Origin of the sequence: Dulcicalothrix desertica PCC 7102, from assembly GCF_003991905.1 — a bacterium.
GTDB classification, from domain to species: domain Bacteria; phylum Cyanobacteriota; class Cyanobacteriia; order Cyanobacteriales; family Nostocaceae; genus Dulcicalothrix; species Dulcicalothrix desertica.
The window spans coordinates 1-50,013 of sequence record NZ_RSCL01000046.1 but is presented as its reverse complement, the minus strand read 5'-3'; the positions used below and the strand labels follow the sequence as shown (position 1 = coordinate 50,013).

The 50,013-nt window shown below is 39.0% G+C and carries 46 protein-coding genes, 1 rRNA gene and 1 riboswitch; of the genes, 21 read left to right on the top strand and 26 right to left on the bottom strand.

Translation table 11 applies throughout. The annotated features are described in order from the left end of the window. Positions 1-72: 72 nt before the first annotated feature. The 3 genes from DSM106972_RS47255 to DSM106972_RS47245 form a co-directional block, all read right to left on the bottom strand. Positions 73-300 (bottom strand): hypothetical protein, encoded by a 228-nt coding sequence (locus tag DSM106972_RS47255; RefSeq protein ID WP_201800885.1) that lies wholly within the window; start codon positions 298-300, stop codon positions 73-75. After that, a complete protein-coding gene (locus tag DSM106972_RS47250; protein ID WP_127087196.1) occupies positions 267-566 on the bottom strand; it encodes a CU044_2847 family protein in 300 nt (99 codons plus the stop codon). Before DSM106972_RS47250 ends, DSM106972_RS47255 begins: the two co-directional genes overlap by 34 nt. A gap of 125 nt (positions 567-691) precedes the next feature. Next, positions 692-1,660 carry an aldo/keto reductase gene (locus DSM106972_RS47245; RefSeq protein WP_127087195.1) on the bottom strand — a complete coding sequence of 323 codons (969 nt, stop codon included), beginning with the start codon at positions 1,658-1,660 and terminating at the stop codon, positions 692-694. Positions 1,661-1,796: 136 nt separating this feature from the next. On the opposite strand from DSM106972_RS47245, the gene DSM106972_RS47240 reads away from it, so the two are divergent. The 5 genes from DSM106972_RS47240 (at position 1,797) to DSM106972_RS47220 (ending at position 8,276) form a co-directional block, all read left to right on the top strand. Next, entirely contained in the window at positions 1,797-2,045 is a 249-nt protein-coding gene (locus DSM106972_RS47240) for a bromodomain-containing protein (RefSeq protein WP_233787318.1), read from the top strand. Between the two features lie 63 nt (positions 2,046-2,108). Beyond that, positions 2,109-2,927: a thermonuclease family protein gene (locus tag DSM106972_RS47235; protein WP_233787319.1), complete on the top strand. Its 819-nt coding sequence runs from the start codon at positions 2,109-2,111 to the stop codon at positions 2,925-2,927. Positions 2,928-3,293: 366 nt separating this feature from the next. After that, entirely contained in the window at positions 3,294-4,898 is a 1,605-nt protein-coding gene (locus DSM106972_RS47230; protein ID WP_127087194.1) for an NHLP bacteriocin system secretion protein, read from the top strand. A 2-nt stretch (positions 4,899-4,900) separates the two neighbouring features. After that, positions 4,901-7,111: an NHLP family bacteriocin export ABC transporter peptidase/permease/ATPase subunit gene (locus tag DSM106972_RS47225; RefSeq protein WP_127087193.1), complete on the top strand. Its 2,211-nt coding sequence runs from the start codon at positions 4,901-4,903 to the stop codon at positions 7,109-7,111. Then, positions 7,101-8,276 carry a DUF7005 family protein gene (locus DSM106972_RS47220; protein ID WP_127087192.1) on the top strand — a complete coding sequence of 392 codons (1,176 nt, stop codon included), beginning with the start codon at positions 7,101-7,103 and terminating at the stop codon, positions 8,274-8,276. The genes DSM106972_RS47225 and DSM106972_RS47220 overlap by 11 nt, the downstream gene beginning before the upstream one ends. Positions 8,277-8,321: 45 nt before the next feature. Here DSM106972_RS47220 and DSM106972_RS47215 read toward each other — a convergent pair whose 3' ends face one another. From DSM106972_RS47215 to DSM106972_RS47205, 3 genes are all read right to left on the bottom strand, one after another. Continuing rightward, complete coding sequence (locus DSM106972_RS47215) at positions 8,322-9,203, bottom strand: GNAT family N-acetyltransferase (protein ID WP_127087191.1); 882 nt, start codon at positions 9,201-9,203, stop codon at positions 8,322-8,324. Positions 9,204-9,586: 383 nt separating this feature from the next. Continuing rightward, entirely contained in the window at positions 9,587-9,904 is a 318-nt protein-coding gene (locus tag DSM106972_RS47210) for a Nif11-like leader peptide family RiPP precursor (protein WP_158633005.1), read from the bottom strand. 315 nt (positions 9,905-10,219) lie between these two features. After that, entirely contained in the window at positions 10,220-11,740 is a 1,521-nt protein-coding gene (locus DSM106972_RS47205; protein ID WP_127087189.1) for an FAD-binding oxidoreductase, read from the bottom strand. Positions 11,741-11,823: 83 nt separating this feature from the next. Here DSM106972_RS47205 and DSM106972_RS51915 point away from each other — a divergent pair, with 83 nt between their 5' ends. Then, a complete protein-coding gene (locus DSM106972_RS51915) occupies positions 11,824-11,979 on the top strand; it encodes a hypothetical protein (protein WP_158633004.1) in 156 nt (51 codons plus the stop codon). 78 nt (positions 11,980-12,057) lie between these two features. Here the strand turns inward: DSM106972_RS51915 and DSM106972_RS47200 are convergent, their stop codons facing one another. Beyond that, positions 12,058-13,200 (bottom strand): TerB family tellurite resistance protein, encoded by a 1,143-nt coding sequence (locus DSM106972_RS47200; protein WP_127087188.1) that lies wholly within the window; start codon positions 13,198-13,200, stop codon positions 12,058-12,060. A gap of 19 nt (positions 13,201-13,219) precedes the next feature. Between DSM106972_RS47200 and DSM106972_RS47195 the strand changes: the two genes are divergently transcribed. Continuing rightward, positions 13,220-15,991 carry an NHLP bacteriocin export ABC transporter permease/ATPase subunit gene (locus tag DSM106972_RS47195; protein WP_127087187.1) on the top strand — a complete coding sequence of 924 codons (2,772 nt, stop codon included), beginning with the start codon at positions 13,220-13,222 and terminating at the stop codon, positions 15,989-15,991. Positions 15,992-16,019: 28 nt separating this feature from the next. Here DSM106972_RS47195 and DSM106972_RS47190 read toward each other — a convergent pair whose 3' ends face one another. The 4 genes from DSM106972_RS47190 to ntrB all read right to left on the bottom strand — a co-directional run bounded on the left by DSM106972_RS47190 (position 16,020) and on the right by ntrB (position 20,631). Beyond that, on the bottom strand, positions 16,020-17,357 hold the full coding sequence (locus DSM106972_RS47190; RefSeq protein WP_127087186.1) for an ArsB/NhaD family transporter: 1,338 nt from the start codon (positions 17,355-17,357) through the stop codon (positions 16,020-16,022). A gap of 140 nt (positions 17,358-17,497) precedes the next feature. Next, a complete protein-coding gene (locus DSM106972_RS47185) occupies positions 17,498-18,334 on the bottom strand; it encodes an ABC transporter ATP-binding protein (RefSeq protein ID WP_127087185.1) in 837 nt (278 codons plus the stop codon). 35 nt (positions 18,335-18,369) lie between these two features. After that, positions 18,370-19,779: an ABC transporter substrate-binding protein gene (locus DSM106972_RS47180; protein ID WP_186538610.1), complete on the bottom strand. Its 1,410-nt coding sequence runs from the start codon at positions 19,777-19,779 to the stop codon at positions 18,370-18,372. A gap of 12 nt (positions 19,780-19,791) precedes the next feature. After that, positions 19,792-20,631, bottom strand: a complete 840-nt coding sequence (ntrB, locus tag DSM106972_RS47175) for a nitrate ABC transporter permease (protein WP_186538613.1) — start codon at positions 20,629-20,631, stop codon at positions 19,792-19,794. A 106-nt stretch (positions 20,632-20,737) separates the two neighbouring features. Beyond that, positions 20,738-20,936, bottom strand: a riboswitch (cyclic di-AMP (ydaO/yuaA leader). A gap of 252 nt (positions 20,937-21,188) precedes the next feature. Here ntrB and DSM106972_RS47170 point away from each other — a divergent pair. Then, positions 21,189-22,379 (top strand): sensor histidine kinase, encoded by a 1,191-nt coding sequence (locus DSM106972_RS47170; protein WP_127087184.1) that lies wholly within the window; start codon positions 21,189-21,191, stop codon positions 22,377-22,379. Between the two features lie 37 nt (positions 22,380-22,416). Next, entirely contained in the window at positions 22,417-23,076 is a 660-nt protein-coding gene (locus DSM106972_RS47165; RefSeq protein WP_127087183.1) for an NAD(P)H-dependent oxidoreductase, read from the top strand. Between the two features lie 77 nt (positions 23,077-23,153). Here the strand turns inward: DSM106972_RS47165 and DSM106972_RS47160 are convergent, their stop codons facing one another. After that, positions 23,154-23,393, bottom strand: a complete 240-nt coding sequence (locus DSM106972_RS47160; protein WP_127087182.1) for a hypothetical protein — start codon at positions 23,391-23,393, stop codon at positions 23,154-23,156. A gap of 331 nt (positions 23,394-23,724) precedes the next feature. Between DSM106972_RS47160 and DSM106972_RS47155 the strand changes: the two genes are divergently transcribed. Then, positions 23,725-24,744 (top strand): hypothetical protein, encoded by a 1,020-nt coding sequence (locus DSM106972_RS47155; protein WP_127087181.1) that lies wholly within the window; start codon positions 23,725-23,727, stop codon positions 24,742-24,744. A gap of 408 nt (positions 24,745-25,152) precedes the next feature. On the opposite strand, the gene ilvA is transcribed toward DSM106972_RS47155, so the two are convergent. Beyond that, positions 25,153-26,664: a threonine ammonia-lyase, biosynthetic gene (ilvA, locus tag DSM106972_RS47150; RefSeq protein WP_127087180.1), complete on the bottom strand. Its 1,512-nt coding sequence runs from the start codon at positions 26,662-26,664 to the stop codon at positions 25,153-25,155. 476 nt (positions 26,665-27,140) lie between these two features. On the opposite strand from ilvA, the gene DSM106972_RS47145 reads away from it, so the two are divergent. From DSM106972_RS47145 to DSM106972_RS47130, 4 genes are all read left to right on the top strand, one after another. Next, positions 27,141-27,950 (top strand): PEP-CTERM sorting domain-containing protein, encoded by an 810-nt coding sequence (locus tag DSM106972_RS47145; RefSeq protein WP_127087179.1) that lies wholly within the window; start codon positions 27,141-27,143, stop codon positions 27,948-27,950. A 363-nt stretch (positions 27,951-28,313) separates the two neighbouring features. Then, on the top strand, positions 28,314-28,826 hold the full coding sequence (locus DSM106972_RS47140; protein ID WP_127087178.1) for a peptidoglycan-binding domain-containing protein: 513 nt from the start codon (positions 28,314-28,316) through the stop codon (positions 28,824-28,826). Between the two features lie 43 nt (positions 28,827-28,869). After that, positions 28,870-29,466: an AAA family ATPase gene (locus DSM106972_RS47135; RefSeq protein WP_325052284.1), complete on the top strand. Its 597-nt coding sequence runs from the start codon at positions 28,870-28,872 to the stop codon at positions 29,464-29,466. A 182-nt stretch (positions 29,467-29,648) separates the two neighbouring features. After that, positions 29,649-30,197, top strand: coding sequence for a hypothetical protein (locus tag DSM106972_RS47130; RefSeq protein ID WP_233787974.1), 549 nt, complete (start codon positions 29,649-29,651; stop codon positions 30,195-30,197). Between the two features lie 136 nt (positions 30,198-30,333). Here the strand turns inward: DSM106972_RS47130 and DSM106972_RS47125 are convergent, their stop codons facing one another. The 3 genes from DSM106972_RS47125 to DSM106972_RS47115 form a co-directional block, all read right to left on the bottom strand. Next, positions 30,334-31,671 (bottom strand): FAD-dependent oxidoreductase, encoded by a 1,338-nt coding sequence (locus DSM106972_RS47125; RefSeq protein WP_233787973.1) that lies wholly within the window; start codon positions 31,669-31,671, stop codon positions 30,334-30,336. 229 nt (positions 31,672-31,900) lie between these two features. After that, entirely contained in the window at positions 31,901-34,462 is a 2,562-nt protein-coding gene (gene leuS, locus DSM106972_RS47120; RefSeq protein ID WP_127087176.1) for a leucine--tRNA ligase, read from the bottom strand. Positions 34,463-34,633: 171 nt separating this feature from the next. After that, entirely contained in the window at positions 34,634-35,068 is a 435-nt protein-coding gene (locus DSM106972_RS47115) for a NifB/NifX family molybdenum-iron cluster-binding protein (protein ID WP_127087175.1), read from the bottom strand. A 306-nt stretch (positions 35,069-35,374) separates the two neighbouring features. Here DSM106972_RS47115 and DSM106972_RS47110 point away from each other — a divergent pair, with 306 nt between their 5' ends. Further along, complete coding sequence (locus DSM106972_RS47110; RefSeq protein ID WP_233787320.1) at positions 35,375-35,800, top strand: gamma-glutamylcyclotransferase family protein; 426 nt, start codon at positions 35,375-35,377, stop codon at positions 35,798-35,800. 50 nt (positions 35,801-35,850) lie between these two features. Here the strand turns inward: DSM106972_RS47110 and DSM106972_RS47105 are convergent, their stop codons facing one another. The 3 genes from DSM106972_RS47105 to DSM106972_RS52365 form a co-directional block, all read right to left on the bottom strand. Beyond that, a complete protein-coding gene (locus DSM106972_RS47105) occupies positions 35,851-36,453 on the bottom strand; it encodes an anti-sigma factor family protein (protein WP_127087173.1) in 603 nt (200 codons plus the stop codon). Positions 36,454-36,608: 155 nt separating this feature from the next. Further along, complete coding sequence (sigG, locus tag DSM106972_RS47100) at positions 36,609-37,268, bottom strand: RNA polymerase sigma factor SigG (protein WP_019495836.1); 660 nt, start codon at positions 37,266-37,268, stop codon at positions 36,609-36,611. A 361-nt stretch (positions 37,269-37,629) separates the two neighbouring features. Continuing rightward, on the bottom strand, positions 37,630-37,794 hold the full coding sequence (locus tag DSM106972_RS52365) for a QAALIT motif small membrane protein (protein WP_170213651.1): 165 nt from the start codon (positions 37,792-37,794) through the stop codon (positions 37,630-37,632). 332 nt (positions 37,795-38,126) lie between these two features. Between DSM106972_RS52365 and DSM106972_RS47095 the strand changes: the two genes are divergently transcribed. After that, positions 38,127-38,798, top strand: coding sequence for a L,D-transpeptidase (locus tag DSM106972_RS47095; protein WP_127087172.1), 672 nt, complete (start codon positions 38,127-38,129; stop codon positions 38,796-38,798). Here DSM106972_RS47095 and DSM106972_RS47090 read toward each other — a convergent pair. The 5 genes from DSM106972_RS47090 to DSM106972_RS47070 all read right to left on the bottom strand — a co-directional run bounded on the left by DSM106972_RS47090 (position 38,795) and on the right by DSM106972_RS47070 (position 43,995). Beyond that, entirely contained in the window at positions 38,795-39,337 is a 543-nt protein-coding gene (locus DSM106972_RS47090) for a late competence development ComFB family protein (RefSeq protein WP_019495833.1), read from the bottom strand. The genes DSM106972_RS47095 and DSM106972_RS47090 overlap by 4 nt on opposite strands. 170 nt (positions 39,338-39,507) lie before the next feature. Next, entirely contained in the window at positions 39,508-40,437 is a 930-nt protein-coding gene (locus tag DSM106972_RS47085) for a M23 family metallopeptidase (RefSeq protein WP_127087171.1), read from the bottom strand. Between the two features lie 232 nt (positions 40,438-40,669). After that, positions 40,670-41,368 carry a DevA family ABC transporter ATP-binding protein gene (locus DSM106972_RS47080; protein ID WP_127087197.1) on the bottom strand — a complete coding sequence of 233 codons (699 nt, stop codon included), beginning with the start codon at positions 41,366-41,368 and terminating at the stop codon, positions 40,670-40,672. A gap of 36 nt (positions 41,369-41,404) precedes the next feature. Next, on the bottom strand, positions 41,405-42,571 hold the full coding sequence (gene devC, locus DSM106972_RS47075; RefSeq protein ID WP_127087170.1) for an ABC transporter permease DevC: 1,167 nt from the start codon (positions 42,569-42,571) through the stop codon (positions 41,405-41,407). A gap of 29 nt (positions 42,572-42,600) precedes the next feature. Beyond that, positions 42,601-43,995, bottom strand: coding sequence for an HlyD family efflux transporter periplasmic adaptor subunit (locus tag DSM106972_RS47070; RefSeq protein ID WP_127087169.1), 1,395 nt, complete (start codon positions 43,993-43,995; stop codon positions 42,601-42,603). Between the two features lie 489 nt (positions 43,996-44,484). Between DSM106972_RS47070 and DSM106972_RS47065 the strand changes: the two genes are divergently transcribed. The 3 genes from DSM106972_RS47065 to DSM106972_RS47050 all read left to right on the top strand — a co-directional run bounded on the left by DSM106972_RS47065 (position 44,485) and on the right by DSM106972_RS47050 (position 48,395). Then, a complete protein-coding gene (locus DSM106972_RS47065; RefSeq protein ID WP_127087168.1) occupies positions 44,485-45,096 on the top strand; it encodes a TetR/AcrR family transcriptional regulator in 612 nt (203 codons plus the stop codon). A gap of 339 nt (positions 45,097-45,435) precedes the next feature. Beyond that, positions 45,436-45,906 carry a peptidoglycan-binding domain-containing protein gene (locus DSM106972_RS47055; protein ID WP_127087167.1) on the top strand — a complete coding sequence of 157 codons (471 nt, stop codon included), beginning with the start codon at positions 45,436-45,438 and terminating at the stop codon, positions 45,904-45,906. Positions 45,907-46,052: 146 nt separating this feature from the next. After that, the gene (locus DSM106972_RS47050) at positions 46,053-48,395 is read left to right on the top strand and encodes a monovalent cation:proton antiporter family protein (protein ID WP_127087166.1); all 2,343 of its coding nucleotides are present in this window, start codon (positions 46,053-46,055) and stop codon (positions 48,393-48,395) included. Between the two features lie 39 nt (positions 48,396-48,434). Here the strand turns inward: DSM106972_RS47050 and DSM106972_RS47045 are convergent, their stop codons facing one another. After that, the gene (locus DSM106972_RS47045) at positions 48,435-48,650 is read right to left on the bottom strand and encodes an Hfq-related RNA-binding protein (RefSeq protein ID WP_019495824.1); all 216 of its coding nucleotides are present in this window, start codon (positions 48,648-48,650) and stop codon (positions 48,435-48,437) included. A gap of 56 nt (positions 48,651-48,706) precedes the next feature. Between DSM106972_RS47045 and dapF the strand changes: the two genes are divergently transcribed. Next, entirely contained in the window at positions 48,707-49,546 is an 840-nt protein-coding gene (dapF, locus tag DSM106972_RS47040; RefSeq protein ID WP_127087165.1) for a diaminopimelate epimerase, read from the top strand. On the opposite strand, the gene DSM106972_RS47035 is transcribed toward dapF, so the two are convergent. Continuing rightward, entirely contained in the window at positions 49,530-49,790 is a 261-nt protein-coding gene (locus DSM106972_RS47035) for a hypothetical protein (protein WP_127087164.1), read from the bottom strand. The two genes, dapF and DSM106972_RS47035, sit on opposite strands and share 17 nt — an antisense overlap. A 150-nt stretch (positions 49,791-49,940) precedes the next feature. On the opposite strand from DSM106972_RS47035, the gene DSM106972_RS47030 reads away from it, so the two are divergent. Next, a 16S ribosomal RNA gene (locus tag DSM106972_RS47030) occupies positions 49,941-50,013 on the top strand; the annotation flags it as partial.

The window sequence follows — 50,013 nt, the reverse complement described above, 5'->3', positions numbered from 1 at the left end:
ACAGCGTGTAAAATTTAACTCTAACGTCTCTTATTAACTTTTCGTTACATAGTTAGGAATTTTGGCGCCGACTTACTTAACAGGAAGCTTTCCAGACATCATTTTTGCAAACGCGCGTACAGCCGTAGATTTACCAGTTCCTCGTTGTCCACTAAGTAAAACTCCACTAATACGGGGTGCAATATATGCTAACTCTAGTGCCAGCTTTAACTGTTGCTGACCAACAATTAGCGTGTACGGCAATATTTGAATTGCTGATTCTCCAGTTATACTGGTTTCGATGGGTCTTTGAGTGTCCATTTCATTGTTACCTCCATCTGTGCCTCGGCGCCTAATTTTACTAAAACTGGTACACCCGCTTTAGAATCAAGCTTAATTGCCAGTTTTACCTCAAATTCATTTGGTTTAACAGCATCACTCATTTGACTAATGCTCTGTATTACCTCTCGCGCGCAACTGCGAGATAAATCTAAACCCCTACCAAATACATCTTTTGCTGCCCTGACTACTCTCTCTCCACTATCTCGAAACACCTCATCGTCATCTGAAGGCGGAATTGTATCCACCTCAATATATATATATCTACTTTTTCTCCGTCAATTATGCTTGTACTTTGAATAATGGGCACAAATAGCTCTCCGAACAAAATTGGCTACAAGCTTGTATTATATAAATAATTGTCCTAACGTTATTAAGTCCAAGCGCGGTAGAATGTGCTGTCCTGCCAAATTTTGGCTGTACGTTCTTCAATAGCTGCTAGTTGGGTATTGCTTAGTTGCTCAAAAGCACGAGCTACTTTAACATTTTCTTCTAATTGCTTTACGTCATCTGCTGAAATTATGCAGCAGTGAACACCAGCTTGCGATAAAGTATAACTCATTGCTTGTTGCATTCCTGTTAAACCACTAGATTGAAATAACTTCCCGTAAGCGGGTACTTTCATTGCTATTACACCCACATTTTGTTGCCGAGCTAATGGTAAAACCGAGGATAAGAACGGGCGCGCATGATGTTTATCTGCTGCGTTTATGGGAATAAGCGTTGTGTGAAAAGGATAGCGACGCATTGCTTCAACTATTACCTCTGGTTCGTGATGTCCGGTAATACCAACAAATCGAACTAACTTCTGCTCTTTAGCTTCTTCTAAAGCTTTAATTCCGCCATTTGCACTAAAGATTTTTTCGACATGTTCAGGCGAAGCAACACTGTGCAGCTGCCACAAATCTAGATAATCTGTATTAAGACGCTTTAGAGAACGCTCTAATTCTCGCCACATACCATCTCTGTCTTTTTCATAAGTCTTACTGGTTAAAAAAACCTTTGAACGGTAAGATGGCAGGACTTTTCCCAGATAAATTTCATTTGTTCCGTAGCTAGCGGCAGTATCAAAATAACGAATACCAAGTTCAAGCGCTCTTTCAATAATTGCCAAAGCATCACGTTCTCTATCCTCTTTGTCGAGTGGTGTTTTTGTACTTGCACCTCCCAATCCCAACAACGGAACTTTTACCCCCGTGCGTCCCAAAACTCTTTCGGGCATAGAAACTGGTGTTTTAGCAGCATCGGAACTATGGAATTGCAAGCTATCTGCTGCCACAATACTACCAGCAACAGCCATACTGGTAATTAAGAAATTGCGCCGCGTTTTTTTTGCTTTCATAAATTTCTTCGCAAGGTTGTCTTCCCCAAGCAGACCAGTCGCTACTTTGTTATGTTAGCGTACAAAAATAGAGATACTTCAACCTGTGGAATGAGTACCGAGTTAGTGTTTTAGTTTTATTATTTAGCAATAAATAGTGAAAAACAGTTTATCTGTTTTTGAGGTTATGGACATTAGATACAGATGGAAAAACGGCGCCGCACCAAGTCGAGACCAAGCTGCACATGAACAGCATTTGCTCGATGAAAGTCAATTCAGTAATGAACAAGATAAAAAAATTGCTGAGGAAACAGCCAGGAAAAAACTTGGTGTACCTTTGGTAACAGACGATGATGCACGCTCGGTGTTACCAAAAGCTGCTCCCCCAGATTCACAAATACAATAAACATCTGCAAAATCTATTTGCTCTCAGCAGGCTTTGTCAGTACATAAAATATCTAAGTAAAAAATGTGTATAGTAGAGACGCGATTAATCGCGTCTCTACTAAATGTTTGTCCACGTTGTATTCAGGGAATAATAAAACCAGATAATTTATACACCTGTTTACACATGGAATTTTTTCAACAACTAATTTTAATACTAGGTCATATTGTTGGTTTCGTTGATGGCAGAACTATTCAGGTTCAAGAGAATACAGGTAAACCAGTTACCGTCAAACTTGCATGTATTACTGTACCTGAAATAACTGGACAGCGTAAGCAAGCAGAAGAAAGCTTAAGAAAGATACTGGTGCCAAATACTCCCGTAATTGTCAAAACTACAGAATCAGTACAAAATGGTAGTACACTTGGTGAGGTGTTTGTAGATAATAAGTCTATAAATCTTCGCATGGTAGAAGAAGGCGCCGCTACTGTTGAACTAAAAACTTTGAACAACTGTTTTGAAAGCAGGAGTCAATATTTAATTGCTGAGGCCACTGCTAAGAACAAACGTTTAGGGTTATGGAGACAATCAAAAGTATATTCCTTGCGTGGAAAACTAATTTATAAAGAAATTCCTCCAGTTATGTCACAAGAAGCTTATTTGGGTGAGGAGTTTTTTTTAATTACTGATTCTCGCTTAGGTCGTAAAATGGTGTTGCGTCCATCTGAACAAGTTTCTCGCACACAGTTACAGTCATTTCATAATCAACAGGTTGAAATACAAGCTGTGTTTGTTGAAGGTACTCGTCCTTCTCAAGGAAGTAGTGCTTGTCCTATTGATATTAATGCTCAATGTTTGCCTCAAGGTGCAGGCTATCGGGTTTTATCTATTAAATCTTTGTAGCACAGGCATACGAACTGTGCCACTTAATACTATACACGCAAGAAACGGAAAAATACGTATATCGCTGAAGTTATGAGTTGTAGCACCATGTTATGCTCGGAGTGTCTAGCTGGGATGCGCCGCAGTGCATCCACAGCGTTCGACATATCATTGACAATCTTTTGACTTTTCAGCGATTCTGCTTTAATCATAAGTGAAGCGCCGACTGTGGGCATTGATTCGTCAAAATTAAAAATTTTATATAGAAATTAATATGTATATGTGATTTTTTCTTCGGTAGTGGGAATACTAGGGAAAGTCGATTAATGCTTGTTGCTAAATTTATCGATATTTCCAATAATTAAACTTAGGCTTTCGGCATTCCCTATGAGTAAAGACAAATTATTTCGTCAAGAGTCGTTAGAGCGATTATCTTCTCCAGAAAGACTAGACCAGTTGATGCAAATAGTCAACCCTAAAGATTGGTTGCCTTTAACGACTTTGGGTGTTTTTGTTGTCGGAACTTTGATATGGAGTATTTTTGGTCGTATCCCGATCACAGAGAATGCTCCCGGTGTGGTAATTCTTCCTAAGCGGGTAACGCAGTTTCAATCGAATATTCCTGGACAGTTAAAAACAGTAAACGTTAAAGAAGGTCAATGTGTAGATAAAGGTTATGTGTTAGCAACGATTGACCCCCCAGAACTTAAGCAACAGCTAGAGCAACAGCGCGCTAAACGTGGTCAGTTGTTGGCACAGTCGCAGGATAGTGGAGCATTACAAGGTGAACGTGCTAAGTTAGAAAAAGAAACTTTAGCGTCTGAGCGTTTAAGTTTATTGCAACGTTTAGAGGCGGCTCGACAGCTTACTCCTATACTTAAGGATCAAGATTTAAAGATTATAACCCAGCAACGTCAAAGTTTAGAACAACGGTTGCAATATATACTGACATTAACTCCTGCTTTGAAGAACAAAGCATCAAATGCAATTGCTCAAGAAAAACTTAGTATTCAACAACGTCTACGAGATTTTGAAGCTTTAGTTCCTGTACACAAACAAAGACTGGAAAAACGCCAACAATTATTAGCCGAAGGCGCCATTACCGCCGACAGTGTGTTACAGGTAGAACAGGAGTACCGCCAAGCATTACAGTTAATTTCCGATACACGAGCGCAGTTAAAACAGTTAGATGTAAAGGAAACAGAGTCACAACAGCAATATTTAACTAATATCAACAGTATAAGTGAAATCCAAGTTCAACTTAAAGATTTGAGTCTCAAGCAAACTCAGGCACAACAAAAATATCTCGATAATATCAACGGCATCTCCCAATTACAAAACCAACTACAAGAAGTTACTACCAAAGCTAAACGTTTGGAGCAAGAAAATCTATCAACCTCTAATAACAGAATAAACGAAATTAAAGAAGTAGAACGCAATATTGCTTACATAGAGGCAAAAATAGGCGAAAGTAGCCAAATTATCAGCAAACAAGCTGGATGTATTCTAGAGGTTACTTCTTCAGTTGGACAATTTGTTAATGCTGGCTTTCCTATTGCTACCATGAATGCTCAAGGTGAAGGAGGAAAAATGTTAGCGATTACTTATTTTCCTGTTAAAGATGGTAAGAAAATGAAACGGGGAATGTCAGTTCAAATTACCCCTGACACAGTTAAGCGTGAAAGATTTGGTGGTGTCGTTGGCAAAGTTGTGTCAGTTTCTTCATTTCCAATTACTCCGGAAGGCGCCTTTTCTGTTTTGGGTAATGCAGAATTAGTCAAGAAATTAACCGCTCAAGAACCTACGATTGAAGTGACTGCCGAACTCGAACTAGATGAATCTACTTACAGTGGTTACAAGTGGTCTTCGTCAAAAGGACCACAGTTGAAAATTTCACCTGGCACTACTACTACTGCTCGCGTACAAGTTGAACAGCAGGCGCCTATTACTTTTGTGTTACCAATTTTAAAAGAGTGGACGGGTATTAATTAGAAATGACACAAGCAAACACTAAACCTAAAATTTATAAGCGAGCTAAAACACCTACATTACTGCAAATGGAAGCTGTAGAATGTGGTGCAGCAGCTTTAGGGATTATTCTCGGATACTATGGTCGTATAGTACCATTGGCAGAATTACGACGAGAATGTGGAGTATCGCGCGATGGCAGTAAAGCTTCTAACGTTCTCAAAGCTGCCAGACGCTATGGTATGGAAGCTAAAGGTTATAAAAGAGAACTTGCTAGCTTACGAGATATCAAACCACCTTACATTGTTTTTTGGAACTTTAACCATTTCCTGACAGTGGAAGGATTTAGTAAAGAACGAGTATATTTGAATGACCCTGCCACAGGACCGCGTACCGTCTCTTTACAAGAATTTGACGAAGCTTACACAGGCGTTGTTTTATGTTTAGAGCCAGGAAAAGAATTCCAAAAGGGAGGACGTAAACCTAACTTACTATTCTCACTGCTTGATAGATTAAAGAGTTCTGTTGCCGCTCTTACTTACTGTCTACTCGCCGGGTTATTACTAGTTATTCCTGGCTTGGCAATACCTGCTTTCAATCAAATATTTATTGATAACATAATTGTTGACCTTCGAGCCGATTGGTTACGTCCATTACTGCTCGCTATGGGCGCCGCACTCGTGTTACAAGTATGTTTAACATTTTTGCAAAAGCGCTACCTGCGACAACTTAAAATTAAATTATCTGTCGGAATGTCAAGTAGCTTTTTTTGGCATACCCTAAGACTACCAGCAGGTTTTTATGCCCAAAGATTTGCTGGTGAAATTAGTAATCGTGTTCATATTAATGACAAAGTAGCTGAGGTAATCTCTGTTAAATTAGCCAGTAATATCATAGATGCGGTTATGATAGTGTTTTATGCCATAGTCATGTTTACCTATGACTGGCTACTCACGTTAATTGGCATATTTTTTGCTGTTGTAAATATTGTCGTTTTTCAATATATCTCTCGTCAACGGGTAGATGCTAATATGAGATTAGCTCAAGATATGGGAAAAGCTGCAGGTGCCGGAATTGCCGGATTGCAAAGTATGGAAACTCTGAAAGCGGGAGCTTTAGAGTCAGACTTTTTTGCACGCTGGGCAGGTTATTATACAAAAGGAATTAACTCGCTACAAGAATTAGGTGTTACAAACCAAACTATTGGGGTTTTGCCGCCACTTTTCAATTCATTAACTTCTATGTTTATACTAGTACTCGGTGGATTACGAGTAATGGATGGTCATATTAGTATTGGAATGTTAGTAGCGTTTAAAAGCTTAATGGAAAGTTTTCAAAAACCTGTTGATAATCTTGTAAAATTTGCTGGCGAAATTCAGGAGTTGGAAGGAGATATTAACCGTCTTGATGATGTATTAAACAATAAAATTGACCCTCAATTAGAAAATGCAACTCAGTCCGGGCCAAAACAACTCGCATCACCAATTAGTACTTACCGTCTAAAAGGTCATGTCGAGTTAAAAAATATTACCTTTGGTTACAGTCGTGTAGAAGTACCTTTAATTGAAAACTTTAACTTATCACTCAAACCAGGACAAAGGGTTGCGTTCGTTGGAGGTAGTGGTTCCGGTAAATCCACTGTGTCAAAGTTAATAACTGGTCTTTATGAACCTTGGGAAGGAGAAATCTTCTTTGATGGCAAACCTAGGTCAGAAATACCTCGGTCTGTGATAACTAATTCTCTGGCAGTGATAGAGCAAGATATCTTACTTTTTTCTGGCACAGTCAGAGAAAATTTAACTTTGTGGGATCCAACAATACCCGATAGTCAGTTAGTCAAAGCTTGTATGGATGCTGCTATTAATGATGTAGTAATGGCATTACCAAGTGGATATAACGGGCAATTGATGGAAGGAGCAGCTAATTTAAGCGGAGGTCAGCGTCAGCGTTTAGAAATTGCTCGTGCTTTGGTAACTAATCCATCAATCGTGGTCATGGATGAAGCAACTAGTGCGCTAGATACAGAATCAGAGAAAATTATCGACCAAAATATCCGTCGTCGTGGTTGTACTTGTATTATTGTTGCTCACCGTTTGAGTACCATTCGAGATTGTGATGAAATAATTGTTATGGAAAAAGGTAACATAGTACAACGTGGCACCCATGAAGAGTTATTGGAAATGGACGGCTATTATGCACGATTGATTCGTTCAGAAGGGGGAAAAAATGATGCTTGATTCTCTTCGTGCTGATATATTAACCTACTTTGGTGCCAGTATTTCTGAAACTGAAGAATTACTTGCCTACAACCACAACGTATTTGAGCGGGATACGTTAACTCATAGAGTCGAATTTCCCCTTGTTTCAGAACCTCATGTCTCAGCATGGAAAGAATATGCTGTTGCCGCACTAGAAGTTGGGACATTTCAAGCGTTAAAATTCCGACTCGTACAGTTGCAATTTCCTATTCAAGAAGGTATGAGCCAAGATTCAGCGTATCGCGCAGCTACACGTAGAGGTGTTATGACAGAAGCAAGTGGTTTGATTTTAAAAGAACCGTCAAAACTTAAGTTGTTCATACATCAAAGTCTAGCAGGCGCCATTCCAGTTTTACTTGCCCCAAACCGAGAGGACTTTGTATCTCTAGTACAAGCACTAACAATGCGGAATGAACCCCTGCCAGTGCCAGCTTCTATGGGAGCTTGTATTGTAGGTGGTTTCAACAACTGGGATAGAATTCGTAGCTTACGTCAACAATGGGAAGCTAAAAACCTTGAGAATTGCTCAGAAAGTGCTTGGAATAAAGAATTTCAGCAGATAATTCCACAAAAACAGCTTTATCAGGATAGATTTATTATTTTGAGCAATGGTGCTTATAGTGGTGTTTCTGCTCAAGATATGGGATTAGAAGAATCTGAATGGTTACGCTTATCCCTTACAATTCGTTTAGAGCATGAATGTACTCACTACTTTACACGTCGTTTGTTTAATTCAATGCGTAATAATTTGTTTGATGAGTTAATAGCCGACTACCAAGGTATTGTCGCAGCTAATGGATACTATCGGGCTGATTGGTTTTTCCGCTTCATTGGTTTAGAATCATTTCCTAGTTACCGAGAAGGAGGTAGACTAGAAAACTACCGGGGTCAGGCGTCTTCTGAAGATTTACTTTCGGATGGTGGATTTAAAATTCTACAAGTCTTAGTGAAAGCAGCCGCAGAAAATCTACAGTGCTTTGATACTGAATACTTGGATAAAGGCAAAATTAAAGACACAAGCATTCAATCTCTAATGTTGATGACTTTGAGCCACTTGACCTTGGAAGAATTAGCTTATCCAGAGGCAAACACTCGTATTCAAGAAGTTTTAGACCAATTACAAATAACTTTGTGTACAATGTAGAGACGTTACATGTAATGTCTTTACAACACGTTATTCAATTTGATGTTATATCAATACTTTACAACTACCTCTAGTTTCTTTTAAAGAATTTAAATAAGGTATCCAGTAACGTTTCACAAAATTCACCATCCCTTGATGTTGTAGTGGCACCGTCCAGATGCATTTAAAAATGTTAGCCTGACATTGACGTTTACCTGCTTCCGCATATAACGAAATAATTCGCCCCATTTTCTGCAAATCCTTCCGGACAAAACTACAGGTATAACGGATTGTGTCTGAAGAGAACCGATGGTTAATCACCCATCCTACTACTTGTTCTTTGTAACGCAAACCTAAACTATTTAATGGTTCAAAATTATTTTCATATTGAAAAGGTATTAAATCTTCGGGAATCCAAGGCTGAATTTCCTGCTGTTTTTTCATAGCTTGTCGTTCTTGTTCGGTAATTTCCTCCCAAGGGAATATACTGTATTCAGAAGGAAGATGACTGTACTTCTTTACCCACTCTGCTTCCAATACTTTATTGTCTCCTCTACATACGAGCATTCGTGATTGTGGAAGTTCCCAGTGACATTTTTGAAGCAGATGTTCTAGAACTGCTGTTGTGGGTTGTCCCGCCATGTAAACAATCTCCACTTTTTTACATCCTCTAGTTTGTAGCTCTTGTTCTAACCGCTTGAGCAAAGATGTTCCCAACCCTGTATTGCGATATGAAACTTTGACAAATATAGAGAGAACCTCCGCAGATTGATTATCTTCGCAAATTTTTGCTAGAACTAAACCTACTGGTTGCTCCTGGTGTGAAGCGCTAATAGCCACTATAGACTGTTCAGAGTCTATGTTTCGCAGTGAATCGCGGAAGTTCGGGAAAGTTAAACTTTCACAATGGGTTGCTGCTGACTTTTCTAAAGTGTTGAGTAAGTACATTTACTACCTCTTAATAATGAAGTTGCCAAGTATTGTGGTATAGCAAACCATGTCCTTAAAGCTTGCTAATTGCAAAGTATAAAAAAGCACTACAGGATGTCTCGAAGTCAAAAAGTGCTTAAATTCGTGTACTACTGAACGAAGTTGCCAACACTCTTCTTCCGTAAATAAGTCAATTTCAGTTATCATTATAAATAATTTTTACTGAGTTATTCGCTTATGTACAAACTTGATGAACTTATTATTAAAAAACATGTTAATTTTAAACAATTTTAAATATTTTTATAGTTGATGAGAAAGGAAGGTTTTTTTCACAAACCTTCCTTCAATCTTAATTTTGTGTGCAACAGCTTATCACACAGTTAAATTACAATGCCTAAATACTACCAACCGCTAAAGCTTCCGCCAACACTTATGCCACCAGGACCGACACTTATACCACCACCAATCCTAGGAGAACTTTTACCGCCAGCCACAGCTTCTAGTAATTCATCACTGAGTTCACCAGACTGATTTGCATTATAAATTTCTTCAAGTTTAGCTTTCATTTCTTCAACTGAGAAATTATAGCCTTTTTCTTGAGCTATTTGCATAGCCATTTCAGTAGCGCTATCCAGACTATCAGCTGCTGCTAAACGATCTCTAAGTGCTGCATCTGAGATAACAGCAGAGGTGAATTTTTCCATGTTCGATGTAGACATAATTAATTGATTCCTTATAAAATAATTGAACTTTTCCTTTTTTATTGAACTTTGAATTTTTAAATATAACCTCAGCATTATTACTGATTTCTAATCAATAAAATATCGGCTTGAATTATCTTTTTGTAAATAATTTTAAGTATATAGCAATATTTATTATTCAATAATATAGTGCTTGATGTAATCGATTATAAATGCCGTAAAATACTGAATTGTAGAGACGCATTCACGCTGTGTCCCGCAGGGAATATATCGCGCCTCTACATCTACATATTTTTACAACTCATTTCGGATTATTATATAAAATATTTTTATTTATGCCCAATCTTTTCTAAAATCATACCGACCAGGAGCAAGGATATCGTTTGGATCGAGTGTTTGTTTGAGGGTTTGCATTAGCTTTCCATAGTCATCTTGGGTACGTGGAAGACTATTCATCGATTGAATACCTAGACGGTATGGGATATGCCCATCTTGAGTTAACAGTTGCAGCAAGTGGTCATGACAAGACATTGCTCGTTCATCCTCAAAAGGAACATCCCGGTCAAACATAATGGCGATAAATATCTGTACACTTCTTCCTGATATGCAACTTATCGCAATATTTGGCTCGAACCCATACTTATTAACTGTTGTTTCAATTGTGTATATTGCTTGGGTGATCACTTGTCCATCAAAGGGCAAAATTGGACAAAGCCACACAACACCACAAAGATCGCGGTCGGGGTTAATATTTTGTGGTAAAGAAGTTTTCTTACGCCAGTAAGTGCTTCTTATATTTTGGTCAGTAGGAACACCTAGAGACGAGTTGTTAATTAGTAAATCATTATGGTTATCTTGATCCATAAAGCTCAAAGATTCTACCTGACCTGTAAAGGTTTCTTCAATTAGCTTGCGAATTGCTAACCCCTGCTCCCGACTAGCAGAATACAAGCATCCAGTACCAAGCCACCGCTCGAACCTTTTCAATTCCTTTAAACACAGAGGTGTCTTCTCACCCATAATTTGCCAAGGGTATCTCCCTTGTCTTGCTAAGAATTTATAGCTATTCCAAAAGGTGAAACAATTACTTCTAATCGCATCCTGTAAAATCAGTGGTTGAAGCTTATCTATAAAGTTACTCAAATGACCACTATCCTGAATCACACAATTAAATGTCTGGAAAAACTTGGGTAGAGGTGTTAACCAGACGGTCATTTGGGTGACGATACCTAAGTTAGATTGGCTGAACAACCCATCAAGTGCAGGACCAACACCCCAGCGATTAACAGCTTTAGCACTGGCATTAGCAAAGCGACCAAAATCTGTATGAATGCATTCTCCTGTAGGCAAGATAATTTCAAAATTACAAACATGAGCCACTCTCTCTCCTAATGGACCCGAACCGTCACCCCGTTCCAAGGTATTACCAATCACACTCGCTTCTGGTGAACCGCCAATCACAGAGATAAATAGCTTTGAATTTTGCTCTTTCAAAAACTCATATACCTGACGGAATGTTACACCTGGCTGTATGGTAATGTAAGCAAGTTTTTCATTGTAATCTATAATCCGATTTATCCGGCTCAAGTCTAGAATCGTGCAGTTATCTTGTACTGGAACTCGCGAACCAAGTCCCCAGTTTTTTCCACGACTGATAGGATATAGAGGAGTTTTATATTGATTTGCAATTTTTAGGCACTCTTGAACCTGACCAACAGTTTCTGGACGTAACACGGCATAAACTCGTTGCGTCGTCGAAAAAGTTGCCTGCTCGTAAGTTGATAGGGTTGCTGTGTCTGTTAGTAAATAGTCTGAAGTGAGAACAGCTTGCCATGCATTTAATAAATCATTCACGTTTTTTACTCACAATGTGGCAAAAAAAAACTTTACATCTATCTAAAGTTATATTTATTTTTTTGGCATCAGTAATTGTACTGATGAATACCACTTACTTGACGATAGTAGGTTGGGTAAAAGCTTTGCTCCCCCCAACAAATACGATTCGCAGTTCGCAATTACTCAAGGTAATTGTTGATGTTGGGTTCCGTTCCTCCACCCAACCTACAATCCAATTTTTTAGCTTAAGTAAGTAACATTCAATTGTGCTGGCAAACATGCGTAACTAAGTTGTAAGCTGGAAGCGGCGCCTACATTCAGAACAAATATTAGTGTTAAAAGCTCAATACTTCGAGAGTGTCGAGAATATATCTAGCTGCATCCACAAAAATTTCATTTATTTCTTGAAACTTATCAGGATGAATTATAGATTTTAAACGTTTTAAGACTACTGTATCATCAATACCATCACCACCAAAAACAGCCTCCAAAAAATTAACATATTGTGGCTCAATGCTTAACCAACTACCAGCAGAATGTAAGTATTTTCTTTCCTCAACTGATATTTCGCCATCTACAGCAGACATTTCATAACAGAAACTTATCAATAGTATCTTTTCTGGTTCTGATAAAGATGATGTAAGCTTTAACCACTCTTGCGGTTGTTGATAAATATCACTTTGAGGAACTTTCTCCAATAAAATTTCCATCAACTCACGCACATCATTATCTTTTTGCGGAATTAAACGCTTAATCGTTTTTACTAATAGTTGTTTTTCTACCTTTTGCTGCATACCATCTGCCATCATAACCCCCCAACTCATAGTTAGTAAAGATGTTAAAAATAGAATAATGGTATTAATATCACTCTTAACAAGTTTTTTACCTGTAATACGTGTCAACAGTTCTACGGAATCTAAACTAACGAATCGTAAACCTAAATAATCAAAATTTTTAGGATTGATTAAATTTTGTAACTCTTTCCAAACAGCAATATTTTCAATATACTTACTAGTATACCAAACTTCTAAAACTTCCGTATATTGAGGAGGAATTTTCAGTATATTTGCTGTTGCTCTTAGATATTCTCTTTCACCAGAAGCTATTTCTCCATCTACCGCTGACATCTCATAAGAAAAACTAATTAACAAGATTTTTTCCTCTAGAGAGAGCGATGTCGTCAGCTTTAACCATTCGGACGGATTTTTATATACCGGGTTTTCTCGGATGCCTTCAATCAAAAGTTGGATTAATACAGGTACATCACCCTTTTTAGGAACCAATTGTTCAATGGTTTTTTCTAATAATCGTGTTTCAGATTCAGTAACAACACCATCAGCAAACATTACACCTAAAGTCATCGTGACTAATGCTGATAAAAAAATTACGCTCTTGTTTACATCTGTATGATTAAGCCTACGCCCTGTTAAGCGCGATAACAATTCAACTGCTTCAGATTGAACTAGTACTGTGTTCATAACTTAAAATACCTTTCACATGAATAAAAAAAATCAAGTCCTCAGCCCTAATTTCCTCCTTAAAGCAAATCAACCTCTACTTTTGGATGACCATTCCATTGTTTGGACGATTGAATCGGGAGTGGTAGGGTTATTTGCGGTCGCAATCGAAGACGGTATTCTAGTAAGCGACCGTCGCTATCTATTTAGTGCAAGTGCAGGGGAGGCATTATTTGGCTTTGATCTTGCTAAGGTTAACTCGATAGTTACATCAACTGAGGAGACCAACCATCCCAAAATATACGGAATATTAGCAGTACCCTTAGAAGAAAGTTATTTAAGTAAAATTACGCAAAATGATTTTGAGGAGTTGGTAATTGATAATCAAAGTTTATTGGTAGCCAAACCTGTAAGCAATAAAATAATCGTTTCAGCAGAAAAGTGGATAGAAAAATTTTCTACTTTCCCTGGAGTTGTCAACCCTACAACAATTCTAGATACTTCGACTTTATACACTTGGGAAAGTCTTTCTGAAAAGCTGGTGCAGATGCACAAAGATTTTCTGCGATATCTCCATCAATTAGAACAGCAGGAATCCGAAGAAATACTGACTCAGTTTCAAGCAAGAGAAAAACTCAACCTTCAAGTAACCACTGGGGCATTGGGAGAACTTGCCTCTATTCTCAAACCTAAAGCTAAAACCTTTTTAGAAGAAGATACTAATTTACTAATGGCGGCAGGCGCCGTTGGAAAAGCTTTAGGAATTAAAATTCTGCCTCCAGGGAAATCAGAAGACTTAAATCGTGTCAAAGAACCAGTTGAGGCAATAGCACGCGCGTCTAGGGTTCGTATGCGTCGAGTTATTTTGACTCCTGGTTGGTGGAAACAAGACTCTGGAGCGTTGCTAGCCTATACTGCTAGTGATAAATGTCCTGTAGCACTTATACCTATAGGTGGTAGTAAATATGAAATATTTGATCCTGAAACTCAAAAGCGAACTTCTGTAGCAGACTTTTTGAAAAAAAAAGAGTTAGAACCAGTCGCTTACATGTTTTATCGGTCTTTACCAGATCAAAACTTGAAAGCGGTAGATTTACTTAAATTTGCCTTAGCGGGTCGTGGCAAAGATATTATGGTCTTGTTTTTAGCAGGGGTTATTGGTAGCTTGCTGGGCATGGTAACTCCTCAAGCTACTAGTATCCTTATAGATAAAGCTATCCCTGATGCAGACAGGGGATTTGTAATGCAAATTGGTATTGGCTTACTAGCAGCTAGTTTTGGTACTGCTATATTTCAACTCACCCAAAGTTTTGCATCATTAAGGCTAGAAAGTAATTCTGACACTGGTACACAAGCTGCTGTATGGGATAGGTTACTCAATCTGCCCATGTCATTTTTTCGTGAATACTCTATAGGGGATTTGCAATCACGAGTTTCAGCGATTTCCAAGATGCGTCAGCAACTAAGTAGCAGTACTTTAATGACTCTTTTCACCAGTTTGTTTTCCTTACTGAATTTGGGTTTGCTGTTTGTTTACAGTTCCAAATTAGCCTTGGTTGCTGTGGGTGTAGGTATAGTCGTTATGATAGTTACAATTATATGTGGCGCCCTTACTCGTCGTACTATGCGTCCTTTGGAAGACATAGAGGGAGAAATTTCTGGCTTGATGGTGCAACTCATCGGAAGTGTTTCTAAACTGAGAATTGCAGGCGCCGAAAATCGTGCTTTTGCTCACTGGGCAAAAAAGTATAGTAAACAACTGAAGCTTATGTTGAGTACTCAGTTAGTTGAAGACGTGGTTGCAGTATTTAATATTATGGTACCTGTTGCATCTTCTATGATAATTTTTGCTTTATCAGCTAAAATTACGGCGGATTCAATGCAACCAGACGCACCAGCGGATGCAGAAAAGTTAACTGCTGGAAGTTTTCTTGCTTTTAATGCAGCTTATGGGATATTCATCAATGGTGTTACTAACTTAAGTAATACCTTGATTCAAATGCTCGAAGTAGTAGTTTTATGGGAACGTGCGCAACCAATTCTTCAAGCAACACCCGAAATTGATTTACAAAAAGCTAATCCTGGTAAACTGACTGGCAAAATAGAGTTAGAACATGTGTCTTTCCGCTATCGTGCAGATGGTCCTTGGAATTTAGATGATGTTAGTATTAAAGCTGAAGCAGGGGAATTTATTGCTTTTGTTGGTCCAAGTGGCAGCGGTAAATCTACTACAATTCGGTTACTATTGGGATTTGATACACCTGAAGTAGGAACTGTTTTTTATGATGGTCAAGATTTATCAGGACTAGATATATCCGCTATTCGGCGCCAACTAGGTGTAGTATTGCAAAACGGTCGAATTAACAGTGCATCGATATTTGATAATATTTCCAGTGGCGCCTTAATTACGATGGATGAAGCTTGGGAAGCTGCACGCATGGCAGGGTTTGCCGAAGATATTGAGGCCATGCCAATGGGGATGCACACTGTAATTTCTGAAGGTGGTACGAACCTATCTGGGGGGCAACGTCAACGAATGTTAATTGCTCGTTCCTTAGTCTTAAAGCCTAAAATTTTGATTTTCGATGAAGCTACTAGCGCACTGGATAATCGCACTCAGGCAATAGTCAGTGAAAGTTTAGATAGGTTGCGGGTAACACGAATAGTAATTGCCCATCGTCTTAGCACCATTCGCAATGCTGACCGTATTTATGTAATTGAAGCAGGTAGAGTAGTACAGCAAGGAACTTTCGATCAACTCGCCCAACAAGAAGGACTATTTGCGAAATTAATGGCTAGACAAATTGCTTAACTATGGGTGGGCACTGCCCACCCTACTGCTACCGCAAGAAACGGAAAAATACGTATATTGCTGAAGTTATGAGTTGTAACACCATTACTGGTATGCCGTACTTTAAGAAGGTTTTAAACGAAATACGGCGCCCATGTTGTTCAGATACACCTGCTGCTACTATATTTGATGATGCTCCAACCAATGTACCATTACCTCCTAACGTGGCGCCAAACATCATTGCATAAAACAAAGGTAGTACTTCTGGAGGAAATTGTCCATTAAAACCAGATTGAAGAATTTCGGCAGGCGCCATGCCAATATTAACTACATATTGTTTAAGTAGGGGCACCATTGCTACTACTAATGGAATATTCGGAACAACACTCGATACTAATCCCACAAAAAATATTAAAAAGATTGAACCTAAAGCAATATTTTTTCCCAATACTGCTGCGAATACTCCAGATAAGTTATTAATTACTCCTGTCTTTTCTAACCCTCCGATTAAAACAAATATACTCATAAAAAAGATAAGTGTACTCCAGTCAACATCACGAAGAATATTGTTCACCGAATCAATTTTACTATTGTGTGCAAGCAGCATTGCTAATCCGGCGCCTAAAAGAGCTACGGCAGCAGGTGAAACTGGTACTGGCAACCCTTCACCTATGACAAAAAATAGTAAAACTAGAGCTACTATTAACCCTCCTAATGCTAAAACACGTGGATGATTAATTTTGGGGTGCGGTAGTTCTTGTAAAGTATCAAGTTTTGTATTCCAAATTTTACGAAATAAAAATGGTAAGGTGGCAGTAACGGTCAAAATAGCAATTGCTCCACCGAAACTTAAGCGATATAAGTAATCGGTAAAACTTAGATTTATGGCATCACCAACAATATATGTAGCTGGGTCACCAACAATTGTTAACAGTCCTGCACTATTCGCAACAAATACTAGTAATAAAAGTAATGGTACAAAATTTACTCCCACTTCTTCTGCCATTGGAGGAATTAAAGGCGCCAGTAACATAACTGTAGTTGCATTAGGTAAGACAGCGCAAATTGGGGTTGTAATTAACACAATACCTAAAAGTAACCGTTTACCTTCACCTTTGGCTAAAATTACTAGTTGTGTAGCTAAATACTCAAAAATTTTAGTTGGTTCAAATGCTCGAACTAGAACCATTACACCAAAAAATAATGCTAAAGTACCGTGACTGTTACCAATGTAACCAACAGCGTCTTTTAAAGTCATGACATTGGTAAATACAAGCAATAATGCACCTAATAAAGTTGCAATTGTCAAGTGTACCCACTCAGTCATGATTAAAAAAATAACGCACAAAAATGTGATAATGCTGACTAATGCTTGCCAATTTTCCATCGAATACCCCTAATTAACTATCAAATTTCTGACAATCTCTGATAAGATGGTCTCATATTAGTTAAAAACAACTACCTATTCAAGGTAGTTGTTTTGCACTTTTTGGATTTTTTTAATTTTTATGACATTTAAAATTTGAACTAATCATCTGCGGTAAAGTTTTGTTCAAGGAAATTAAGAGCATAGTTACGAAGTTCATAATACTCTTTTGAGTTTCGCATTTCTGAGAGATTTCTAGGATGAGAGAAGGGTACGTCTAGAATTTCACCAATATTAGCACTAGGTCCATTGGTCATAAGAACGATGCGATCTGACATGTAGATTGCTTCATCGACATCGTGAGTAATCATCATTACCGCTTGTTTGTGATTTTCCCAGATATCTAACACTTGACGCTGTAATTTACCGCGCGTTAATGCATCCAAGGCGCCAAATGGCTCGTCCATTAACAGCATTTTAGGGCGAATCGCTAATGCACGTGCTATACCTACACGCTGTTTCATCCCTCCCGATAATTCATCAGGGTATTTATCGGCTGCAGCAGTCAAATTTACCATTGCCAAATGCTCGTTAACAATACTGACTTTTTCAGCACGAGTGGCATTTTTTAATACCTCATCTATTGCTAGACGAATATTTTCTCGCACAGTTAACCAAGGTAATAATGAGTATTGCTGAAACACCATCATTCTTTCGGCGCCAGGTTTACGAATTTCTTTGCCATCAAGTAGCACTCGCCCGGCAGTTGCTTTTTCTAAACCTGCCACGATTTTAAGGAGTGTAGATTTACCACATCCCGAATGCCCAATTACAGAAATATATTCATTTTCGCCAATCGTAAGATTAACTTTATCTAGCACTACAAACTCATTGTTGTCTTGTTTACGATAAGACTTACGTAAATTGATTACTTCCAAAAATGCAGGACTATTCAAATTTGACTCCTGGTCACTTGTTGGGTAAATGGTAGATTTCATTGTATACCTATATACGAAGATAGTGTGTGTACTAATTAGGACATGAAGAAGGATTGAGGACGGTTTGCGCGAATTTCAAAACTTTTGAGATATCCTATAGGGTCGCTGGGGTCAAATGGTTTTTTATCAATAAAATTATCAGCAAGCTCGATTTTGTAATCTTCTTTTGGTGATTCAATACCCATTTCTGCTGCAATTTCACGATACAAGTCTGTTCGCCATGCTTTGCGCGCTAGCAGTTCAGCATCTTTAGGAAATCCTTTATTTTGTCCCCATCTTGTAGCCTGTGTCATTAACCATAAACTTTCAGACTGCCACATAAATGTTGAATGGTCGTTAGGAATACGCGCTAAAGAAGCTGGTAAATCAAAAAATATTGTTGTTTCAGGTGATGATACTATGCGTTTATTCCCATCAAAACCACCATAATTGTATTCTCCTACGATTCCCGGACGAGTTAGCTTGGGTTTGGCGCCTGTAAATGAGCGGTCAGAGATAATTTTCGCGACTTCTTCATGGTTTTTGGGGTTGCCACAGTATCGACAAGCTTCAATCATCGCTTTAACCAACGACCGATAAGTTTTGGGATTTTCTTTAATAAACGACTCCATTACAGCAAGTAACCTATCTGGGTGTCCATGCCATATTTCGCGTCCCTGAGCAAACGTAAAGCCAATACCTTCGTTACCAGTAATGGCGCGCGTGTTCCAAGGTTCTGCCACCATATAACCCTGCATTGCTCCAATTCGCATATTTACCACCATTTGCGGTGGGGGGACAATTATAATCCGAAACTCTTCATCTGGCGCCACTCCCGCAGCCGCAGCTAAGTAACGAACAAAATATTCGTATATAGCAGAACTCAGTACAACTGCCCAAACGCGCTTTTCTGAAGGTAATTTACCGAAGTAATTACGAAAATCACGTCCAAACGTTTCTAAATCACCGTTATAGTCTTTCCACGGTCGCAACCCAGCTTCCCACATTACCTTATTCATAGTTAAGGCATTACCGTGACGGTGAATTGTCATCGCTGCACATAATGGAGCATGACGGGCGCCTTCTGCACCTGTACGAGCGTTTGTGACGGCGCCGCATACAACCGGAGAAGCATCCAAACGTCCAAAAATGATTCCATCGCGCGATGTTCCCCAACTAGCTTCACGACTAAGGGTTACATTTAAGCCGTACTTACGAAAAAATCCTTTTTCCCAGGCGATAGCAAATGGCGCACAATCGTTTACTGGTACATAACCAATAGTCAAATTAGGTTTTTCGAGAGTTTTGGGATTAACAACCTGTTCAATTTCTAATGCTTGCTTTGATAAACCCTGTGGTGCCCGGTTTGCCTTGACAGCACACGAAGAAAGGACGCTAAGAGCTGCGGTCGATCCTACACCTTGGATAAAATGGCGCCGTGTCCAATTATTATTTATGTTACTCATACTCTTAAATACCTATTTACGATGAGTAACAAATTCTTGGAGTTTAGTAACAGCGTAATCAAGTAATAGTCCAGTTAAACCTATTACAAAGACTGCCAGAAAAACAGAGTTTAAATTAAGACGACTCCATTCGTCCCAAACAAAAAATCCAATTCCAACACCACCTGTTAACATTTCTACTGCCACAATTACAAGCCAAGCTATTCCTAAGCTAATTCGTAAACCCGTAAAAATATAAGGCAGACTTGCAGGTAAAATAATTTTGGTGATTTGGCGCCAACGCGGCATTTCTATAACTCGCGCAACATCAATATAATCTTTGGGAACACTCGATACTCCCAAAGCTGTATTAATGATAGTAGGCCAAAGCGAAGTAATAAAAATTACAAAAATCGCTGATGGGTCTGCAAGATTGAAAATAGCCAGAGAAATTGGTAGCCAAGCCAAAGGTGATACAGGTTTAAAGATTTGAATGACAGGATTAAGTGCCATCATCGCTTGCTTGGACATACCAACTAAAAACCCGACAGGAATAGCAACTAGGGCGCCTAGTCCAAATCCGATTAACACCCGACGCAAACTAGCTATTAGTAACCAACCGATTCCCAAGTTACCAGGTCCGCGTTCAAAAAACGGATTCATTATATAGTCAAGATTAGCAACTAATGCCTCTGCTGGAGTTGGCATTAGTTGAGGGTTTAAAATTGCAATTATCCACCATAACAAAATGACCCCCAAAAACCCCAAACAAGGCAGCAGAAAACTATCGCGCAAAATGAAGGGTTTAGAACGGCGCCATACCGCTTGCCCAGCAACCGCTGCAATTGCTGCTAAATTTAATTGGAATATCACAGAGCAACCTCAACAGATTTTAGTAGGTACAAAAATCCGAGCAGTACCAGCCGAGGATATCTGATTAAGATTGCAACACTAAAATTAATATAGCGCTATCTTTTCAGTTTCCTCTCAATGCCTACGAAGTTAGCTGACGGGCTAGAGTTGAGAGATACTCCTCTTTTTAAAGTTACGAGTCCTGAGTTCTGAGTGGGTTTATTTCTCAGCACTCAGCACTTTCTACTCAGAACTTTAAAAAGATACGCCCCAAAATTGGTTCCTCCGTTCCGAAAGTTCCTATATATACTTAGTTTTCATAAGTATAATTTTTACTATCGAATTAGGCTGACTTACTCTAAATATAAATTATAACATTAATACTACTGTATACCTATCTACCTTTAGGATTAGCATTACTTATTGTTGTATAGGTCTTAATTCACATTAACTTAGTTAAACACTGTTGTAATTACTCCTTAAGATAGATAAAATATTTTTATTTATTGCTAATGACAGTTACATAGCTAAAATAATTGCAATAAAAATAATATTATTCTCAATTTTAAGAATCAATAATGAATGTTAGTGATCTGTTACTAGAAAAGACCGACGCAATTACAAATGAATGGCTAGCAGAAGTCCGTAAGGACAGACAGATCACCACTGCTGACAAATTGCGTTCGAGCGCTATAATTGACCATCTCCCTGACGTACTCAAGGCGATGTCACATGTACTAGTGGAATCTCACGATAATGATATTCAAACGATTGTTAAAGCTAGTTTACAACATGGTGTTCTTAGAGCAAGACAAGGATATGACCCATTAGAAATTGCAAGGGAATATCATTTATTGAAAACAGTAATATTTGATACTCTTGAAAAAGATTTAGTGAGTATAAACACTATAAAAGCGATTCGCGCGATACGAATAATTGATGCAGTCATAGATGAAGCGGTAGCTCAATGTTTCAAGAGTTACGTAAGCGAGCGGTTACATGAATTACAACAGTTGCAAAGTCAACTGAAATTAAATAACGAAGAATTGAATCGTTTAGTGCGTGCAAATCAAGACAACGTTTCATTTTTAGCACACGAACTAAAAAATCCCTTAACTTCTATAATCGGGTATTCAGATTTATTTTTGCGTGTACAGCAACAACCACCCGAAGTTAGAGAGAAGTATAATAATTTAGCGCATATTGAGCATATACTAAACAATGGAAGGCAACTACTTCGCCTTATCAACAACGTATTAGAGATTTCGCGGTTTGATGCTGGAAAACTGAAAGTAAAAACTGCACCTACAAACGTGTGCGAAGTTATTAAAAACGTTCACGAAATGATGCAACCTCTCGCGCGGACTAAAAATTTGACAATAACAGTAGATTGTAAGGCGCCAATCGAAGTTATTACAGACTCATTACAGTTACAACAAATAATTACCAATCTGGTAAGCAACGCAATTCGCTACACTGAATCAGGAAGTATAAAAATTAACTGTGAACAATTAGGCAGTGAAAAATGGAGATTAGCAGTAATTGACACTGGAATAGGAATAAGTAAAGAAGACCAAACAAAAATATTTGAACCATATTACCGTGTTAACCGCGAAGATAAATCATACCCTCCCAACAGTACCGGGTTAGGACTAGCAATTGTAACAAGGCTAGTAAAACTACTACAAGGAAAAATAGAAGTTACATCCGAAGTCAACTTTGGTTCAACCTTTCAAGTGACATTTCCCATCAAAATATCGGGTGCGTGAGGTTATAGTTAGTAAGGAACTATCATGATTATTGTGTATGATTACCACAGTATCGGCGCCTGAAACGGTGTTAGAGCAACTGAAATGGCGTTACGCTACCAAAAAATTCGATGCCGACAAAAAAATTCCCAGTGATGTGTGGAAAGTACTAGAGCAAAGTATGGTACTGGCGCCGTCATCGTTTGGACTACAGCCTTGGAAATTTTTTGTAGTCAACAACCCAGGAATACGTCAGCAGCTTTTACCACATTCTTGGGGGCAAGCACAAGTAGTAGACGCATCTCATTTAGTAGTATTTGCGATTAAAAAAGATATCGACGCAGAATATGTAGACCGTTACGTTGCGCGGATGGCTGAAGTTCAACAAGTACCTGTAGAAAACTTGGCAAAATTTGCTGGAGTCGTCAAAGGATTTATGGAAAAACCCCCATATCCTCTTGATTTAAACGAGTGGTCAACCCGACAAGTTTACATCGCGTTAGGGCAATTCATGACCACTGCTGCATTATTAGGTATTGATACTTGTCCAATGGAAGGATTTGTGCCTTCAAAATATGATGAAGTGCTAGGACTACCAGAACAAGGGTACGCTGCCGTTGTCGTATGTCCCGCAGGGTATCGTTCTGCTGAAGACAAAAGTGCAGAAAGACCCAAAATTAGATTCGAGACACAAGATGTCGTGCAATATATAGATTAATTTTTTCTTTGATATTCGTACTAAGCACTTCAGTGCTTTCTTATTTAAGCACTAAAGTGCTTAGTACGAGCTTCTAATCAATCTTTATAACCCATCCCAACATGGATAGCAAACGCGGCGCCAACTCCCCCACCCAATCCAGTCGTCATACCCTTAACAGTTCTATATAACGCATCTTCTGTAAAACACTGACCAATATTACTATCATCACAACTAGGCTTATTCGTAAAACCCGATATTCCACCCACTACTAACCCTGCCATTGCACAGCAAGTTACAAATAAAAGCAGACGTTTTTCACTTTGATTTACAGTCATTGGTTACTCAAACTTTGTATTCTTAACTACATTCAACACAGAGACGGCGCCTGAAAATCATAAAAATAATTACAGGAACACGATAAGTTCAGTCGATAGATAGATGCTTATAAAAAACACCTTTATTAGTTATAACGGCACATACGACACATTAGCAACCAATGATGTTCCTTATTTTTGCAAAAACGTTGACTAAATTTTAGAAAAAGCTTCAATACAGCATGTAAATATAAAGTGCAAATTGCCAAAAACGCTTATATTTCTACGATATGCTTCATTTTTTCTCTAAAAACGTAATTAAACACAATTTGCTCCTTTAGATGCAACAAGAGTGGCGCCGTTCTGGGCTTGTAAAGGAGATAGAAAAAGCGAACTTTCAGCAGGCATAATTTTTTTAAGAAGGCTACTGGTTAATGGGTACGCTATAGAAATATATCAAGTGTGTCAAGAAGCGTTGGCGTATATTCAAGGTTATAATAATGTTCAACTAGCCGGAATTGATATTAGAACTGTTAATGATATATCTCTATATAATTTAAAAAATCAATGTTGTGTTCGACTATGGGGGTTGTCAAAGTTTGAGAATAATCAAGATTCTCGATATCAAAAATTTTTCAGCAGGACATTGGAGCGTTTAAATCTATACACAGAAGACCTGATTAAAATACTCTTCAACGAAAACCTAAATATTGACAGATTACAAGCCTCTGCTATAGTAAGTAAGATTTTAGAAAAAAAACAAGTAAAACAGGAAGTTATAAATACTAACCTTCCTATCAGACTAGCTAACGTTCTTGCAAAGAAAGAATACCTAAAAGCCCTACTAATTGAACGTGAGATTGATTTAGATTGTTATCAAGTAAATAAGTATTTGCAACTAATACCTAAAGACGAAAATTTTGTTGATAGCAATCATTATAAAAGAATGACTATTTATGTAAAATCCTTTTCTTATAGTGATTTACGTGAACCAGGTTATCGTAATAGACCAGTTATTGGAAGTAAAGGCGCCAGTCATCAATCTCAAAATTTAGTTGCTTTTCCTTATAAAGAAGCATATCTTCTTGCAACAGTAGACCGAGTGTTCTGGTTACTGCTAGAACCTTACATTTCAGATTTTGCTAAAGTTCAATTAAGTGAAGACGAAGGCTATTTAGAAAAGTATTATATCTCCGCACGGAAAACTTTAGTACCTTCTATAATAACTGTTACTTTAAACGGAAGGTGGAAAGCAAATATTCCATTTAGTCCTCATAATGAAATATCCTCTTTTGTAGAAGCGGTAGAGATTATTAAGAGTCCGTTACGGGAAAGCGGGATACCTAAATTAAGGTATTCTTTCAAATTGTAATAATCCGCGCATCATTTGCAATATCCGCGTTTTGGTAGAGGCTGAATTAATTCGGTCTCTCTTACTTAATCATTTTTAAGCTAGTGGTCAATATCATTAATTCTGAGAATAGGTGCCGTGCGCTTCAACTTTCTTAACTCTCATCTCTGTGCCCTCTGCACCTAATCGGGTAAAAATCTCTACTACCAAAATTAATGACACGGGGTCATCGCGAAGTGCTTTTTCATAGCGTGGTGTTACTCAACCAACATTACTATACCGCTCAGTCCATTTTAATGGACTTACGCTATTAGCCTATGGCTTTGAGCCATAGGCGGGTTAGAAACGAAGCAAGAAATTACATTAATAAATAATATTGTATTGGGTTTCCCTGCGGGACACTACGTGAACGCAAAGCCTCTACCCAACCTACCCCAAAAATAATTTATACGCTGGATTTTCGTTTTCGTCCCAGTATGTATAGCCGAGGGTGTCTAAAAATGCTTGCCACTCTTGCATTTCTTGGGGTGGAACTTGTATACCTACTACTATTTTGCCGTAGTCAGACCCATTATTACGGTAATGGAAAACACTAATATTCCAGTTAGGACTCATTGAGCTAACGAACTTCATTAAGGCGCCAGGGCGTTCAGGAAATTCAAACCTGTATAATAGTTCATTGTGTGCTAATGGTGAGCGTCCACCAACCATGTGCCGCAAATGCAGTTTTGTAAATTCATCATCGGTTAAATCTAACGTAGGGAAACCGCAATGTTCAAAAGTTTCTACCATTTTGGCTCTATCCGCGCGCTTTTGAATTTGCATCCCAACAAAAATATGGGCGATTTTTTCATCAGCAATACGATAATTAAACTCAGTTAAGTTACGTCTACCAATACATTCGCAGAATTTATGTAAACTTCCTGCTTGCTCAGGAATAGTTACTGCGAATATTGCCTCGCGTTGTTCCCCATATTCCGCGCGTTCAGCAACAAAACGGAGACGGTCGAAGTTCATATTGGCGCCGCAAGCAATAGCAATTAAAGTTTGACCTTCAATTTGTTCCCGTTCTACATATGCTTTGGCGCCTGCGATAGCTAAAGCACCCGCAGGTTCGACAATAGAGCGAGTATCTTCAAAAACATCTTTAATAGCAGCACAAGTATCGTCAGTATTGACTAATATAATGTCGTCTACATATTCCTGACACAACCGAAACGTTTCTTCCCCAACTTCCCGCACAGCGACACCATCAGCAAATAACCCTACTTGCGACAATCGCACCCGCTTTCCAGCTTGTAATGATTGGTTCATCGCATCCGCATCAACAGGTTCCACACCAATAATCTTAATTTCTGGACGCAACCGTTTTATATAAGCAGCAACTCCCGATATCAACCCACCTCCACCAATTGCCACAAATATCGCGTGTATAGGTTGCTGATATTGCCGTAAAATCTCCATCCCAATCGTACCTTGCCCAGCTATCACATCTGGGTCATCAAAAGGATGAATAAAAGTTAAACCTTTTTCTGCTTCTAACTGACGTGCGTAACCATAAGCATCATCATAAGTGTTCCCATGCAGAATAACTTCACCCCCACGCGCTTTAACTGCGTTGACTTTTACCAAAGGTGTAGTTTCTGGCATGACAATAATAGCGCGCGTACCCAATTTACTGGCGCCGAGAGCCACACCTTGAGCATGGTTTCCCGCTGATGCTGCAATAACACCTTGCGCTAACATATCAGGTGGCAAGTTTACCATCTTGTTATAGGCGCCACGCAGCTTAAAGGAAAATACTGACTGCATATCCTCGCGCTTAAGGAGTAGCTTATTGTTGAGACGCGCAGACAGTAAGACAGCCAAATCAAGCGGTGTTTCTTGGGCTACATCATATACACGGGCAGTCAAAATTTGTACCAAATAGTCGCAAAGCATGGGCGCCTCTGTTAGTAAATGCCAGATAAATCTTAATTCTACGTTACTTGTGTATCTGAAGCGACAGGCTTGTTAAGGTTACTTGTTGGGGATTGAAAATTTCACAATTATCCGTTTTGCAAAAGTTCCCGCGATTATCACACACAAGGCTATTGATTAAGTCGAACAATCTGCTGGGGTTTGATAATTATATCCGTAAAATCTCAGTAAAAATAGTTCCAATCTCTAATTTAAGCGTAGACAACCTGTAAACAACAGTAAATATATTGAAATAGTTTTTGATAATCATTTTCTAAACGTTGATTTTACATAAAAAGTTTAATTTTTTAATAAATTAATTAACTAACTTCATATAGTTTAGATTAAACACTATAAAAAAAAATAGGTATTTTTAATCTTTGCGCTTGATTATAGTCCTTGTTAGCATAATGGTTGTAAAACAAAAAACGTCAAGATAATCACGGACAATTTTAAAAATGAAAAATAAATTGATGTCAACAACTATCCGCTACGCACTTGGAACTGTGATTGGGTTTGCAACTCTTGTTTCAATGATGGGAGTTTCGCTAGCACAAGCATTAACAATTAATTCACCTAACGGAAAAGATATATCAAACATTGTCCTTTACGTTACAAATCCTTCGGGTACCATCACCAAAGTTAAAATTGATAGTGTCTCTGGCACAAAAACCTTCAATCCAACAAGTCTTTTACAAAAATATCCAGGCACTCAACTTGTTGCTTATACAATCAAAGCTGGGAACAATAAGTCTGATATGGGACCAGGAGAGGGCGAATTAGTTATTCTCAATTCTTCATTAAACAAGAACCAACTTCCTATTGGTGCTACTGATACTCAAAATACCTATCAGTACACCCAAGTATTACAACTAGCTCAAACTCCAACTCAACCTGGAACCCCAACTCAACCTGGAACCCCAACTCAACCTGGAACCACAACTCAACCTGGAACCACAACTCAACCCGGAACTACAACTCAACCCGGAACTACAACTCAACCCGGAACTACAACTCAACCCGGAACTACAACTCAACCCGGAACCACAACTCAACCCGGAACCACAACTCAACCCGGAACCACAACTCAAACCGAAACCCCAACTCAACCCGGAACCACAACTCAAACCGAAACCCCAACTCAAATCGCAAATATTCAGCCACTAACCGACACTAGAGACGCAGTAACAGTCCCCGAACCTGCAACTGCAGCAGCACTTGGAATATTTGGTTTAGGTTTCATACTCAAGAACAAGAAAAAAGCTTAAAAATATTAGCTTTTTAGCAATATAAACTCAGTAAGTGCATCTACCACCCACTCAAGCCTTCTTTTGAAGTTAAAAAAATCTTTGAATTTTTCCGTTACCGCTAAAACTCCAGGTGTATTTATGAGAAGTCATTTTAATAAAACACGGTACACTGGCTAATAAAATAGCGCCATTTTCAAAGTTAAGTTTTTAATTATCTTTATATTGCACTTGCTCAAAGGGATGTAAACTATACATCCATTTTGTCATTTAGAAATAAAATCCCTTCGCTAAAAAATTTTTGCTGATTTCCGTAACGACCGAAATTGTAACTGTAGTCATCGATGTAAGCAACCACACACAAAAAATTAAACAATTATAATTATGCCTACTACATTTGCTACTTTACAACTCGGTTCAACTGGCGCCGCTGTTCGCGATTTACAACAAGACTTAACTATTTTAAAATATTATGCTGGTGCTATTGATGGCGTGTTTGGCGCCAGAACTAAAGATTTTGTAATGAAGTTTCAACAACAAAATGCAGTGAAGGTTGATGGTATTGTTGGATATGAAACTGAAGCAGCTATCGAGCGTCAAGTATGGGTATCGAGACGACCAGTATTAAGACAAGGTTCAACTGGACAGGATGTTAGAAATCTTCAAGGCTTACTAAAAGGCGCCGTTGAAATTGGGCAAGGTGATTATAATATTACTAAAGTTGATGGTATATTTGGCACTAATACTAGAGATGCTATTATCGAATTTCAAAAAGACCGTCATCTAGCTGGTGATGGTGTAGTGGGTGCAATTACTTGGATGGAAGTATCTTATTTAATGTCTCACGATATGTCACCAGAGCAAATCGTTCTAAATGGTATTTTTACAAGAGCTTAGTTTTTAACACACATTAAAGGGACTTTAATATTTCGAGCTATATATTGATAATTTTCGTTGTCTTGTCAACTTTGAACTTCAAGTTGACTCAATTAATTTATTTTTGGGTTCAAATGGCACCGGAAAATCAACTGTATTTGAAGTCTTGCAAAAAATTCAGTTGTTTATAAGTGGTGACAGTAAAATTGAGGCAATCTTTAAATCAAAAGATTGTACTCGCTGGCAAATCTCGAAAATTCAACGCTTTGAACTTGAAATTTTAAATCATGATGGTGTTTATAGATATGAATTAGGCATTAATCACGAAAATCAAGATAAATGTCGCGTTGATTACGAGCATTTATGGTTTGATAATCAACTTTTATTAAAATTTGAGTTAGGCAATGTTGAAATATTCAAAGATAATTATACCAAAGAATCACAATACTCTTTCATTTGGTCGCAGTCAGTTCTACCTTCGTTGCTGTCAAAAGCTGATAACACTAAAATAACTTGGTTTAAGGAGCGAATTGCACGATTTATTATTGTGCGAGTTATTCCAAGTTTAATGCAAGATGAAAGCCACCAGCAAGAAAGGCATCTGGCTAGCCAAATGGAAAATTATCTACCTTTTAGCATCACCCGTAGGTTATTGGTTTGAGCGTCAAAGTAATACTTCTGTTCGAGTTAAGCATATTGGTAGCGGAATATCAACTAATTCTGCACTGCCCGTTTCGGAATTAATCGCGCGGGGATGGTTGAATGAGTCAGCGTAGGGTTCAAATTGTCATTCTTTGTGAAGACAGAGGTGAACCGAAAACGTAAAAAATGTTGGTGTCTAAAATGTACCGATATTTTCCTACACAACAGGAGGTTTTTGCTCGATACTTTCTCAAAAAACGTGGTTTTAATGGTTTATTTAGAGCAAAAATTTGCCTTCCAAGTAGCCAATCAGGAGAGCAGTATGTCCGTACTCAGTATCCAGCAGAAGTGAAAGCGTATCGCCAAAATCGAAACCGCGTATCGATTGGGTTAGTTATGATAATTGACGCAGATACAAGCATACCGCAGGAAAGACTTGACTGGCTAGCTCGTGCCCTTGCTCTTGACTTTCAAGAAAGCCGCCAACCCGATGAGGCGATAGCAATATTTGTCCCCAAGCGCAATATCGAAACTTGGATATACTGGTTACAGGGGGAAACTGTAAACGAGGAAGATCCCTACTCCAAATTTCCTAACGCTGAAGCCTCTTGTAAACCCGATGTTGAAAATCTAGCAGAACAATGCCGTTCTCAAAACCTGCCTGCATTGGCGCGGGAATCACTTCAACTAGCTTGTGGGGAATTACAACGCTTATTAGAACTTCTGAAATTAAGATTTGCGTCAACTTGAATTTGTGAACCAATGGTTCACATTTGGCGTTGAAATTTATTCTTCCCACCTCAGTGTTCTCTGCGCCTCTGTGGTAAAAAATATTCTGCACAGGCGGGGATGCCTGTTCCACAATGGCTGTTTCACAAGGCGCCAATTAGAGCATTATTCCAATGGCGGAATCTAAATTACGGCAATATACTTTTTGGCTATATTCCTGTGATAGTTGCTCTGATGTTTGAGGAAAGCGGGTTAGTGTGGCCTGTTGAATATATTCCATGAACGGGCGCCTATATTTCTCATATATCTCGAAACATTGAGTTATTGCTGGCATATTATCCCAATGATTATTTTGAGCTATGTTTGTAATTTGAGTGGTAATAGCAAGTGCATCTTCAAAACCTTGGTTGGCGCCTTGTGCCATAAAAGGTGGCATTCCATGCGCTGCGTCTCCTACTAATACTGTACGTCCTTTGCTCCATTTCGAGGCTGTGGCATGGTGAATATAGTAAGGACGCTTTTGTATTTTGGTAGCTGGAGATAATCTTACTAGTTGTTTGAGTTCTGATGGGAAACCTGCTTTTTCTAATTTGTGATAAGCAATTTCAACTAGTGAACTTCCTGATGTGTTGTTTAATACTTCTAAAGGTACAGCCGCATGTAACATGTACCCTACCTGACCCTTGCCTCTGCGAAAGAACATTAATCTCGAATCTACTGTATCGTTACCCATCGATAAAACAAATCCTTCACGGAAATATTTTACTTCGAGTTCTGTCTCTAATTGATTTGGAATATCAGTATTTTCAAGACAAAATATAGCGGAAAATCCTGAATATTCAGGTTGTGCAAAAGTTGAATTTTCAGTATCTTTGTAAATAACTTTACGTACTGTAGAATTGATACCGTCTGCTGCAACTAATAATTTAGCTTGGTAAGATTTTCTTTCAAACTGTTGGGAAGGCGCCTCTAAATTATCTTCTTCCCAATAAGCATACGGGTTAATATTGACACTAGCATCAGATACACAATCTATTCGTACACAGTTACTATCCTCTTGAATATTTACACAGCGATTGTTGATTATTACAATATCTTCAGGTAGTAATTGCCTTAAAGTTGTTTGTAAATCATACCAAGCCAGGGAAACTCGACCTTCGCCATATTTTTCAAACCAGTAATCAAAGCCAAGAGGAGTTGAGTATACATTATTTCCTTGTAAATCTTTGTAAACCCATACAGGTGAAGGTTTAGAAGTTGGGTTTTGTGAAGAAAGAAAATTTCTTTTGATTGCTTCGTAAGCATTAGAGTCAATATATCTAATAGCTTTCAACCCATTTGCCAAAAGGTCTACTGTTTGACCAACTTTCCGAAACGCGCGAGTTTGATCAAGTACTAAAATATTTTCTATTCCACGTTGCCGTAAACCGAGCGCTGTTGCTAACCCAACTGGCCCGGCGCCAATTATTACAACATCATAAATATTCATAGACATTGCGGGTGGTGCGTGAAAGCATTTTAATTTTTCGTTTCATTTTAGATTGTAATAGCTTTCACGCACCCTACTCCTCTTTCTTTGCGCCCTTTGCGCCTTTGCGGTTTATACCTCTTCCTCTGCGCTCTCTGTGTCTCTGTGGTAAAAAATAGATAATGCACACAGGCAAGGATGCCTGTTCCACAAGAGGGAAATTTGTGAACCAATGGTTCACAAATTGATGTAAGCTTTACCCAACAACGAAGTTGACTAATTTACCAGGTACTACAATTACCTTTTTAATATCCTTACCCTCAATATGACGTTGTGCCACCTCAGAGTCGCGTGCGTATTGTTCCAACCCAGCTTTATCCAAAGTTGCAGGCACCTGTAAGTCACCCCGTTTTTTACCGTTGATTTGAATTACTAAGGTCATTTCATCTACAACTAAAGCTTCTGGGTCAAATTTTAACCATTCATGAATATGTACTGATTCAGAGTTCCCTAACTGGTGCCATAACTCATCGGCGATGTGTGGTGCAAACGGCGCCAGTAACACTATTAAAGTATTTATACCTTCGGCATATACAGGCGAATCTTTACAAGCCACATCAGCTAAGGCATTGCTTAATTTCATTAACTCAGAAATTGCGGTATTAAATTGATATCCTCCTTCGATATCTTCCGTAATTTCTTTGATAGCAATATGAATTGCCCGACGTAAGTCTTTCTCTGGTTTCGTTAATTCATTAGTACTTGTTGAATTAACGTTACCACTAGCTATAAACTCTGTAACTAGGCGCCATACTCTATTTAAAAAACGAAATTGTCCTTCAACATCCGCTTCATCCCATTCCAAATCTTTTTCTGGTGGCGCCTTGAACAATATAAACATGCGCGCGGTATCAATACCATATTTGGCAATAACATCTTCAGGCGCCACACCGTTACCTTTAGATTTGGACATGGTAGCGTAAACAAGCTGTAAAGGTTCGCCTGTTTTGGGGTCACGAGGGTCTTCGGCATTTACTAAACTTGTAGGAACCCATTTATCTTTATCTGATTTATTAGGGTTCATATAAGTTAAACCTTGTACCATTCCTTGAGTTAACAACCGTTGGAAAGGTTCGTCAAAGTTCAATAAACCTCTATCGCGCAATACTTTAGTAAAGAACCGCGAGTATAACAAGTGTAAAATCGCATGTTCAATACCACCTACATATTGGTCAACGGGCATAAAATCGTTGACTCTACCGGGTTCAAATATTTTGTTCTCGTTTTTGGCATCGGTAAACCGTAAGAAGTACCATGATGAATCAATAAATGTATCCATCGTATCGGTTTCTCGTTGTGCTGGTGTACCACAACTTGGACAAGGTACATTTTTCCAACTTTCCAAAGAAGCCAATGGCGAACCACCCCGCCCTGTTAATTCAACATTGTCAGGTAATTGTACAGGCAAATCTTTTTCGGGAACTGGTACGGCGCCGCAATTAGGACAGTGAATAATGGGTATAGGGGCGCCCCAGTAACGCTGACGCGAAATTAACCAGTCACGTAAACGATATTGAATACGCGCTTTACCATAACCTTGTTTTTCTGCATACTCAACTATAGCTTTCTTCGCATCACCCGAAGCCATGCCATCAAATTGCTGTGAATTTACCAACACCCCAGCTTCAGTATAAGCAGCTTTTAATTCAGCTTCTGCTTCACCATCAGCAACAATTACAACTTTAATTGCCAAATTTTGATATGAAGCGAATTTAAAATCGCGTACATCATGTGCAGGTACACCCATTACGGCGCCTGTACCGTACTCATACAATACATAATCAGCAATCCAAATAGGAATTTCTTCTCCTGTAAATAGATTTATTGCTTTACCACCTGTAGATATACCGCGTTTTGGTTTATCTTCAGCAGTACGCTCCATCTCGCTTTGGTTGCTAACTTCTTGTACAAATGCTTCAACTGCTGCTTTTTGTTCTTTTGTAGTAACTTTCTCTGTTAATGGATGTTCTGGCGCCAACACTACATAGCTAACACCATAAATTGTATCAGGACGTGTCGTATATACAGCTATTTTTTCATCGCTGCCAACTATGGGAAACTCTAAATAGGCGCCTGTAGATTTGCCTATCCAGTTAGCCTGCATTAATTTCACACGTTCGGGCCATCCTGGCAACTTATCAAGGTCGTTCAATAACTGCTCGGCATAATCAGTAATCTTCAAAAACCACTGCCGTAATAATTTTCGCTCAACAATGGCGCCGCTACGCCACGAACGTCCATCAATAACTTGTTCGTTTGCTATTACAGTTTGGTCTACGGGGTCCCAATTTACCGCAGCTTCTCTTTGATAAGCCAAACCTGCTTCAAAAAACTGTAAGAAAATCCACTGTGTCCATCTATAATAATCGGGCGAACAGGTAGCAACTTCACAGTTCCAGTCAATTGAATAACCGAGACGCTTTAACTGTTGCCGCATTTGTTCAATATTTTGATAAGTCCATTTTGCTGGAGGAACACCTCTGTCAATAGCAGCATTTTCCGCAGGTAAACCAAAAGCATCCCAACCCATCGGATGTAGTACCCGATACCCTTGCATTCTCTTGAGGCGCGCGATAGCGTCAGTTATGGTGTAATTGCGGACATGACCCATGTGCAAGCTTCCCGAAGGATACGGGAACATAGACAGCGCATAAAATTTTGGCTTGTCGCTATCGGTGACTGTCTTGTCTAAGCCAAGTTCAGTCCATGTGTTTTGCCATTTTTCCTCAATGTCTGCTGGGTTGTATCGAGACTCCACTGCTAATACTCCTAATGCGTTAATCTTATTAATCTTAGTTTCTGCTTAGTTATTGTGACATACTATTTTATTCGTATTCACAGCAGAACCAGATAAAGCGCTATAGTTGAGTATTTATACTCTTGCTTAAAATACATTTAGTTGAGCCAAAATTTTACTTTAATAGCCTTATTATTGAGTACGATCATTTTCTCGTTGTAAAACTTTACGCAACCAAGGCGCCGGATTTCCTTTTACTGCTATTAATAATCTATCAAGGATACCAGTAATTTTTTCTTGGTCTAATTCTGGTGTCATTGGCGTAATACCGTTTTTTATTAGTTTCGCTGCGGGTACGGCGCCAATTGAAGTGGTATAAACTATTGTACAGTCATTAAGTGCATCAATTACAGTTGCTATATCAGTATCGCTCTCACCTTTATTTACCCTCAATATATTATCTTTATTTTTATAACCATATTGGGTTGTTTCAGGTTGCTTTTCTACGCAAATAGTATCTAAAAAATGATACCCATATTTTGATATTTCGTAGATATCAAACTTTTCGGCACTCCCAAAGTCGGAGTTTATATTAACCTTATCTGTTGTGGCAAAGGCAATTTTCATTTTTTGCTATCTTATGAGGATGGTATATAGCTATTAAAATTTTAGGATTTATCACGCTTCTACAAAAAATATCATAGATAATTATTTATGTTAACCGCGAAATTACATAATATTATTCTAGAGAATACGCGCCAATCTCTCTTTTTCTGCGTACTATGTGTCTGTGTTGTAAAAATATTTACCGTATTTGTTATTTTGTTTGGGTTACACAAAGCCGGAACCCAACCTACAATCTACTAATTGTTTGTGACAGATATTCAACTGGTACTTTTTGTAACGCTGCTATTAAATTACTGAGGGTTAATTGTGATTAAGGTATTTGTTTATGGAACTCTCAAACCGGGTGAAGAAAATTATACAAAATATTGTGCGGACAGGGTTATTGATTCCCTGCCCGCTTTTACAATGGGTAAGCTTTATACTCTTCCACAGGGGTATCCGGCAATGACGCTGGGGAATAGTCCTGTTTGGGGTTATATGCTTTATTTTGCTGATTCAGATATTTTGGCTGAACTTGATCAGCTTGAGGACTATCACCCCTCTCGACAAAGTTCAGAAAATCTCTATAATCGTCGATACATTAATATATTCAGTCAAGACCACACAAATACCACTCCTGGACGCCCGCAACGCATCGGCGAAGTTTGGGCTTATCTTATGGAAGAAAAGCTTGTTCACCAATTGGGCGGAACTTTACAGGATGATGGTTTATGGAGTGCTTCCAAACAGTAAATTTTCCTAATATAGGCTTTAATTATCAGCTTTAATTAATTAATCAGCTTTTAATATAATCCATTTTCGGCGTTGGGTGTTTGCCGCTGCCTTTCAACTGGATTTGGCGCCACTTCTGTTTTAGGAATTGGAAATATTGGCTGGTTAAGGGCAACCATCAATGTTTTAGGCGAAGCATTGGATTTGGTGGCAATAGGTTGTGATGCGGGCTGCGATGCAAATTGAATAACTCTTGAATCGCCAGAGAATATCCCTGATAAGGCGCCGAAAGCACAAGCTGCAATTGCAGCTCCCCCAAACATTCCTGCTAATTTTAGACGCCGACGCTTTAGTTTACCTAAAACCTGCTCAACTGTTTCTTCAACTGGCTGTTGCGACTCTGGGATTGGTAGAGTTCGCAAAGATTGCCGTAATTTTAACAGTCGAGTATAAAGTGTTTTGACTGACTGGTCATTTACTAACCACTCTTCCACTTGCTTGCGTTCTGTTGCTGTTACCTCACCATCGAGGTATGCACTTAATAACTCGAAGCGGTCACGCTTCACCATATCCATAGCACCCGTAAAATCATTGGTATGCTTTACATCCCCTTCTAACAGGTTTTGATTTTCCTGCGAGTGAGAACGGTCATTAAATTGCGAATTAGTATTCATATTAACACCATTACCAATTCAAACACGGGTAAATAAATCGGACAAAGGTGAGAAATTCTGGCTATTTCTTTCGGCAGAAGCACTCGATTAATCTCTAACTTTTTTAATTTATTATACAATCTTGCTCTCAATTAATAATGGTTAACCATTACTACTTATGCATCAAGATAGCTTTGCAATTGTGATTGCAGCCTTGTACGAGCGCGCGCAATGCGAGATTTTACTGTACCTAAAGATACACCTGTAATCTCAGCAATTTCTTCGTAAGCCATGCCTTCGATTTCTCTAAGGACTATTGTAGTCCGGAATACTTCGGGCAGATCAGCGATTGCGTCACGTAATTGCTCATAAAATTCACGAGTGGTTAATTCTTCTTCCGGACCTGGTGTATCACCAGCAATTTCCCAATCCATTTCGCCGTCTTCTACCGAGCGGGGAGCATCAAGCGACAGTGGACTAACAACCCGTTTGCGCTTCCTTAACTCGTCATAAAACAAGTTCGTGGCAATTCGGCTCAACCAACCCCGGAATTTAGCGGGTTCTTGCAGTTTGCTGATATTGCGAAATACTCTTATCCAGACTTCTTGAGCCAAATCAGCTCTATCTGCCCAGTCAGGAGCTAGGTGGTATAAAACTCTCTCTACCTGAGATTGATAACGACGCATTAGTTCCGCAAAGGCAGCACGTTCAGGCCGCAGTCCTTCTTGACAGCGTAATATCAAATCGTGGTTTGAGAGTTTGTCAGCTTGCACTTCCTTTTGTTCCGGAAGCCTGGTATCGATTTGCGACCAGGACACAGTAATCGATTGACTCATAGATCGTACTGGCTTTTTAACATCCCTATCTATTAGACATCCTAATCACTCAGTTGTTCCTGGGGGTAGTGACGGATTTTAGACTGTAACACCGATGTATCTAAATTGTGCCAATTTCATTTAATGTAAAAGATAACTCTTTGGCTATCTAGCTTTATATGTCAGAGGTTTCTTACATGTAAGTGTTATTGAGTGCATATAGAAATGATACTTACTTCGATGCAGCAGTTGTAACGTCATTCCTCCAGGAAGGCGCCTTTTATTAGGATGGTCTACATATACTCTACATCTCGAAGAGAAACCGGGCTTCTATATGAAAAATTAAATTTTTTAGTAAAATCTTTACAAGAAGCCCGGTTTCTTACTTTTTGTTTTGTGGCACAGATACCAAAATTGTACTAGTTTGCTCTACTTGCGCTTTCTGCTGAAAACTCGTATCTGTATTAGTGCGCTCTTGTTGTCGAGTCTCTAAACACAGATTCAGCGAAAATGTAATTGTAATCGCTAGCAATAATTTTTTAAACATAATTTTTCTCCCACCCACACCAAAGTATGATTGTCTGCTACGCTAACTAAGTTCCAGGGAGCTTATGTTTTTAGCAAATGTTTTAACTTGTCTTAACTTGTTGAAACTTAAATAATCCAGAACCAGTTAACGCGGCACTTACGGTCTACCCTCACAATTCTAGTGTGCCCTTTCCCATTACCATATTTATAAGGAAATCAAAAAAATATTATAAATTTTTTATGTTGGGCACTAAATTCGGATACGACAAATCTATATAGATAGTTAGTCTTGATAAATAAGCGTCGCTTATTATATTTAATGTGTATGTAGTTTGAAAGTGAGCTTGTTCGATGGTCAAAAATGAATCTATAGCGCGCATAGTCATGCTACTTTGCTTTAGTACTGCTTTACTAACGCTTGCAGTACGCTGGCATATTTCTAGCTCAAATCGTGCGATGATGCCAATGGCAACTCGTTTCGAGGCGCCACCTGTTAAAAGTGAACCTTCACTGGTAGAAAGATTTACAAGCTTTCTCAAACAAGGTCAAATAAGAGCAACAGCAGGAGATGCAGCAATAGCTACATCTCCCGATGTCAAATTGACCGGGCAAAAATCTCAACAAGCATTGAACTCGGAGCTGCGCTTGGTTGTAGATTTAAGTAATCGAAGAGTTTATGTGTATCAAAAAGGCGAGGTTATTGCTAGTTATCCCACAGGTATTGGTAAAAAAGGTTGGGAAACTCCCACAGGTATATTTAAAGTCATGCATAAACAACATGACCCTATTTGGCGCCATCCAATTACTGGCAAAGTGTTTTCTCCAGGTGAAGATAGTCCTCTAGGAGATAGATGGATTGGTTTTTTATCAAATAAAGATGGGGAAATAGGGTTTCATGGAACACCAGACGAGACGCTAGTAGGGAACCCAGTCTCTCACGGTTGTCTCAGAATGCGTAACCCCGATGTTCGAATGCTTTACGACCAAGTGAAAATTGGAACGGTCGTTGAAGTTCGCCATTAAGACTGCGCTTTTTGCTCAAACGCAGGAGCATAAGCTTGAAGCAAGGTGCTAACTTGACGCAATACCTCATTACCTGTGTTCTTAGGAGTTAACACAGTTTTATCATCGTTGGGTCTGTCGAGGTTACGCGCTATTGCTTCACTAACTTGTTGGCTAATTAATTCTTGCAGTTCAGTTTTAGCACGCGCACGTTGCCAACTGGCGCCTTCTTCGGTAGTAGCATAAAGCGGTGGAAGACGGTTGAGTGCGTAAGCTGCAATGTCACCAACATCTAAAGACCCTTCACTTGTTGCTTCAATTTCGGCAACGCGGGCAACTGCTTCAGTCAATACCAAATCTTCCATGACGTTGATAAACTGTTTGCGAGGTACCGCCACTACCTCACCTGTTAATAGTGACCCCATTAAGCGGTCTAACGCCATGTACTCTTCAATTGACAATTCTGACGCATGGTCGCAGATTCGCCCAACTTCAGCTTCCATAGCAGGTGTCAAATAACCATCTTGGAGAGCTTGTTCTACAATTTTTCCTATACTCATACTACTCATCTTTTTTTTAAGCCACCCAAGTTTAGGTAGGGACGGTATCAATCGAATCTATAATTGCTTACTAAAAGTCAATTGTAAACAGTCTACACGTAAATTATGTAGCAAATATGCATCTGTGTACATTTTTACTTCATAATTTACTTTGTGACTTCATTTATAACTTACTTTTCAGCAGTGCCATGTAGCCAAGGCATTGGGTCAACACTTTTGCCATTAACATATAAACCCCAGTGTAAATGAGGACCTGTCGAGGCGCCTGTGGAACCAACTGTACCTATTTTTTGACCAGGCTGTACAAAATCCCCTTCTTTGACTGAAATTTGTCTAAGGTGCATAAAAATACTTGCTACCCCTTGCCCGTGGTCAACACCAATCACATTACCATGAACTTTAAACCCTTGTGCTACAGTTCCTACTAATACTACACGTCCCGCTGCTGGTGCTACAACCGCAGAACCAGAGGCGCCTGCATAATCCAGTCCGCGATGATAATAATCATTCGCAAACACTCCATTATAGTAGCGTCTAACACCGTATTGTGTACTCATCCGTCCTTGGTTAGGTCGCTTAAAAGTACCTTTCCAAAACTTTTCAGGAGTACGCACTTCGCGGAATTCACGCGCACGTCGAAGTTCTAGTTCGGTTGCTTTAACTCCAGCTTTACCAGGTGGTAAATTAATCCGCTGTACTGGGAATTTACGGGTGCCGATAGAAAGTGTTAAATTTTTAGTTTCTCCACCACCGCTGACTTTTACTGTGCGTCCACCTGGCTTTTCCAAGGGGGTAGTAGGAATAAATGCTCGATATTTATTTGGAGCAATTTCATATGCCGTATAAGTCTCTTGACCACTACTAACAGTTACATTGCCACCATTGGCTGGATTATCCAAGCTCACAATTACCGAAATCGTATCCCCTAATCGCGGAGACTGTGGAGTCATTTGTACTTGTAAGGCTTTGACAGGTGAAGACAAAACTATTGGCATTGCTACTGCCAACGTCATGCTGGCAACAGAGAACACTTTTTTGAATCCAGCTATAGAAGCATTAAACTGATTACTTAAGTTACTAATACGGTTTGTCGTAGTCATAGATTTACACAACACAATATTGCCTTTGCGGTACTAAAGACTGAATCATCGGGTACAGTGTTTCCCACAAAAAGCAGATGTTTGTACACGGTCAAATTAGTTAGTAATTTAAACCGTCCATAATATTATGTATAAATCCTGTACAAAAGCAAGGTTTTTAAAAGTTTTAATTTTTACGAATATTTACGAATATACGTCTTTATTCAAATTAGACTTCAAATACAACCATATTTTAGCTGAGTGGTGCTAATTCCTCGTTTCGCGCCAGTTTTCCATCTTCCATGTGAACAATTCGGTCGGCAATATCTAAAATGCGGTTATCGTGGGTTACGAGCAAAATCGTACACCCTTGTTCTTTGGCAAGGGTTTGCATTAAATTAACAACATCCCGACCAGATTTACTATCAAGTGCAGCAGTTGGTTCATCTGCTAGAACAATTTTTGGATGACCCACAAGTGCCCTCGCAATAGCTACTCGTTGTTTTTGTCCTCCCGATAAATCATCTGGAAAATAATTGGCACGGTGTCCTAAACCAACTTGCTCTAACATCAAAGCAGCACGTTGATTCATTTCTCTGGGTGAAATACCTTTATGAACCTCTAAACCCATCCGCACGTTTTGTAATGCCGTTAAACTTCCATGTAAATTATGTGCCTGAAAAATATAACCGTGCTTACGACGTGCTTGTGTAAGTTTTCCTGCACTGGCGCCAACTAATTCGTTTCCTAGAACACGTAAACTACCCGACTGTGCCGAACGTAAGCCACCAACTAAAGTTAGTAGTGTAGTTTTGCCCGAACCAGAAGGACCAGTCATAATAATAATATCGCCCCGTCTAATTTCTAGGTTAATGTCATATAAGACCTGCTTACGGAGTTGACCCGACCCAAAAAAATGGTCAAGATTTTGAACCGAGATAACAGATTCCATTTCCATCAAATTTTCCATATTTCCCCTTTACCTTCTTTAAAACATATCGGCTGGGTCAGCAGATTGAACTTTACGTGTAGCAATGGCGCCAGAAATCATACACATAATAATTGTCATAATTTGCACCTGAATTGCACGTGAGACAGTCATTATGACTGGTAAGTTTGTTGCATTACGAGTCATTGCATATAGCCCAAATGATACAGTTACACCTGGTAAAAACCCTAGTATAGCTAAAATTATAGCTTCTTCAAATACCACACTTAATAAATACGAATTTCGATATCCCATTGCTTTAAAAGTCGCATACTCTTTCATATGAGCATTCACGTCAGTGGAAAGCACTTGATAAACAATAATCACACCGACCAAAAATCCCATTCCCACCCCAAGGCTAAATATGAAACCTATGGCAGTATTTGTTTGCCAATATTCTCTTTCAAACGTAATAAACTCTTCTTTTGTTAAAACTCGAACATCATTACCTAAGTAAGAACGTAATTGATTGGCAATTAATACTGGGTCTGTATTTGGCTGTAACTGTAATAACCCTAAACTTACACTACCCGCATCACGGCGAGGAAATAATCTCAAGAAATTTTGGTCGCTGGTCATCAAAGTTGTATCGGCAATAAATGAGGCGCCAACTTTGAACAGTCCACTAACTTTAACTGTACGTCTATCAATTTCTGCACTAACAGATTTACCAGTGTCAACTGTTGATATCATTTCAGCATAGTCACCACGTCCTGCACGGTCAAATAAAACAGTGTCAGGTAACTTAATTTTGCTAAGTTGGCTTATAACTTCGGGTAAATCAAAAGCTGACTTATTTGGCTGAAAACCTGCCACAAGTACCGTAGCTTTTTTGCCCGTCTGAGGATTTTTCCAATCTAGAAAATTAACATACATCGGGTCTGCTGATTTTACTCCAGGTATATCCATTGCTTGAAAAAGGCGCCTGCGAGTAAACGAGGACATATTAGCCAAATTACGTGCTTGGGGACTAATCAAAAAAATATCAGCTTGCATACTACGGTGTAACCGAGTATTACTATCAAACAACGCCGACTGAAACCCAAGCTGCATAAACATTAGTACATCGGCAAAAGCAATACCTGCTAATGCTACAAGAAACCTACCTTTTTCGTGAGTTAGCTGTAACCAACCCAGTGGAGTGCGACGCTGTAATTCTTGAAACATGTTAGATTTTAAATCATTAAAAATTTTTATTACAATTGAATTACTGTTTGCACTTGCAAATTTGTAAATCTTGCTGCTTGTAAGCTTGACATATCATCGAGTTTGACATGTACTTCAATAATGCGAGAGTCAATATTGCTGGATGGGTCAGCGTTAACTATGTTTTGACGTTGAACTTGATATCCTACCCTGTCAACAGTTCCTTCTAACTTTTGGGGTAACGAGTCGCTAGTAACTTGAACTTTTTGTCCTTTGCGTATTTTATTAATGTCACTTTGATAAACTTCAGCAACTGCGTACATTTGATTCGTTTCGCCAAAGTCCACTACTCCCTCGTTTCCTACGGTTTCACCCGCGCGGGTATTTATCTTTAAAATTCTGCCGTTTTTAGGCGCCCGAATATAAGCCAAAGCAAGTTCAGCACGAATACGTTCAACGGTTGCCACTGCACTTTCAATTTCAGCTTGAGCAGCAGTAACATCGGTTGGACGTACTTCCGCAGTTTGTGCTAAAGTTCCCCTGGCTTCATTAATTTGTTGTTGTGTACTGGCTATAGTTTTGTCGCGAGTAGCTTTCGCTTCGTTAATTTGTTGTTGCTGTGTGGCTATAGTTTTATCGCGATTTGCTACTGCTTCTTTTATTTGTTGTTCTAATGTTGCAATTGTACGACTTAATGTTGCTTGGCTTTCTAATAACTGTTGAGTTGACGTTTCAGCATTTAACCTACGTCTATCTACCTCTTGACTAGATATAACACCCTCTTTATATAAACTTTCATAGCGTTGCACATCAGCAGTAGCATTACGTCTTTCTGCTGTTATGCGTGCGACTGTTGCCTTTAGAGCTTGTCTTTGTCCAGTTAATTCTGCTTCTAAACGGTCTATTGTGGCTTGTTGTGTTGCTGAGTCTCCTTTTAATTGGGCTTCAAGTCGGGCGATTGTTGCTTGTTGTGTTTTAATATCTCCTGTTAATTCCGCTTGTAAGCGATTAATTTCTGCACCTCGCGCCGTTAATTCTCCTTGTTTGGCGCCTGCTCTTACCTGTCCTAATTGTGCCCTGGCGACGGCAACTTTTTTTTCTGCCTCTCGCATCGACGCTAATAGACGGTCGCGGTTTTCCATCACCGCTATTGCCTGTCCTGCTCGAACGACATCTCCCTCTTTGACTAATAATTGCTCAACCCTGGTACCTTGATTGGATGTTGGCGCCGTTAACTTTATAACCTCACCTTGAGGTTCAAGCCTTCCTAACGCTGTAACCGTAGTTACCTGGGGAGCCGCCACTGCAACAGGTTTTGGAGCCGACGCTTCCCGAACCCGATTAGTTATAAAAATTCCAATACCCCCAGCAATTAAGCCGCCAATAATCAACTTGACTAATGGGCGCCTGGGTTGAGGTGATTCGAGCTTGTGGTTTTGCACCATAGAACCGCCCTGTGGTTGTATATACTAAACCGTTTAGTTTTATAATATAACTAAACTAAACCGACTAGTTCAGATGAATAAATCAGAAGTTCTTATATTTCGTAGCTTTACTTTGGTATATAAAAATAGTTCATGCTAACGAATAAAACGGTAGTTTTTCTGTTGTATTTTTCCGGTAGCTGTAATTATTTCGTGTTAAATGTAAATAACAATTGTTAATTTAAACACATATTCTTACTTAGAACTCGGTCGTTTAATTACTATTTAACCATGTTAAGTATAAGATTTACTAATGAGTCTTGTGTTGTGCTTACATCTGAACACAATTTTAATCAATCGCTGTTTTTGTTACAAAATCTAATTTTTTGATAGTTATAGTCAAAACTAAAAATACACTAACAAAATTCAATAATTAATAGTGGGTAAATGTATAGCTAATTTTTGAAGTGATGATGTGTTGATTAATATATAAAACGGAACGTATTAGTAATGGCACGTATAAAAACGAGAGAAATTGAGCGCGAGACGACTGTAGAAAAAATAGAAAAAATCTTAACTGGCGCCATGCAAGAGTTTCTTGCACATGGGTATGCAGGGACAAGTATGGATAGAGTTGCGGCGCGTGCGGGGGTGTCTAAAGCAACAGTATATAGCCATTTTCACGATAAAGAAAGATTATTTAAAGCTTTAATTCAACAATCCGCTCACAAAAAATTTGAAGATTTATTCGATAAGCTCCCACTTGAAGGAGAACCTGAAGTGGTATTACGACATTTAATTACAACCGCACTACATCGAATGATAAGCGATAAAGAGCATCAAGCCTTCGTTCGGATATTAATAGGAGAATCTGGACGTTTTCCTGAATTGGCCAAAGCTTGGATTCACGATATTATGACACCGCCACTTAAAATTATTTGTGAATACCTAAATAAACACCCAGAATTAAATATACCCGATGCCGAAGCGACAGTACGAATGATGATTGGCTCAATGGTGCATTTCATGATGACTCAAGAAATACTCCACGGAAAGGAAATTTTTCCAATGGAAACTGACCGTATGGTTGAATGTTTAATGTATCATATACTTAAAGATTAGTTTAATAAGATTTATTCCCACAGAGATAAGTATTAGCAACTAAAGAAATAAACAAACCATTTCTCCAATGTAACTTTAAAACTATCCAATACAAAACAACCTCAGTCAACATTGTGGCACTACATGCCAATATAATCAACTAATAAAACCTTAAACTAGAAAATTGACGTAGTAAAAACAAAACGATTAGAACTTCAATAATTAAAGAAACCAAAAGCGCGGCACATTGCGTCATATTCCCAATGGAGTAAAACAATAAGTGTAATATCACGTAAACTTCCGGAAAGGACTCAAAAAACAGTGGTGTAGTAATTAGTAGTCCACAGAGGTAAAAATACTATGCCAGCACAAATTAACTCATATCCTATACTACAACTCGGTTCAGAAGGCGCCAAAGTAGAAGAGTTACAGCGGTTGTTAATGCCAAGACTTCCTGGACCAGACCGTTTCCCAGTTAATGGTATTTTTGGCTCTGAAACCGAACATGCAGTAGAGACAGCACAGTACCAATTTTTCCTCAAGCAAACAGGCATTGCTGACGAAATGCTTTGGAAGTCATTATATGCCAAAGCACCTGTAAATAAACCAGTACTGCGTCGCGACACCAAACATGAACTAGTAGCAATGGTACAAGAAGTCCTGAAGGATAATGGATTATATGGTGGCGCTGTTGATGGTGACTTTGGTGCAGGTACAGAAACTGCCATTAAAAATGTACAGCGTACCCGCCGTTTAACCATTGATGGTGTTATCGGAAACCAAACTTGGAAAGCTTTATGTGATATAGCTACTTTTGTAACTGTAAATTAATACTCTTCATAGTACAAAAGCTCATTTAACCTTGCTTTCCTGCGCGTTTATTAACATAAATAGTATAAATTTTAGCTTCGGCTGTCCCATAGAGATATAAAAGTTTGTATGCTGAGACTAATAGTCTTAATAATTCGTTAAAAACTGTGCAAGAAGATTTCAGATTAATAATTGATTTAGTTTCAGTTCTCGCCGTTGCTGCGTGTGGTGGTTTATTTGCTGCACTGTTGCGACAACCTGTATTGCTGGGGTACCTTATTGGCGGGATGGTCGTAGGTCCCACTGGACTGGGGCTAATAAAAGAATTAATTCAAGTCGAAACATTGGCACAGTTCGGTGTGGCGTTTTTGTTATTTGCGTTGGGAGTAGAGTTTTCGCTGGCAGAACTTAAGAAGGTTCAAGGTATCGCACTTGGGGGAGGTGCCGCCCAGATAATTTTAACAATAGCAGTTACGGTTTTGGTGTGTGGATTTTCAGGTTTTTGGGGAACCTTGCCAGCGAAGGGAGTGTTTTTAGGCTCTATACTTTCTTTGTCTTCAACAGCGGTTGTTCTCAAATGCTTAATGGAGCGTAATGAGACAGAAACGCCTCACGGACAAGTTCTGTTGGGTATATTGGTTGTACAAGATTTAGCGCTAGGTTTAATGTTAGCCGTGTTACCTGCTCTCGATAAACCACCCGAATTAATAGGGGTAGCGATATTAATGGCGCTCGTTAAAATTGGGTTGTTTACAGCAGGTGCCGTTGCTGTGGGAAAGTTCGTAATACCATCATTATTAAGGTTACTTGCGCGTACTGAGAGCAAGGAATTATTTTTATTGGGTGTGGTGGCGTTGTGTTTAGGAATTGCCTTATTAACCGAATATTTGGGACTTTCGATTGAAATGGGCGCCTTTGTTGCAGGGTTGATGATATCGGAAGTTGAATATGCTGACCAAACGTTAACATACGTGGAACCCTTGCGGGATATTTTTGCAAGCTTGTTTTTTGTTTCTATTGGGATGTTAATCGACCCCCTATTTCTATGGAACAACCTGGAATTAATATTGGGGTTGGTTGCTTTGGTATTGGTAGGCAAGTTTTTCATAGTCACACCAATCGTTAAATTATTCCGCTATCCATTGAAGACGGCAATTATAGCAGGTGTTGGGTTAGCGCAAATAGGGGAATTTTCGTTTGTACTTGCCAGTAAAGGTCAAGCTTTAGGTTTGGTATCGCGTCGCATTTATTCACTGATTTTAGGCACAACAGCAGTTACGCTGATTATTACACCATTTTTATTGCGGTTAATACCGATTGTGTTTGACTGGATAGAGTCAATACCTTGGTTGAAACCATATATTAGTGGTGAAGTTGGTCCAATTGAAGTTTCGGAAGATTTACCCTACAAAGGGCATATAGTTGTTTGTGGTTATGGGCGTGTCGGTAAAAACCTGGTTAAATTGTTACAGATGCACGATTTGCCATTAGTCGTAATAGACCAGTCAGAAAGCCGAATTCAGCAGTTACGTGAAGCAAAATTACCGTATGTGTACGGCAATTGTGCTAGTCTACATGTATTAGAAACAGCAGGAGTAAATGCAGCCAGAGGAATGGCAGTTGCGCTTCCTGACCCAATGAGTAGTAGGTTATCTTTAAAGCGGGCATTAGAATTATCGCCAGAACTTGATATAGTTTTGCGTGCGAATAATAACAAAAACATTGAGGTATTTTATCAATTAGGCGCCCGTGAGGTAGTACAGCCTGAATTTGAAGCTAGTTTACAAATGGCGACACATTTATTAACTGATGTGGGATTATCACCAATAGTTATTCAGCGCGAAATGAAAGAAATTCGCGATCGTCATTATTTAGATTTGCGTCCAGAGGAAACTGAGTCACAGTCAAGACGTGGTGTAAGGGAAGCAACACAAGACTTAAATCGTCGCTGGTATCCTCTTCCTTCTGGTTCACCTTTAATAGGAATGACGCTCGAACAAGCGGATATGCGTTACCTAACGGGAGTTAGTTTAATGGCTATCGAACGTGCAAACGGTAAAGAAATCGATTATCCTGACGGTAAAACAAAATTAGAGGAAGGCGATAAATTATTACTAGTTGGTCAAGATAGCGAATTTGCAGCATTAGACGAATTTGCCAGAGGACAAGCAACAATTCCCAATCAAAGTAGTGCGTGTCAGTGGATATTTGTCAGTAGCGAATGCAAATTAATTGGGAAAACACTTGAAAAAATAGAATTTCAAACAATTTTTGGGGTGCAAGTGCAAGCAATGCGTCGGGATGGTAGATTTATCCGTATTCCCGACGTACACACAGAGTTACAATCGCGTGACCAGCTATTACTATGTGGCAATTTAACAGCGCTACAGCAACTTGAGCAATTACTGGCGCCGTCGAATGTAACAATACCCATAGCTATCACCGTTGTAAAAGCAAGCGAAATTGAAAAGCTGAAAGAATACTTACCATTAGATAACCTGCGAGAATAGAAAAAAATGTCAAGACCGAATATATTCGGTCTTTTACCTTTAACCTAAAGGCTTTATGTAAGCAATAGCCTGCTTCCAAATAGTCACTTTCTGACCGCTGCTATCTTGAACTAACATGCACTGTAAATCTTGCCATAATATTTTGCCACTGATAACATCACCTGTTGAAAGCTTTACTTCAACTTGCGAGGTTTCTTTAATCAAGTTTTGGACTTGACGAACACTTGGTAAAGAGGTATCGAATTCTGTAAGCATTTTGAGTAAAGATAAAATAATAAACTTTCATCCTTGATAATTCATCTAGAGGGTAAATGGCAATAGAATTTACTAAGTATCACGGTTTAGGTAACGACTTTATCTTGGTTGATAATCGCTCAACCTTAACTCCCGCAATCACTCCATCCCAAGCAATTAAATTCTGCGACCGTCATTTTGGAATTGGTGCCGACGGTGTAATTTTTGCCATGCCAGGTCAAAACGGTACTGACTACACAATGCGGATATTTAACTCCGATGGTTCAGAGCCAGAAATGTGTGGTAATGGTATTCGTTGTATGGCAGCATTTCTAGCTGATTTAGAAGGCACATCACGCCAAAGCGACAAATATCTTATTCATACGCTAGCAGGCACAATTACTCCTCAACTAATGCCTGACGGGCAAGTTAAAGTAGATATGGGAGAACCTCGCTTACTTGCTAGAGAAATTCCTACTACGCTATGTCCTCCCGACCAAAAAGTTGTCGAACATCCAATTGAAGTCAATGGTAAAACTTGGGAAGTTACCTGTGTTAGCATGGGCAACCCGCACTGTATTACCTTCGTTGAAGATGTTGCAGCAATAAACCTTGAAGAAATTGGTTCCAGATTTGAACATCATCCAGCTTTTCCACAGCGTACCAACACCGAATTTATCCAAATAGTGCGTCGAGACTACGTAAAAATGCGCGTTTGGGAACGTGGTGCCGGAATAACACTAGCTTGCGGAACAGGCGCCTGTGCATCATTAGTAGCAGGCGTACTAACAGGAAAATGTGACCGTATAGCCACCGTCGAACTTCCTGGAGGAGAATTAGAAATAGAATGGTCAAACATCGACCAACGAGTTTACATGACAGGACCTGCCGAAAGAATCTTCACCGGTAGATTGTAGGGTGCGTGGCGCCACCAACAATCTCAACCAGAAACAATAATCCAGTGGCACCACACACCATTAATTCATTGAACAATATATTTGATGGGGTTTGTGGCTGTTTGAGTAGGCGCCTAAAAAATTTTTTAAAATTTTTCCAAAAAAGCTTGACATTCTCTGGTGGACTCGTTATCTTATATAAGTCGGCGGCGAGAAAGAAACCGCAAACAACCGAACCGAGAAAAAATAATAGTTTGAAAGCCAAGTAACAAGTCAATCCTCGTCAAAGCAATGCATTAAATGAGTTTTGCTTCGGCAAAACAAGATGGGGATTCTTCAAAGAATTTTCACAAAAGAGCTAAACAAACAAGTGCCTAGTAATAAGTAATTGATTACTTTCTAAGGCATTAAATCCAAAACGGAGAGTTTGATCCTGGCTCAGGATGAACGCTGGCGGTATGCTTAACACATGCAAGTCGAACGGTACC

What these genes read in the sequence shown, in the direction of transcription:
- DSM106972_RS47230 (WP_127087194.1), top strand. Translation starts at nt 3,294, where the DNA reads ATGAGTAAAGACAAATTATTTCGTCAAGAGTCGTTAGAGCGATTATCT.
- DSM106972_RS47180 (WP_186538610.1), bottom strand. Translation starts at nt 19,779, where the DNA reads ATGAGTAACATAAATAATAATTGGACACGGCGCCATTTTATCCAAGGT.
- DSM106972_RS47095 (WP_127087172.1), top strand. Translation starts at nt 38,127, where the DNA reads ATGGTCAAAAATGAATCTATAGCGCGCATAGTCATGCTACTTTGCTTT.
- DSM106972_RS47080 (WP_127087197.1), bottom strand. Translation starts at nt 41,368, where the DNA reads ATGGAATCTGTTATCTCGGTTCAAAATCTTGACCATTTTTTTGGGTCG.
- DSM106972_RS47070 (WP_127087169.1), bottom strand. Translation starts at nt 43,995, where the DNA reads ATGGTGCAAAACCACAAGCTCGAATCACCTCAACCCAGGCGCCCATTA.
- DSM106972_RS47065 (WP_127087168.1), top strand. Translation starts at nt 44,485, where the DNA reads ATGGCACGTATAAAAACGAGAGAAATTGAGCGCGAGACGACTGTAGAA.
- DSM106972_RS47160 (WP_127087182.1), bottom strand. Translation starts at nt 23,393, where the DNA reads ATGACTGTAAATCAAAGTGAAAAACGTCTGCTTTTATTTGTAACTTGC.
- ilvA (WP_127087180.1), bottom strand. Translation starts at nt 26,664, where the DNA reads ATGCTTTGCGACTATTTGGTACAAATTTTGACTGCCCGTGTATATGAT.
- DSM106972_RS47125 (WP_233787973.1), bottom strand. Translation starts at nt 31,671, where the DNA reads ATGTCTATGAATATTTATGATGTTGTAATAATTGGCGCCGGGCCAGTT.
- DSM106972_RS47215 (WP_127087191.1), bottom strand. Translation starts at nt 9,203, where the DNA reads ATGTACTTACTCAACACTTTAGAAAAGTCAGCAGCAACCCATTGTGAA.
- DSM106972_RS47085 (WP_127087171.1), bottom strand. Translation starts at nt 40,437, where the DNA reads ATGACTACGACAAACCGTATTAGTAACTTAAGTAATCAGTTTAATGCT.
- DSM106972_RS47225 (WP_127087193.1), top strand. Translation starts at nt 4,901, where the DNA reads ATGACACAAGCAAACACTAAACCTAAAATTTATAAGCGAGCTAAAACA.
- DSM106972_RS47045 (WP_019495824.1), bottom strand. Translation starts at nt 48,650, where the DNA reads ATGCTTACAGAATTCGATACCTCTTTACCAAGTGTTCGTCAAGTCCAA.
- devC (WP_127087170.1), bottom strand. Translation starts at nt 42,571, where the DNA reads ATGTTTCAAGAATTACAGCGTCGCACTCCACTGGGTTGGTTACAGCTA.
- DSM106972_RS47055 (WP_127087167.1), top strand. Translation starts at nt 45,436, where the DNA reads ATGCCAGCACAAATTAACTCATATCCTATACTACAACTCGGTTCAGAA.
- DSM106972_RS47115 (WP_127087175.1), bottom strand. Translation starts at nt 35,068, where the DNA reads ATGAAAATTGCCTTTGCCACAACAGATAAGGTTAATATAAACTCCGAC.
- DSM106972_RS47235 (WP_233787319.1), top strand. Translation starts at nt 2,109, where the DNA reads ATGTGTATAGTAGAGACGCGATTAATCGCGTCTCTACTAAATGTTTGT.
- DSM106972_RS52365 (WP_170213651.1), bottom strand. Translation starts at nt 37,794, where the DNA reads ATGTTTAAAAAATTATTGCTAGCGATTACAATTACATTTTCGCTGAAT.
- DSM106972_RS47220 (WP_127087192.1), top strand. Translation starts at nt 7,101, where the DNA reads ATGATGCTTGATTCTCTTCGTGCTGATATATTAACCTACTTTGGTGCC.
- DSM106972_RS47145 (WP_127087179.1), top strand. Translation starts at nt 27,141, where the DNA reads ATGAAAAATAAATTGATGTCAACAACTATCCGCTACGCACTTGGAACT.
- DSM106972_RS51915 (WP_158633004.1), top strand. Translation starts at nt 11,824, where the DNA reads ATGAATACCACTTACTTGACGATAGTAGGTTGGGTAAAAGCTTTGCTC.
- DSM106972_RS47105 (WP_127087173.1), bottom strand. Translation starts at nt 36,453, where the DNA reads ATGAATACTAATTCGCAATTTAATGACCGTTCTCACTCGCAGGAAAAT.
- DSM106972_RS47195 (WP_127087187.1), top strand. Translation starts at nt 13,220, where the DNA reads ATGAATAAAAAAAATCAAGTCCTCAGCCCTAATTTCCTCCTTAAAGCA.
- DSM106972_RS47165 (WP_127087183.1), top strand. Translation starts at nt 22,417, where the DNA reads ATGATTACCACAGTATCGGCGCCTGAAACGGTGTTAGAGCAACTGAAA.
- DSM106972_RS47190 (WP_127087186.1), bottom strand. Translation starts at nt 17,357, where the DNA reads ATGGAAAATTGGCAAGCATTAGTCAGCATTATCACATTTTTGTGCGTT.
- DSM106972_RS47245 (WP_127087195.1), bottom strand. Translation starts at nt 1,660, where the DNA reads ATGAAAGCAAAAAAAACGCGGCGCAATTTCTTAATTACCAGTATGGCT.
- dapF (WP_127087165.1), top strand. Translation starts at nt 48,707, where the DNA reads ATGGCAATAGAATTTACTAAGTATCACGGTTTAGGTAACGACTTTATC.
- DSM106972_RS47170 (WP_127087184.1), top strand. Translation starts at nt 21,189, where the DNA reads ATGAATGTTAGTGATCTGTTACTAGAAAAGACCGACGCAATTACAAAT.
- DSM106972_RS47210 (WP_158633005.1), bottom strand. Translation starts at nt 9,904, where the DNA reads ATGTCTACATCGAACATGGAAAAATTCACCTCTGCTGTTATCTCAGAT.
- DSM106972_RS47090 (WP_019495833.1), bottom strand. Translation starts at nt 39,337, where the DNA reads ATGAGTATAGGAAAAATTGTAGAACAAGCTCTCCAAGATGGTTATTTG.
- DSM106972_RS47185 (WP_127087185.1), bottom strand. Translation starts at nt 18,334, where the DNA reads ATGAAATCTACCATTTACCCAACAAGTGACCAGGAGTCAAATTTGAAT.
- sigG (WP_019495836.1), bottom strand. Translation starts at nt 37,268, where the DNA reads ATGAGTCAATCGATTACTGTGTCCTGGTCGCAAATCGATACCAGGCTT.
- DSM106972_RS47255 (WP_201800885.1), bottom strand. Translation starts at nt 300, where the DNA reads ATGGACACTCAAAGACCCATCGAAACCAGTATAACTGGAGAATCAGCA.
- DSM106972_RS47200 (WP_127087188.1), bottom strand. Translation starts at nt 13,200, where the DNA reads ATGAACACAGTACTAGTTCAATCTGAAGCAGTTGAATTGTTATCGCGC.
- DSM106972_RS47130 (WP_233787974.1), top strand. Translation starts at nt 29,649, where the DNA reads ATGTACCGATATTTTCCTACACAACAGGAGGTTTTTGCTCGATACTTT.
- DSM106972_RS47140 (WP_127087178.1), top strand. Translation starts at nt 28,314, where the DNA reads ATGCCTACTACATTTGCTACTTTACAACTCGGTTCAACTGGCGCCGCT.